The sequence below is a fragment of the Streptomyces sp. NPDC020597 genome (assembly GCF_044335095.1).
GTDB lineage: Bacteria > Actinomycetota > Actinomycetes > Streptomycetales > Streptomycetaceae > Streptomyces.
Window position 1 is genome coordinate 54,973 of sequence record NZ_JBIRUL010000026.1, and the last position, 49,834, is coordinate 104,806.

At 72.8% G+C, this 49,834-nt stretch carries 46 protein-coding genes and 1 pseudogene (1 of these 47 cut by a window edge); 30 read left to right on the plus strand and 17 right to left on the minus strand.

Annotated features, from left to right (window positions below):
* Positions 1-891 carry the 3' portion of a helix-turn-helix domain-containing protein gene (locus tag ACH4ZA_RS31970; protein WP_398432724.1) on the plus strand. The gene continues 39 nt to the left of window position 1, outside the view, so only the last 891 of its 930 coding nucleotides appear in the window; the start codon falls outside the window, past its left edge; it ends in the stop codon at positions 889-891.
* Positions 892-1,275: 384 nt separating this feature from the next.
* On the opposite strand, the gene ACH4ZA_RS31975 is transcribed toward ACH4ZA_RS31970, so the two are convergent.
* Complete coding sequence (locus tag ACH4ZA_RS31975; protein ID WP_398432725.1) at positions 1,276-3,546, minus strand: M4 family metallopeptidase; 2,271 nt, start codon at positions 3,544-3,546, stop codon at positions 1,276-1,278.
* A 522-nt stretch (positions 3,547-4,068) separates the two neighbouring features.
* Here ACH4ZA_RS31975 and ACH4ZA_RS31980 point away from each other — a divergent pair.
* The gene (locus tag ACH4ZA_RS31980; protein WP_398432726.1) at positions 4,069-4,545 is read left to right on the plus strand and encodes a hypothetical protein; all 477 of its coding nucleotides are present in this window, start codon (positions 4,069-4,071) and stop codon (positions 4,543-4,545) included.
* 66 nt (positions 4,546-4,611) lie between these two features.
* Here ACH4ZA_RS31980 and ACH4ZA_RS31985 read toward each other — a convergent pair whose 3' ends face one another.
* Positions 4,612-5,064 carry a flavodoxin family protein gene (locus ACH4ZA_RS31985; RefSeq protein WP_398432727.1) on the minus strand — a complete coding sequence of 151 codons (453 nt, stop codon included), beginning with the start codon at positions 5,062-5,064 and terminating at the stop codon, positions 4,612-4,614.
* A gap of 161 nt (positions 5,065-5,225) precedes the next feature.
* Between ACH4ZA_RS31985 and ACH4ZA_RS31990 the strand changes: the two genes are divergently transcribed.
* Positions 5,226-5,810 carry a hypothetical protein gene (locus ACH4ZA_RS31990; protein ID WP_398432728.1) on the plus strand — a complete coding sequence of 195 codons (585 nt, stop codon included), beginning with the start codon at positions 5,226-5,228 and terminating at the stop codon, positions 5,808-5,810.
* A gap of 111 nt (positions 5,811-5,921) precedes the next feature.
* Entirely contained in the window at positions 5,922-7,058 is a 1,137-nt protein-coding gene (locus tag ACH4ZA_RS31995; protein WP_398432729.1) for a LacI family DNA-binding transcriptional regulator, read from the plus strand.
* A 107-nt stretch (positions 7,059-7,165) separates the two neighbouring features.
* Here the strand turns inward: ACH4ZA_RS31995 and ACH4ZA_RS32000 are convergent, their stop codons facing one another.
* A complete protein-coding gene (locus ACH4ZA_RS32000; protein WP_398432730.1) occupies positions 7,166-8,062 on the minus strand; it encodes an alpha/beta hydrolase in 897 nt (298 codons plus the stop codon).
* A gap of 377 nt (positions 8,063-8,439) precedes the next feature.
* On the opposite strand from ACH4ZA_RS32000, the gene ACH4ZA_RS32005 reads away from it, so the two are divergent.
* The 3 genes from ACH4ZA_RS32005 to ACH4ZA_RS32015 all read left to right on the plus strand — a co-directional run bounded on the left by ACH4ZA_RS32005 (position 8,440) and on the right by ACH4ZA_RS32015 (position 10,088).
* Positions 8,440-8,814, plus strand: a complete 375-nt coding sequence (locus tag ACH4ZA_RS32005) for a hypothetical protein (RefSeq protein ID WP_398432731.1) — start codon at positions 8,440-8,442, stop codon at positions 8,812-8,814.
* Positions 8,815-9,042: 228 nt separating this feature from the next.
* On the plus strand, positions 9,043-9,438 hold the full coding sequence (locus ACH4ZA_RS32010) for an ArsR/SmtB family transcription factor (protein WP_398432732.1): 396 nt from the start codon (positions 9,043-9,045) through the stop codon (positions 9,436-9,438).
* A gap of 182 nt (positions 9,439-9,620) precedes the next feature.
* A complete protein-coding gene (locus tag ACH4ZA_RS32015; RefSeq protein WP_398432733.1) occupies positions 9,621-10,088 on the plus strand; it encodes a hypothetical protein in 468 nt (155 codons plus the stop codon).
* 213 nt (positions 10,089-10,301) lie between these two features.
* On the opposite strand, the gene ACH4ZA_RS32020 is transcribed toward ACH4ZA_RS32015, so the two are convergent.
* From ACH4ZA_RS32020 to ACH4ZA_RS32030, 3 genes are all read right to left on the minus strand, one after another.
* Complete coding sequence (locus ACH4ZA_RS32020; RefSeq protein ID WP_398432734.1) at positions 10,302-10,550, minus strand: hypothetical protein; 249 nt, start codon at positions 10,548-10,550, stop codon at positions 10,302-10,304.
* A 238-nt stretch (positions 10,551-10,788) separates the two neighbouring features.
* A complete protein-coding gene (locus ACH4ZA_RS32025) occupies positions 10,789-11,466 on the minus strand; it encodes a response regulator transcription factor (protein ID WP_398432735.1) in 678 nt (225 codons plus the stop codon).
* Positions 11,463-12,716 carry a sensor histidine kinase gene (locus ACH4ZA_RS32030; RefSeq protein WP_398432736.1) on the minus strand — a complete coding sequence of 418 codons (1,254 nt, stop codon included), beginning with the start codon at positions 12,714-12,716 and terminating at the stop codon, positions 11,463-11,465. The genes ACH4ZA_RS32025 and ACH4ZA_RS32030 overlap by 4 nt, the downstream gene beginning before the upstream one ends.
* A gap of 125 nt (positions 12,717-12,841) precedes the next feature.
* Between ACH4ZA_RS32030 and ACH4ZA_RS32035 the strand changes: the two genes are divergently transcribed.
* From ACH4ZA_RS32035 to ACH4ZA_RS32075, 9 genes are all read left to right on the plus strand, one after another.
* Positions 12,842-13,789 carry an ABC transporter ATP-binding protein gene (locus ACH4ZA_RS32035; RefSeq protein WP_398432737.1) on the plus strand — a complete coding sequence of 316 codons (948 nt, stop codon included), beginning with the start codon at positions 12,842-12,844 and terminating at the stop codon, positions 13,787-13,789.
* Positions 13,786-15,348: an ABC transporter permease subunit gene (locus ACH4ZA_RS32040; RefSeq protein ID WP_398432738.1), complete on the plus strand. Its 1,563-nt coding sequence runs from the start codon at positions 13,786-13,788 to the stop codon at positions 15,346-15,348. Before ACH4ZA_RS32035 ends, ACH4ZA_RS32040 begins: the two co-directional genes overlap by 4 nt.
* A 107-nt stretch (positions 15,349-15,455) precedes the next feature.
* Positions 15,456-16,181: an ABC transporter permease subunit gene (locus ACH4ZA_RS32045; protein WP_398432739.1), complete on the plus strand. Its 726-nt coding sequence runs from the start codon at positions 15,456-15,458 to the stop codon at positions 16,179-16,181.
* A 711-nt stretch (positions 16,182-16,892) separates the two neighbouring features.
* Positions 16,893-18,389, plus strand: coding sequence for an ATP-binding protein (locus ACH4ZA_RS32050; RefSeq protein WP_398432741.1), 1,497 nt, complete (start codon positions 16,893-16,895; stop codon positions 18,387-18,389).
* Entirely contained in the window at positions 18,367-18,789 is a 423-nt protein-coding gene (locus tag ACH4ZA_RS32055) for a roadblock/LC7 domain-containing protein (protein WP_398432742.1), read from the plus strand. The genes ACH4ZA_RS32050 and ACH4ZA_RS32055 overlap by 23 nt, the downstream gene beginning before the upstream one ends.
* Entirely contained in the window at positions 18,786-19,151 is a 366-nt protein-coding gene (locus ACH4ZA_RS32060; protein WP_398432743.1) for a DUF742 domain-containing protein, read from the plus strand. The genes ACH4ZA_RS32055 and ACH4ZA_RS32060 overlap by 4 nt, the downstream gene beginning before the upstream one ends.
* Positions 19,120-19,746: a GTP-binding protein gene (locus ACH4ZA_RS32065; RefSeq protein ID WP_398432744.1), complete on the plus strand. Its 627-nt coding sequence runs from the start codon at positions 19,120-19,122 to the stop codon at positions 19,744-19,746. The genes ACH4ZA_RS32060 and ACH4ZA_RS32065 overlap by 32 nt, the downstream gene beginning before the upstream one ends.
* The gene (locus tag ACH4ZA_RS32070) at positions 19,743-21,029 is read left to right on the plus strand and encodes a cytochrome P450 (protein WP_398432745.1); all 1,287 of its coding nucleotides are present in this window, start codon (positions 19,743-19,745) and stop codon (positions 21,027-21,029) included. The genes ACH4ZA_RS32065 and ACH4ZA_RS32070 overlap by 4 nt, the downstream gene beginning before the upstream one ends.
* The gene (locus tag ACH4ZA_RS32075; protein ID WP_398432746.1) at positions 21,026-22,258 is read left to right on the plus strand and encodes a cytochrome P450; all 1,233 of its coding nucleotides are present in this window, start codon (positions 21,026-21,028) and stop codon (positions 22,256-22,258) included. Before ACH4ZA_RS32070 ends, ACH4ZA_RS32075 begins: the two co-directional genes overlap by 4 nt.
* 120 nt (positions 22,259-22,378) lie before the next feature.
* Here ACH4ZA_RS32075 and ACH4ZA_RS32080 read toward each other — a convergent pair whose 3' ends face one another.
* Positions 22,379-23,914, minus strand: a complete 1,536-nt coding sequence (locus ACH4ZA_RS32080; RefSeq protein ID WP_398432747.1) for a helix-turn-helix domain-containing protein — start codon at positions 23,912-23,914, stop codon at positions 22,379-22,381.
* 147 nt (positions 23,915-24,061) lie between these two features.
* On the opposite strand from ACH4ZA_RS32080, the gene ACH4ZA_RS32085 reads away from it, so the two are divergent.
* The 3 genes from ACH4ZA_RS32085 to ACH4ZA_RS32095 all read left to right on the plus strand — a co-directional run bounded on the left by ACH4ZA_RS32085 (position 24,062) and on the right by ACH4ZA_RS32095 (position 26,895).
* Positions 24,062-24,682 (plus strand): L-threonylcarbamoyladenylate synthase, encoded by a 621-nt coding sequence (locus ACH4ZA_RS32085; protein ID WP_398432748.1) that lies wholly within the window; start codon positions 24,062-24,064, stop codon positions 24,680-24,682.
* A gap of 117 nt (positions 24,683-24,799) precedes the next feature.
* Positions 24,800-25,555, plus strand: coding sequence for a dienelactone hydrolase family protein (locus ACH4ZA_RS32090; protein ID WP_398432749.1), 756 nt, complete (start codon positions 24,800-24,802; stop codon positions 25,553-25,555).
* Between the two features lie 110 nt (positions 25,556-25,665).
* Positions 25,666-26,895: a glycoside hydrolase family 64 protein gene (locus tag ACH4ZA_RS32095; RefSeq protein ID WP_398432771.1), complete on the plus strand. Its 1,230-nt coding sequence runs from the start codon at positions 25,666-25,668 to the stop codon at positions 26,893-26,895.
* A 67-nt stretch (positions 26,896-26,962) separates the two neighbouring features.
* On the opposite strand, the gene ACH4ZA_RS32100 is transcribed toward ACH4ZA_RS32095, so the two are convergent.
* Positions 26,963-29,362: a M4 family metallopeptidase gene (locus ACH4ZA_RS32100; RefSeq protein ID WP_398432750.1), complete on the minus strand. Its 2,400-nt coding sequence runs from the start codon at positions 29,360-29,362 to the stop codon at positions 26,963-26,965.
* 499 nt (positions 29,363-29,861) lie between these two features.
* On the opposite strand from ACH4ZA_RS32100, the gene ACH4ZA_RS32105 reads away from it, so the two are divergent.
* The 3 genes from ACH4ZA_RS32105 to ACH4ZA_RS32115 all read left to right on the plus strand — a co-directional run bounded on the left by ACH4ZA_RS32105 (position 29,862) and on the right by ACH4ZA_RS32115 (position 33,383).
* Positions 29,862-30,689: an MHYT domain-containing protein gene (locus ACH4ZA_RS32105; RefSeq protein WP_398432751.1), complete on the plus strand. Its 828-nt coding sequence runs from the start codon at positions 29,862-29,864 to the stop codon at positions 30,687-30,689.
* A gap of 84 nt (positions 30,690-30,773) precedes the next feature.
* Positions 30,774-32,279 (plus strand): metallophosphoesterase family protein, encoded by a 1,506-nt coding sequence (locus ACH4ZA_RS32110; RefSeq protein ID WP_398432752.1) that lies wholly within the window; start codon positions 30,774-30,776, stop codon positions 32,277-32,279.
* 69 nt (positions 32,280-32,348) lie between these two features.
* Positions 32,349-33,383, plus strand: coding sequence for an LLM class flavin-dependent oxidoreductase (locus ACH4ZA_RS32115; RefSeq protein WP_398432753.1), 1,035 nt, complete (start codon positions 32,349-32,351; stop codon positions 33,381-33,383).
* 6 nt (positions 33,384-33,389) lie between these two features.
* Here ACH4ZA_RS32115 and ACH4ZA_RS32120 read toward each other — a convergent pair whose 3' ends face one another.
* The 5 genes from ACH4ZA_RS32120 to ACH4ZA_RS32140 all read right to left on the minus strand — a co-directional run bounded on the left by ACH4ZA_RS32120 (position 33,390) and on the right by ACH4ZA_RS32140 (position 38,809).
* Positions 33,390-34,370 (minus strand): TauD/TfdA dioxygenase family protein, encoded by a 981-nt coding sequence (locus ACH4ZA_RS32120; RefSeq protein WP_398432754.1) that lies wholly within the window; start codon positions 34,368-34,370, stop codon positions 33,390-33,392.
* A 354-nt stretch (positions 34,371-34,724) separates the two neighbouring features.
* Positions 34,725-37,067: a SpoIIE family protein phosphatase gene (locus ACH4ZA_RS32125; RefSeq protein ID WP_398432755.1), complete on the minus strand. Its 2,343-nt coding sequence runs from the start codon at positions 37,065-37,067 to the stop codon at positions 34,725-34,727.
* 154 nt (positions 37,068-37,221) lie between these two features.
* Positions 37,222-37,686 carry a peroxiredoxin gene (locus tag ACH4ZA_RS32130; RefSeq protein ID WP_398432756.1) on the minus strand — a complete coding sequence of 155 codons (465 nt, stop codon included), beginning with the start codon at positions 37,684-37,686 and terminating at the stop codon, positions 37,222-37,224.
* Positions 37,683-38,063, minus strand: a complete 381-nt coding sequence (locus tag ACH4ZA_RS32135; RefSeq protein ID WP_398432757.1) for a MauE/DoxX family redox-associated membrane protein — start codon at positions 38,061-38,063, stop codon at positions 37,683-37,685. Before ACH4ZA_RS32135 ends, ACH4ZA_RS32130 begins: the two co-directional genes overlap by 4 nt.
* 227 nt (positions 38,064-38,290) lie before the next feature.
* The gene (locus tag ACH4ZA_RS32140) at positions 38,291-38,809 is read right to left on the minus strand and encodes a MarR family winged helix-turn-helix transcriptional regulator (RefSeq protein WP_398432758.1); all 519 of its coding nucleotides are present in this window, start codon (positions 38,807-38,809) and stop codon (positions 38,291-38,293) included.
* A gap of 114 nt (positions 38,810-38,923) precedes the next feature.
* Here ACH4ZA_RS32140 and ACH4ZA_RS32145 point away from each other — a divergent pair, with 114 nt between their 5' ends.
* The 4 genes from ACH4ZA_RS32145 to hemC all read left to right on the plus strand — a co-directional run bounded on the left by ACH4ZA_RS32145 (position 38,924) and on the right by hemC (position 42,511).
* Positions 38,924-39,904: an ATP-dependent DNA ligase gene (locus ACH4ZA_RS32145; protein ID WP_398432759.1), complete on the plus strand. Its 981-nt coding sequence runs from the start codon at positions 38,924-38,926 to the stop codon at positions 39,902-39,904.
* 191 nt (positions 39,905-40,095) lie between these two features.
* Positions 40,096-40,872: an NPP1 family protein gene (locus ACH4ZA_RS32150; protein WP_398432760.1), complete on the plus strand. Its 777-nt coding sequence runs from the start codon at positions 40,096-40,098 to the stop codon at positions 40,870-40,872.
* A gap of 166 nt (positions 40,873-41,038) precedes the next feature.
* On the plus strand, positions 41,039-41,503 hold the full coding sequence (locus tag ACH4ZA_RS32155; RefSeq protein ID WP_398432761.1) for a GNAT family N-acetyltransferase: 465 nt from the start codon (positions 41,039-41,041) through the stop codon (positions 41,501-41,503).
* A gap of 72 nt (positions 41,504-41,575) precedes the next feature.
* Complete coding sequence (gene hemC, locus ACH4ZA_RS32160) at positions 41,576-42,511, plus strand: hydroxymethylbilane synthase (RefSeq protein WP_398432762.1); 936 nt, start codon at positions 41,576-41,578, stop codon at positions 42,509-42,511.
* 54 nt (positions 42,512-42,565) lie between these two features.
* Here the strand turns inward: hemC and ACH4ZA_RS32165 are convergent, their stop codons facing one another.
* On the minus strand, positions 42,566-43,087 hold the full coding sequence (locus ACH4ZA_RS32165) for a hypothetical protein (RefSeq protein WP_398432763.1): 522 nt from the start codon (positions 43,085-43,087) through the stop codon (positions 42,566-42,568).
* A 693-nt stretch (positions 43,088-43,780) separates the two neighbouring features.
* On the opposite strand from ACH4ZA_RS32165, the gene ACH4ZA_RS32170 reads away from it, so the two are divergent.
* Positions 43,781-44,575, plus strand: a complete 795-nt coding sequence (locus tag ACH4ZA_RS32170; RefSeq protein ID WP_398432764.1) for an RNA polymerase sigma factor SigF — start codon at positions 43,781-43,783, stop codon at positions 44,573-44,575.
* A 69-nt stretch (positions 44,576-44,644) separates the two neighbouring features.
* Here the strand turns inward: ACH4ZA_RS32170 and ACH4ZA_RS32175 are convergent.
* A pseudogene (locus ACH4ZA_RS32175) lies at positions 44,645-44,923 on the minus strand (ANTAR domain-containing protein); the annotation flags it as partial.
* 163 nt (positions 44,924-45,086) lie between these two features.
* On the opposite strand from ACH4ZA_RS32175, the gene ACH4ZA_RS32180 reads away from it, so the two are divergent.
* Complete coding sequence (locus ACH4ZA_RS32180; RefSeq protein ID WP_351687719.1) at positions 45,087-45,890, plus strand: VOC family protein; 804 nt, start codon at positions 45,087-45,089, stop codon at positions 45,888-45,890.
* A 43-nt stretch (positions 45,891-45,933) separates the two neighbouring features.
* Here ACH4ZA_RS32180 and glgX read toward each other — a convergent pair whose 3' ends face one another.
* Together glgX and ACH4ZA_RS32190 are read right to left on the minus strand one after the other, a co-directional pair.
* Positions 45,934-48,045: a glycogen debranching protein GlgX gene (gene glgX, locus ACH4ZA_RS32185; protein WP_398432765.1), complete on the minus strand. Its 2,112-nt coding sequence runs from the start codon at positions 48,043-48,045 to the stop codon at positions 45,934-45,936.
* A 35-nt stretch (positions 48,046-48,080) separates the two neighbouring features.
* Positions 48,081-48,590, minus strand: a complete 510-nt coding sequence (locus tag ACH4ZA_RS32190) for a pep a2 (RefSeq protein WP_398432766.1) — start codon at positions 48,588-48,590, stop codon at positions 48,081-48,083.
* Between the two features lie 289 nt (positions 48,591-48,879).
* On the opposite strand from ACH4ZA_RS32190, the gene ACH4ZA_RS32195 reads away from it, so the two are divergent.
* Positions 48,880-49,179: a DUF5133 domain-containing protein gene (locus ACH4ZA_RS32195; protein ID WP_351688543.1), complete on the plus strand. Its 300-nt coding sequence runs from the start codon at positions 48,880-48,882 to the stop codon at positions 49,177-49,179.
* A 74-nt stretch (positions 49,180-49,253) separates the two neighbouring features.
* On the plus strand, positions 49,254-49,834 hold a 581-nt coding region (locus tag ACH4ZA_RS32200), incomplete at its 3' end, for a maltotransferase domain-containing protein (protein WP_398432767.1).

The following is a 49,834-nucleotide window of genomic DNA, read 5'->3' on the forward strand; positions in this document are numbered from 1 at the left end:
CGAGCGGCCGCGCCCGAGGTCCGCCACCTCGTCGAGCGGCTGCGGGAGGCCAAGGAGGGCACCGGGTTGAGCTATGCCGCGCTCGCGGCGAGGACGGCCTACAGCAAGTCGTCCTGGGAGCGCTACCTCAACGGCAAGGCCCTGCCGCCCCGGGACGCGGTGGAGGCGCTGGCGAAGGTGAGCGGTGCGGATCCGGCGCGGCTGCTGGCGCTGTGGCTGCTCGCCGACCGCGCCTGGAGCGGACGCGACGCCCGCGAAGCACACGAAGCGCGCGACACAGACAGCGCAGGCGACGCGGACGGCACGTGCGGCAAAGACGACACAGGCGGCTCCGGGACTCCGGCGGTCGGGGTGACGGGCACCTCGGGCCCGGCGCAGGCGGAGGCGGTGCCTCGCCCGCCCTACGGACGCTTCGAGCCGGCGCTGCGCCGAAGAGCCGCCGTGCTCGCCGCGGCGGTGGCCGCGCTGGCCGGCGCGCTGGGCGTGGGGGCGTGGACGGACTGGACGTACGGCGTCGGACCCGGGAGTCGGGCGACGGCGCCCGGCACCGGGCCGTGCAGCGGCGAGACCTGCACGGACCGTGACCCCGAACAGCAGGACACCGACTGCTGGACCGACGCGGAGACCCGCGCGCAGCGGGAGGTCGCCGGGCGGACGGTCGAGTTGCGCGTCAGTCCGGCCTGCCGGGCCGCCTGGGGCCGCGTCGTGGGGCCCCGCGACGGAGACCGGATCCGGGTCGTCACCGCCGACGGGCGGAACCAGTCGCGGCAGGTCTCCGTGCCGGGCCACTACCAGTACACCCTGATGACCGGCATCGACCGGGCGGCCGAGGCGCGGGTCTGCTTCGAGCTCGTGGACGGCCCGTCGGGCTGCACCGCCTGGGGACGCTGAGGAAGGCACCGGTCGTCGGCGCCGGACATGGTTCGCTCCCTCGCCGGGGCCGGTGCGCGGACGCGGCGGAACCGTGCGTGGACGCGGCAGCCGGGGCGTGGGGTCCACCGGAGACGGACACGGTGTGCGTCGGCGCGCGCGGCCGGTCCGGGTCCGTGGCCGGAGGGGATGGGCGACTCTCCTGCGGACGTGGGCGGACGGGCCCGGGGGCAGGGCTCGGTGCGTTCGGGCGGGCCCGGAGCAGTGGGTCTCCCTGCACGATCAGGTGCCGCCGGGGGTGCACGCCATCGGGGTCGACACCCATTCGTCCCCGAAGAGATGGCCCCGGACGCACCGCCGCCCGGGTCTGGGAGGACCCGGGCGGCGGTGTGGGGCGGGGTGGTGTCAGGGGGTGAGCTGCCAGCGCTGGATGTATCCGACGTCGATCGACGCACGGTCCTGGACGCGCAGCTTCCAGGTTCCGTTCAGGGGCTGGCCGGAGGCGTCGACGGTGAACGTCTGGTCGACGTCGTCGGCGGAGCCGCCGCTGCGGTTGAGGAGGGAGTAGACGGTGCCGTTGGGGCCGACGAGGTCGACGGTCAGGTCACCGCGGTACGTGTGGACGATGTTGACGTACACCGAGGTGGTGGCGGAGGCGTTGCCGTCGCGGCCGGTGATGGTGACCGGCGACTCCACGGCGGCGCCGTTGTCGGGGATGTCCACCCGGCCCGCGTTGGCGTAGATGTACGCGATCCGCCAGGTGAAGTCGTCCGTGACGGAGGCGCCCGTGCTGTCGGTGACCTTGACGGTGACGTCGCTGCTGCCCAGGGCGGTGGGCGTGCCGGTGATGAGGCCGCTCGGGCTGATGCTCAGACCGTCGGGCAGACCGGTCGCCTCGTAGGTGAGACCCGCGCCGGAGTTGGTGGTGTAGGCGTCCACCTGGAGGCTGACCGCTTGGCCGATGCCGCTGGTCTGGTCGGCGATCGGGGCGACGTTGACGCCGAGGGCTATCCGGCTGCCGACGTTGATGGCGGCCCAGGAGTCGGCCACGGCGAGGTAGGCCGGGCTGTACGCGCCGAACAGGTCGCTCGCCGCCTGGAGGGTCGCGGTCCGGGCGCCGGCGTAGTTGGTCGACGAGGTCATGTACGTCGTCAGCGCCCGGTACCAGACGGCGGCGGCGTTCTCGATGCCGATGCCGGCGACCGGCCGCCCGTCGTAGGTCGGGCTGTCGTAGGACACGCCGTTGACGGTCTTCGCGCCGCTGCCCTCGGAGAGCAGGTAGAAGAAGTGGTTCGCGGGGCCCGAGGAGTAGTGGACGTCGACGCCGCCGAGGGTGGAGCTCCAGTTGTCGCGGGAGGAGCCGTCCTTGGAGGGCTTGTCCATGTAACGCAGCGGGGTGCCGTCGCCGTTGATGTCGATCTTCTCGCCGACGAGGTAGTCGCCGGGATCCGCGGCGAGGCCGGCGTGGAACTCGACGGCCGCGGCGAAGATGTCGGAGGTCGCCTCGTTGAGGCCGCCGGACTCGCCCGAGTAGGTGAGGTTGGCGGTGGCGGCGGTGACGCCGTGGCTCATCTCGTGGGCTGCCACGTCGAGGGAGGTCAGCGGGTGCGTGTTGCCCGACCCGTCGCCGTAGGTCATGCAGAAGCAGCTGTCCTGCCAGAAGGCGTTGACGTAGTTGCTGCCGTAATGGGCTCGGCTGTAGGCGGCGACGCCGTCGTTGCGGATGCCGTTGCGGCCGAACACGTCCTTGTAGTAGTCCCAGGTGGCGGCGGCGCCGAAGGCCACGTCGACGCCCGCGGTCTGCCGGTTGGACGGCAGACCGTTGCCCCAGACATCGTTGTCGTCCGTGAACAGCGTTCCGGTGCCGGACGTGCCCTGGTTCAGGTCGTAGGTCTTGTGTCCCGCGCGCCCGCCGTCGACGAGCTGGTACGTCGATCCGGACAGCGTGGTGCCCAGCGGGACCGTGCCGCTGAACTGGCCGGTGCCGGTGCCGGTGTGGACCTTCTCGGCGGCGAGGATCTGCTTGCCCGTGGTCGCGTCGGTCACGACCTGGAGTTCGCTGGGGGTGCCGTCCTGCTGCACGCCTTCGACGACCGTCTCCCAGGCGAGGACGGGCTTCGCGGTTCCGGCCCAGACGACCAGGCGGGGCGCGCGTTCCGTCTCGGAGCCCTTGACCTCGGCGTTCCTCGCGGCCGCGAGAGCCTTGCCGGCGGCCTGGGAGGCGGCGAGCTTCGGGGTGAGGGAGGGCAGCGTGAGGGTCGCGCCGCTCGCCCTGGTCACGGTGGTCCGGCTCTTGCCGGCGTGGACGACCAGGTCGCCGCCGAGGACCGGAAGTCCGGCGTAGGTGCGCTCGTATCGGGTGTGGGTGGTGCCGTCGGCGTCCTTGACGACGTCCTTGACGAGGAGCTTCTCCTGGGTCCCGAGGGCGAGCCGTCGGGCCTCGGCGCCGGCGTCGGCCTGCGCGCTCTTGATGAGCGAGGCGCGGCCGGCCGCTGACAGGGGCGCCGGCGCGGCGCCCGCGCGGGGCGTCGCGGTGATGCCGGCCGTGCCGGGCCGGGCGGGGGCCGCGACGCCGGTGCCCGTCTGGACCCCGAGGGTCAGCAGGGTGGCGGCGGCGGAGAGGGCGAGAGCGGTGGTGCGTCTGCGCCCGAGGATGGGCAGGTGTCGCCGGGGCAACGGTTTCTCCTTCAGTGCGAGGGCCGGCCGTGATGACGGCCGAGGTGGGGGCGGACCGGCGGGATGGGGCCGATCCGGAGCGCTGCACAGTTGGGGGGTGGAAGGAGGTGGGGGGTGGGTGACAGGTGCTCCGCGTGATGCGGACGTGAAGGAATGGTGAACTTCGGCAGCAGCGTGGCACCGGGTGCACAGTTTTGTCATGGGAATGCCAAGACAACGGCTTGAAATGACCATGACCGTCTGCGGATTTCGCCTGCTCGACGCACGTTTTCAGCCGTCGGCGCCGGGGCCGGCGCCCGAAGGAGGAAAGCGGGCGGAGTGAGGGTGTCGCGGCACGGCGGGCCACCCCCGCGCGTTCGGCCGTGAGTGCAGTCGACGCAGCGGGACGGCGGGTCCCGTGCGCCCGCGCGGCCGCTGACCCGTTCGAGTGGCCCTCCGCCGCTTCCCGTCGTAGCGTCGACACCGCACCTCGCCGGGGCCCGGCACACAGCCGGGCCCCGGCTCGGGCGGCTGGGAGCCACGATGCGACACACGCGACACACGACGCGAACCACGGTCACGCTCTGTGCGGCGCTGGGCCTGACCGCGGCGGTCGGATCGGCAGCGGCGACGCGGGCCGCTTCACCGCCCGCGGCCCGAGCGGCCTCGGCCCGCCAGGCGACCGCACCGGTCCTGGTCGACTGCTTCTGGCACGCCCGGGTGCGGCCCGGCAACTTCGTCCTGGCCTGCGGCGACGGCAACAGCCGACTGGTCTCGTTGCACTGGGCCGGCTGGGGCGCCGGCTCGGCCCGGGCCACCGGGGTCAACGTCGTCAACGACTGCGATCCGTACTGTGCGGCGGGCGCCTTCCACCGGTACGCCGTCACCGTCAAGCTGGACCGGCCGCAGCCCTGGAAGAAGAACCCCCGGCTGCAGCACTACACCAGGATCACCCTGGCCTACCCGGGCGAGCGGCCGGAACAGCTCGCCCGCGTCGTCACCTACCCGCTGTGGAACTGACCCCGCGACGGTCCCGTACGCCTGCCGGGGCGGGCGGGCGCCGACCCGCGACGCCGATGCGGGCGCTCACGCCATCAGGCCGGCTGCCACCGTCGCGCCCAGCTCCCAGCAGGCCGCCGTCTCCGCCTTGTCCGGTTCCCCGGTGACGGTGACCGGCTCGGCCGCCCGTCGCCAGCCCAGCCCCGTGGTGACTGCCTCGATGCCGCGCACCGCGCCGGTCACGTCGTTGCCGCCGTGCACGTAGTAGCCGAAGGGGCGGCCCCGGGTGGCGTCCAGGCACGGGTAGTAGATCTGGTCGAAGAAATGCTTGAGCGCCCCCGACATGTAGCCGAGGTTGGCCGGGGTGCCCAGCAGGAAGGCGTCGGCGGCCAGGGCGTCCGAGGCGGTCGCCGCGAGGGCCGCCCGCCGTTCGACGCGGACGCCCTCGATCTCCGGCGCCGTCGCGCCCGCGACCACCGCTTCGAGCAGCGCCTGGCAGTGCGGCGAGGGGGTGTGATGGACGATCAGCAAGGTGGGCACGGCTCAAGACCCTGCCCCCTCCCCCGCCCCGGCCGCAAGCCGGGAACGCCGGGCCGGGCACGTGAAGTCCCTGCCCCGTACGGGGCGCGCCGGTTACGTTCGTCGCCCCCCGGGCACTCTGATACGACGAATGCCCGACTGTCGAGACACGGGGGTGCGGGGTGCTCGCTCGCAGTGCGGCGACGCGGAGTGCGGCGACGATGTGCGCGGCCGGTGTGCTGGTCCTGGTCGGCTGCTCGCCCGGGGACGACGGGCGCAACGCGGAGCCGGCGCGCACGGCGACCGCCCCCTCCGCCCAGCGTTCCGCCTCGCCCACGCCCTCCCCGTCCCCTCCTTCCCCGTCCGCCTCGCCCTTCCCTTCCGCCACGGCCGCCGCGTCTGCGCGTCCCTCGCCGGTCCCCGTCACCGGCCCGGACCAGAAACTGGTGGTCATGACCGTCAGCGGCGGCTTCGCCGGGGTGAACCAGGAGGTCACGGTCCGGGGCGACGGAACCGTCCGGGCCGCCGACAAGGGCCGGTCCGCGGTGAGCCGCACCACCACGGCGCAGTTCACGCAGCTGCGCACGCTGCTCGGCGACCCCGCGCTCGACGACGTCCCGGCGTTCACCAGGGACTCGGGCTCCGCGGACAGGTTCCAGTACGCCCTCCAGTTCGACGGCCGCACGGTCATGACGGACCGCTCCGCCGGCGAGCCCGCGCTCGACCGTCTCATCGACGCCCTCGAGAAGTGGCTGCCGAAGCACTGACGCCGGCCCCGCGCACCCCCGTGCCCCGGCGCGCACCGGGCGGACCTCGTCGCCGGCCGTGACCCCGGGTCTGGCATCATCGGTTCGAATCCAAGGCCACAGGGGGACACCATGCAGCGGGCGACGGGACGAGGCGCGGCCTCAGCGGCGCCGCGGAGCGTCGACGTGGCCCGGCTCGCCGGCGTCTCCCAGAAGACGGTCTCGCGGGTCTTCAACGACGAGCAGTACGTCTCCGCAGAGGTGCGCCGACGCGTCCTCCAGGCCGCCGAAGAGCTCGGCTACCGGCGCAACAACGCCGCCCGGGCGCTGGCCTCCGGACGGACCCGGGCCATCGGCGTGGTGACGCTGGGCACCGCCCTCTACGGTCCCGCCTCCCTGCTCATGGGCGTCGAGCGGGCCGTCAGGGACACCGGGTACGCCCTGCGCGTGGTCAACACCGTGGAAGGCGATCCCGCGGGCGTCGCGGGGGCCGTCGGCTCGCTCCTCGACCAGGGCGTCGACGGGATCGTCATCTCCGAACCGATCGACGAGCGGGGCGGCGGGGACGCCCAGGACCGGGAGGACCCGCAGGAGCGGCCGGACCCGGCGGACGAGCGGCGCCGACGGGAGGCCGAGGACGACGCCCGCCTCCGCGTCGACGTGCCGGTGCTGGTGCTCAGCGCGCCGTCGCCCGTCGTCGCCCCCCGCGTGCTGACCGCGGGCCACGGCGCCGACCGGATGGCCTGGGCGGCCACCGAACACCTGCTGCGACTGGGTCATGCGACGGTCCACCACCTCGCCGGCCCGCAACGCTGGTACGCCGCGCGGGACCGGATGGAGGGCTGGCGGACGGCGCTGAGGGCGCACGGCAGAACCGTGCCGCCGGCGGTCGAGGGCGACTGGTCCGCCGCGTCCGGGTACGCGGCGGGCCGTGCGCTCGCCGCGGACGGCGACGTCACCGCGGTGTTCGCCGCCAACGACGACATGGCGATCGGCCTGATCCGCGCGCTGACCGAGGCCGGCCTCCGGGTGCCCGAGGACATCAGCGTCGTCGGCTTCGACGACATCCCGGTCGCCGCGTTCGTCACGCCTCCCCTCACCACCGTGGCGCAGCCGTTCGACGCAGTGGCGCAGGACGGCCTCAGGCGGCTCGTGCACGTCATCGAGAACCCGGACGCACCGCCCCTGCCGGCGAGCGACCCTCCGGTCGACCTCGTCGTCCGCGCCTCGACCGCCGCCCCGTCCACCCGGCGGAATCCCGCCCGCTGATCGCTGACCGCTGCGCCCTCGCCTGCGACGGCGCGAGCCGAAGTCGCGTCAGGCGCATCGCATCGGCCGACGTCGCATCGGCCGACGTCTCGTCAGTCGGCGTCCCGTCAGTCGGCGGCCAACGCCGAACGCAGTGCGGCGGCCATCAGCTCGATGGCCTCCTTCGCGGCCGGCACCGGGCCCGTGTGGGTGAAGTAGTGGTCGACGTCCGCGAACACGCGATGTGTCACGGGCACGCCCGCGGCTTCAAGAGCCCTGGCGTAGGCGTCGCCCTCGTCGCGGAGGCGGTCGTTCTCCGCGACGACGACCAGAGCGGGCGGCAGTCCGGCGAGGTCGTCGGCCAGGCCCGGCGAGACGAGCGGGTCGGCGCGATCGGCGGGATCAGGCACATAGGCGCCGGTGAACGCGCGCATGAGCCACGGGGTGAGCAGCGGCCTGGGCGTGCGGGCCGTCTTGGCCGCCGGGTCGGTGACCATGTCGAGCGGCGCGGAGTCGATGATCTGCAGGCGCGGTGAGAAGGCGCCGCGGTCCCGGGCCGTGCGGCACACCGCGGCGGTCAGGTTGGCGCCGGCGCTGTGCCCGCCGACGGCCAGCCGGGATCCGTCCCAGCCGTGCGCCCCGCCGTTCTCGACGACCCACGCGGTCACGTCGTAGGCCTGGGTGACGGCGGCGGGGTACGGCCTCTGCGGTGCGACGGCGTAGTCCACGTTGACGACGACGCAGCCCGCCGTGGCGGCTATGCGGCGGCACAGGTGGTCGTCCTGCTCCGGCCGTGCCACGACGAAGCCGCCGCCGTGGAAGTTGACGTAGACGGGGGCCGGCGGGCCGGCGACGACCGGGGGCCGGTAGACGGTGCAGGCCACCGGCCCGGCGCCGGTCTCCACCCGGAGCGTCTGCGTGTCCTTGGGCACGTCGGAGAATCGCAGGTCCTTGTGCACGCGGGACATCACCCCGCCGAGCAGCAGTTGGACGGCCCTGGCCTGGATGCGGGGGCTGAGCGGCATGGTCGGTCCCGTTCTCGAGGTGCGGAATCGGCGATCGGCCGCGCCGTCCGATCGACAGGATTCCTGTTAATGGAGGTACATCCTGCACCCGGACGGGCCGGTGCGCCACCCTCCGGCGACAGAACGCGGAGCGCCGGGATCCCGCGCTCACCGTGACCGGTCTTCGATCGGCGTCGAGCCCGCGTTCCCCTCACTCACCGCACATCCGTTCAATCGCTCTATCCGCACGGTCAATTGCGTGCAGAGAACCGCGCGTTGCGAAGCCACTTGGGCCAGTCCCGGAAGCCGTCACCCTGCAGGAGGACGACCTTCGTACGGTCGGTGGCACCAGTGGAGCCGGAGGATCCCGGACCCGCGCAACCGGCAGGAGGAGCGCCATGGCGAACGTGGAGATCTCGATGAAGGAGACGATGACCTCGATCGAAGGGGCATTGGGAGTCGCCGTAGTGGACTACACGAGCGGCATGGCACTCGGCACACTCGGCGGAGGCAAGGATCTCGACCTGACCGTCGCCGCGGCCGGGAACACCGACGTGATCCGGGCCAAGGTGCGCACCATGGACCACCTGGGGCTCAAGGGCGAGATCGAGGACGTCCTGATCACCCTCGCCAACCAGTACCACCTGATCCGGCTGCTGAAGGGGCGCGGCGGCAGCGGCCTGTTCATGTACCTGGTGCTGGACCGCGAACGGTCGAACCTGGCGATGGCCCGCCACCAGCTCAAGCGGATCGAGGCCGAGCTCGAGGTCTAGCCGGCCGGACGCCCCGATCTCACGGGCGGACGGCCGCGGCTTCGCACACCCTCGAATTGAAGATGTCTTCATCTCGACACATCCAGATCAGCGCATCACACGGGTGTGCGGAGCCCGCAACCACCAGGATCGAGGCGCGGCACGTCGCGCGCGGCGGCGCACGGACAGCCGGGGCGGCCGCCGCGCCTCGAGATCCACCCCACCGAACACGGCAGGGAGCGAGCGACCATGCAGGTTCCCCTCTACCAGGCGAAGGCCGAGTTCTTCCGCATGCTCGGGCATCCCGTGCGGATCAGGGTCCTCGAACTGCTGCAGAACGGGCCCGTCGCCGTGCGGGACCTGCTCGCCGAGATCGAGATCGAACCCTCCAGCCTGTCGCAGCAGCTGGCGGTGCTGCGCCGGTCGGGGATCGTCGTGTCGATCCGGGAGGGCTCGACCGTCAGCTACGCGCTGGCGGGCGGCGACGTCGCCGAACTGCTGCGGGCCGCACGCCGCATCCTCACCGAACTCCTCGCCGGACAGAACGAGTTGCTGGCCGAGCTGCGCCAGTCCGAGCAGCCGCTGCCGATGCCCCACGCCCGTGCGGGACTGCCCGTGCCGCAGGGCGGCGCCGGACGGACGTGACGGCTTCGAGCCCCGAGCCGAACAGCGGCGCGGGGCTCGAACGAAACACACCGAATCGCCAGGGTCCGCCACCCCTTCCGCCACGTAGAAATATCTACAAGCATGCATATGCCGGGCGGCAGGCCGTCGCCGGTGGAGTCACACGAAGCCGACGGAGCAGACATGAGCGATGCGATGCCGACATGATCGATGCGATGTGGATGCGCGGCGTGGAGTGGCTGGCCGCCGCCGCGACGGATCCGCGGTCGTGCAAGCGGGACTGGGACCAGGGCGACGGCATCGCCCTGCTGGAAGCGGGCCGGTACTGGGACGTGCTGAGCGTGCCCGACCGGCTGGGGCTGCTCACCCTGGACCTGCTGTGGCAGGCCTCACGGCCCACGCCGGGGCCCACGCTCGTGGACACCGCCGCCCATCGCGTCGGCTTCCTCCTGCCGCCCGACCCCGGCAGCCGCTGGATCGGGGCCGGACTGCGGTACGCCGGGCGGGGCTCCTGGGTCGCGATGCCGCCGCCCTACCGGGCCGCCCGGTTCCTGGAGTGGCTGGTCCCGCCGGACGGGAGCGGCGCGCTGCACACACCGGCCACGCTGGAGCTGGCGCTGCGTCAGGCCAACGGCACACTGGCGGTGCTGAGGCCGGTCTGCGGGCCGTAGCGCATCAGGTCCACGGCGTCACGGCGTCGCCCCTTCGCGGACGGCGCGGGATACGGGCCGCCCGCACCCGGTGAGCACGGCCCCCGCTCGGCGGCCCGGGCAGCGTGCGGCCGCCCGGGCCGCGTGCGGCCAACACCCGCGCCACGCGGTCCACGGGTATCGCCGAGGTGAGCCCAAAAGGGGCCACGGGATGATCTTGAAGCCTTGAAGGGGTCACCGTACGGTCTGCGGCTGGGTCCGGGGGCCGGGGAGTTCGCCGGCCCGGAGGGCTGCGAAGTCGACGTGGGCCTGCTCGACGGCTTCGGGGTACGCCTCGTGCTTGGCGTGCTCGGCGAGCGCTCGGTAGACGCTGGCGACGGAGGGGCTGCGCCCCTTGCGCTTGCCGGTGGGGATGATCAGGTCGGGCTGGATCTGCTCGACGGACTCGCCGTTGGCCCTCCGGCGGAGCACGGTGTGGAGCATGTCGTCGGTGATGACCGGGGGCCGGCCGCCGTGCTTGCCCTTGCGTTTTGAGTGAGAGCGAGTTCTGAGAACCGATCGGAGATCAGCCGAGGCCCGGCGGGCAATTATTGATCTTGCTCGGGCAAAGGACCGTTTGTGAGAGTAACTGTGTCAGACTCCGAAGTCGGCTGCGCAGATGACTGGAGTCGGGTGCACTGACATGGCCTCCGCTCGTGGGCCGTCGGCCCCTGTCGGCTGCTCAGTTCGGTGGGACGGCTGGGTCGATGATCCGATATCCCACGCCGGGTGTGGTGGCGATGACCGGGGGGTCGCCGAGTTTGCGGCGCAGGCGGCTGATGGTCACTGTGACCGTGTTGGTGAACGGGTCGGCGTGTTCGTCCCAGACCTGTTCGAGGAGGCCTTCCGTGCTGAGGAAGGCGGGGCTCGCGTTCAGGAGGGCTTCGAGTACCGCGAATTCCTTGACGGAGAGGTCGAGTTGGTGGCCGTCGCGGCTGGCGGTGCGGCGCAGCGGGTCGAGTTCGATGCCCGCCGTGCTCAGGGTGCGGGACCGGGCGGCGGGGCGGCGGCGGGCCAGGGCGCGGATGCGCAGGACGAGTTCGGGAAAGTGGAAGGGCTTGGCGAGGTAGTCGTCAGCACCCAGGGTCAGGCCGCTGACGCGGTCGCCGGGTGAGTCGGCGGCGGTCAGCATCAGGACCATCACGCGGCCGTCCCGCTCGGTGATCATCTGGCAGAGGGTGTCGCCGTGGATGCCTGGCAGGTCGCGGTCGAGCACGACGACGTCGTACGCGTTGACGTCCAGCTTGGCCGCGGCGTCGAGCCCGTCGTGGGCCACGTCTACGGCCATGCCCTGGTCGCGCAGTCCCTCGGCGATGACTTCGGCGAGGGGGCGGGCGTCCTCGACCACCAGGACTCTCAACGCGCCACGCCCGTCTCTGTGTCGGGGGCTTCCGCTGTCGCCCTGCCGTCTGTACGGGGGAGGGTGATGGTCACGCGCAGGCCGCCGTCGGGGCGGGCGCGCAGGTCCAGGGTGCCGTGGTGGGCCTGGGTGATAGCCGCGACGATGGAGAGGCCGAGGCCGCTGCCCTGGCCGGTGCCGGTACGGTCGGCGCCAAGGCGGCGGAAAGGTTGCGCGAGGTCCGCCACCCGCCGCTGGTCAAGGACCGGCCCACTGGACTCGACGACGAGGGACACTGCGCCCGCGTCGTCTCCTTCGGCCCGTACCGCGACACTGATCCAGCCCCCGGGGTCGTTGTGCGCAATCGCGTTGTCGACCACGTTGTCGGCCGCGCGGTGCAGCAGCGTCTGGCTGCCCCACACCCACGCGGAGCCGTCGATCCGGATTTCACGCACGGTCAGCCCCTTGGCCGCAATGTCCTTTGCCCGTCCGGTCAAGGCGGTCAGCGCGAGTTGGCCTAGGGTGAGGCGCGCCGAGTCGGTGAACTCGCCGTGCTGGGTGCGAGCCAGGACGAGGAAGCTCTCCAGCAGCCGGTCCACCTGGTCGAGTTCGGCGCGTATCCGGGCGGCCAGCGTGGCCGTGGTCTCGGGCACCGGGCCCGGCTTGGCGAGGGCCACGTCCAGGGAGGCCCGCATCGTGGTGAGCGGGGTGCGCAGCTCGTGGGAGGCGTTGGCGACGAAGAGGCGCTGGGCGTCGAAGGAGCCCTCCAGGCGGCCGAGGAGGTCGTCGATGGTGTCGGCGAGGTCCTTCACCTCGTCGCCGGGGCCGCCGATGGCCAGGCGTTCGTGCAGGCTGTCGGCGGTGATCCGGCGGGTGGCCGCAGTCATCACTCGCAGCGGGCGCAGCACCCGGCCGGCGACGAACCAACCGAGGCCGACCGAGATCACCGCCATGACGCCGAGGGCGATAGCGGAGCCGATCACGATCTGCCGGGACTGGGTGTCGTGCGCCTGGGTCAGCTGCTGCTCCAGCTCGTCGATGCGGCCCTGGGCCTGTGCCGCCGTGGCGGGCTGATCGGTGCCGCCACCGGGGGCGGTCTGGCTGGAGCGCGATCCGCCGGATGCCACCACGGCCGCGATGGCCAGCAGCGCCGTTCCCGACAGCAGGAACAGAGTCACGTACAAGGCGGTGAAGCGGGCGCGGGCAGTGCCACGGCGCATGCCGAGCCGGGCAGGCAGGGCCGCGAGCCGTCGGGGCGGACCCCATGTCATCCGTATGCTCCCCTCTTGCCACTGCACCAGGACACGTGCCGGGCCAGGCTAAGCCGAGGCGCCTAACAGCGAGATGACAGTGGCCGTTCGGCCCCTGTAACTCGCTCCGCCACAGGGTGGAGCCCATGAGCGATGAGAGTACGAAGGCGACGATCGAGGTCATGGGTTTGCGTAAACGCTTCGGACCACAGCTGGCTCTGGACGGGATGACGTTCACCGTGCGGCCCGGACGGGTGACCGGTTTCGTCGGCCCGAACGGCGCGGGCAAGTCCACCACCATGCGCGTGATCCTGGGTCTTGACGCAGCTGAGGAGGGAAAGGCCCTGGTCGGCGGGGTGCCGTACCGCACCCTGCGTCGCCCGCTTCGGCATCTGGGGGCACTGCTCGACGCCTCCGCGCTGCAGCCGAGCCGTACCGCCCGTAACCACCTGCTGTGGCTGGCCCACTCACAGGGCGTGCCGCCCCGGCGCGTGGACGAGGTCATCGAACAGGCCGGCCTGGGCACGGCGGCCCGGCGCAAGGCCGGCGGCTTCTCGCTGGGCATGCGCCAGCGCCTGGGGATCGCGGCGGCGCTGCTCGGTGACCCGCCAGTCGTCATGCTGGACGAGCCGTTCAACGGCCTCGACCCCGACGGCATCGTGTGGATGCGCGGTTTCCTGTCGTCGCTGGCCCGGCAGGGCCGCGCCGTCCTGGTCTCCAGTCACCTGATGAGCGAACTCGAAGACACCGCGGACCATCTCGTGGTGATCGGTCGCGGCCGGGTCGTCGCGGACACCAGCGTGTCCGAGCTGCTCGCCGAGGCGTCCGGCGGCCGGGTCACCCTGCGTACCTCCGCGCCTCCGCGAGCCGCCCAGGTCCTGCACGGCGCGGGCGCCACCGTTCTCGCCACCGGCCCCGACACCCTCGGCGTCACGGGCCTGCCCGACGAGGAGATCGTGGCCCTGCTTGCCCGGAACGGGGTGCCGTTCTCCCAGGTGTCCGCGCACCGGGCGACGCTCGAAGAGGCGTACATGGAGCTCACCCGGGACGCGGTGGAATACCGGGGCATCCCGGCGGGGGAGGCCACGCGATGACAGCCACCCTCACCCCTCGCCCCCCGGCCACAGGGCGCGCTGAGCGGAGCGGGTTCCTCAGGACGCTGCACGCCGAGTGGACGAAGTTCCGTACCGTACGCGGCTGGGTCCTCGCCGTCGCAGGGGCGCTCCTGGTGACGATCGTGGTCGGCCTGCTCGGCACGGCCGCCCCCGCTCCCGGCGGTCGCGGCGCCGACTCCGCCTCGTATCCGAAGGGCCCCGGCGGCGAGGCCGTCAATGACAGCTTCTACTTCGTCCACAGGACGCTCACCGGCGACGGCGCCCTCACCGTTCCCCTGCGGTCGCTGACCGGTGTGGCCGACATCGGGATCGGCAAGACGGCCCAGGGCGCCCAGCCCTGGGCGAAGGCCGGGGTCATCGTGAAGGAAAGCCTCACTCAGGGATCCCCGTACGCGGCGGTCATGGCCACCGGCGGTCACGGCGTGCGCATGCAGTACGACTACACGCACGACACGACGGGTCCTTCCGGCAAGGTCACCCAGGAGTCCCCGCGCTGGCTGCGCCTGGTCCGCTCCGGCGACAGCCTCACCGGTTACGCCTCCACCGACGGCTCCCACTGGACCAAGGTCGGCCATGCGAAGCTGCCTGGGCTTGCGCGCACCGTGCAGGCCGGGCTCTTCGCCACGTCACCGGAGGCGAAGCAGGACACCGCGGCAGGCACGGGCTTCAGCCCCGCCGTGGCCACCGGCACCTTCGGCCGTCCCGGCCTCACCGGTGGCTGGTCCCAGAGCGCGTGGAGCGGCACACAGGTGGGTGGCGACGCGGGCACCTCCGGCAGCTACACGAACACCACCAAGGGCGGCTTCACCCAGACCGACGGCGGCGGGTTCACCGTGACCGGGGCCGGTGACATCGCACCGGTCGTCGGCGGGCCCGCCATGGGCGTCGGCTTCTCCGTCGAGAACTTCCTCGTCGGCACATTCGCCGGGCTGATCGTGGTGATCGCCGTGGGCACGGTGTTCATCACCGGCGAGTACCGGCGCGGTCTGCTGCGTACGACCATGGCGGCAACCCCCCTGCGGGGCCGGGTGCTTGGTGCCAAGGCGCTGGTGGCCGGGGGCGTTGCGTTCGCCATCGGCCTGGTGGCCGCCGCGATCACCATTCCCATCGGGGAACGCAGCGCGCGCGGCAGGGGCTTCCATGTCTTCCCCATCACGTCGGCGACCGAAGTGCGCGTCATGGTCGGCACCGGCCTGCTCTGCGCAGCCACCGCCGTGCTCGCTCTCGGCGTCGGCGCCCTGCTGCGGCGCAGCAGCACGGCGGTCGCCCTGGTCATCGCGTCGATCGTGCTGCCCTTCCTGCTTGCCGCCTCCGGCGTACTGCCCCCGGGCGTCTCGGAGTGGCTGCTGCGGGTGACCCCGGCTGCGGGCTTCGCCGTCCAGCAGACCCTGCCGCAGTACGCGCAGGTGCTCAGCGTGTACGAACCGTCGACCGGCTACTACCCGCTGGCGCCATGGGCCGGCCTCGCCGTGCTGTGCGGATACGCCGCGCTTGCCTTCGGTCTGGCCGTGGTGCGGCTGCGCGGGAGGGACGTATGAGTCTCCTGAGAAGTGCACGACTCACGAGCACGGCGGACGGCGCGTGGCGAGGGGACTTCGGCCGCGCCCTGCGCGCGGAGTGGACAAAGCTGCGGACCACAGGGGACATGGGCAGGTTGCTCCTGCTCGCCGTCGCGCTGACCGTGGCCCTCGGCTGCGGCACCGCCAAGGTCGTGAAGTGCCCGGATAAGGGGTGCGGCCAGGACGCCGTCAAGCTCGCCCTGACCGGCGTCACCGTCGGGCAGGCGGTCATCGCCGTCCTCGCGGTGCTGACCGTCAGCGGTGAGTACGGCACCGGAATGATCCGCACCACACTCACGGCGGTGCCGAACCGGCTCACCGTCCTCACCGCCAAGGCGACGGTCCTCACCACGGTCGTCCTGATCTCCGGGACGGCTGCCGTCCTCGCCTCGCTCCTCGCCGGCCGCTACATCCTGCCCGGCAACGGATTCACCGAGGCCCACGGCTATGCCCCGCTGTCCCTGGCCGACAGCCCGACCCTGCGCGCGGCCGTGGGCTCGGTCCTCTACCTCGTCCTGATCGCCCTGATCGGCCTCGGCGTCGCGACGGCGGTACGGGAGGCGGCGACCGCCATCGGGATCGTACTCGGGCTGCTCTATCTCTTCCCGATCGTCACCCAGGTGGTCAACGACCCGGAGTGGCAGCGGCACCTTCAGCAGATCTCGCCCATGCCCGCCGGACTCGCGGTCCAAGCCACCATCCATCTGCACGAGCTGCCCATCGGCCCATGGGCCGGCCTGGGCGTACTCGCCACGTGGGCCGCGGCCGCGCTGCTGGTCGGCAGCCTGCTGCTGCACAGGCGCGACGCGTAGCCGAATCGAGCCGACCACGAGCGCGGTGGATTCGGGCCCCTACCCGGCCCGGCGCCACACCCGCTCAACGATCCAGCCGAGCGGGAGCGACGCCGGGCGGGCGGGTCTTCAGGATGCCGGCCCGGACCCGCCGTCCGCCGCCGATCGGGCGGCTTCCGCCTCGGGCACGGTGCGGGGGCCGGGCACTATGGACACCGTGGCGGCGAGGGCGGTGGGCGGCGCGGTCCTCGGAGGGAAGGCGCCACCAGGCCGGTGACGTCACCACGGTGGCCCGCGCGCGGGCCCTGGGGAGCTGGGTGTCGAGGAGGGCGGTGGCCTGCACGAGGGGGTCCCTTCGGCAAAGGTGGTCAGGCCGCCTGGCCGAAGCCGGCCACGGACGGGTCCTGCTCACGCAGCGGGGTGCCGAACGGGTGGCGAGCCGGGCCCCCATGTCTTCAAGATCATCCTGTGGCCCCTTTTGGGCTCACCTCGGCGATACCCCGTCCACGCGGCGCCACTGCTCCCGGCGGGCGGGCCAACTCCAGCGTGGCGTAAGGCAATTCCGACAGTCGACGCAGAAGCGAACAGATGCCGGGCGCTTTCGGCGCGAAGTCCGGCTCGACCGTGCGGGATCGATCAACGACGGTGTGTACTGTGCTCCGAGTACCCGTTCGAGCACTGCACGCGCACCCGCCCCGCAACGACGACGCCCCACCCCACTGGACCGAATCGATGATCGAATTGCCGGACCTGGTGACCGGCGGCCTGGCCGCCGGCACACTGTCCGCGCTCGCCCTGGCCGGCGGGCTGCTGTGCGCACGGCGCCGGCAGGCCCGGCAGCAGGCCGAGATCTCCGCACTGCGCACCCGACTCGACGGCTCCCTCAAGGCGTTCACGGCGGAGGTGGATCACCTGGCGAGCCGGCGCGTACCTGCCGCCGCCCGCCGGGTCGCCCATCCGCACGTCGTCGTGCCGGGGCCGCTCCAGCCGCTCACCGTCGGCACCCCGCTGGGCATAGCCCTGGAGAACGTGGTGCTGGCGCTGCAGGCGGAGACGGCCGCCCAGCGCACGTCGGTCGACGCCGCGGCCCAGGCCGGGATGCGCGGCGCCGTCCGGGAGATCCAGGCGGCCCTGTACCGGCTTCAGGACGCCCTGCGTGGACTGCAACAGCGTTACGACGACCCCGAGTTGACGCAGACCCTGTTCCGTCTCGATCACGAGAACGAGCAGTCGCTGCGGCGCGCGCAGGTCACCGCCGTGGTGTGCGGCGCCTGGGTCGGGCTGGCCCGCGAGGAGTCCCACCTGGTGGACGCGGTGACCGGCGGCCAGGCCCGGCTCGCCGGATACCACCGGATCCAGGTCCACAACCACCTCGAGCCCGGCACGGCCCTGGTCTCGCACGCCGTCGAACCGGTCGCCATCATCGTCGCCGAGCTGCTCGACAACGCTCTGCGGCACTCCGCCCCGGACACCGACGTCGTGGTGAGTCTGCAGCACGTGCACCACGGTGTGTGCGTCACCGTCGACGACGCGGGCCTCGGCATGACCCGGGACGAACGCGACCGCGCCCAGAAGCTGGTGGCGGGCGACGAGCCCATCCTGCTGACCGAACTGGGCGACCCGCCCCGCATGGGACTCGCCGCGATCGGCAGGCTGACCCGCCAGTTCGACCTGGGCGTGGACGTCTCCTCGACCTCCCCGTACGGCGGTGTGCGGGCGGTGCTGCGGGTCGACACCCACCTCCTCAGCCACCTCGACCCCGCCGAACGGCCGCCGGCCGCGAGCGCCCCGCGCACGACACGCGCCACACGCAAGGCCCCTCCCGACCCGCCGGCCCCCTCCCACGCCTACGGCGCCGAGATCGGCCCGCCGCAGCCCGAACCGGCGCCGGGGCACCACGAGCCGCAGGGCGAGGAAGACGGCCTGCCGCAGCGCAGACGCCGCACCCGGCCCGCGGCGCCGGCCCGGACTCCGGAACAGACTCCGGACCGGACCCCGGAGCGTCGCCCGGTGCGCAGCCCGGAGGAGGCCGCCGCGGCGCTCGGCGCACTGCAGTCCGGCACGGCGGCGGCCCGCGCCGCGGCGAACGCCGGTGCGGCGAACGCCGGTGCGGCGAACCCTGGCGCGGCGAACGCCGGCGCGGGGGCCGCAGGGGACACGCCCGCCGATCACATCGACCACACCGACGACGAAGAGGAGCGGCCCGATGACCAGCCGCAACACGGGTGACACGGCATGGGTCCTGGAGCCCGTCCTGCAGGTGCCACACGTGGTGGCCGCCGTCATGCTGACCCGCGACGGGCTCGTGACCGGCTACACCGACGCCCTGTCCCAGCCGTCGGCCGAGCGGGTGGCCGCCATCACCAGCACCGTGCAGGGCGCCTGCCGGACCGCCGCGGCCGCCTTCGCCGACCGTGAGACGGCCGACGTACGGCAGATCGTCATCGAGTCGGATCACGGGTACGTGCTGATCGTGCCGACCGACCACGGCACCTGCGTGGCCGCGTACGGCGACAGCGAGGTGCGGCTGGACCTGCTGGCGCACCGGGTGCACTCCCAGGTGGCCCGACTGGGCGAGAAGGCGATGACAGCACCGTCGCGAGGAGCCGACGACAACCCGCCGGCATGACCGGCCGCCCGGCCGGGCGCCCTCTGGTTCCCGCGTATCTGTCGACCGGCGGTGTGGCCCGGCCCTGCCGTCCCCACCTGGAGCGGCTGACGGTGCTCGCCCGCAGCGACGCACCGCTGCCCGCGGGGCTCCCCGCCGCCGAACTCGCCCTGCTGGACATCCTGGAGGGCGGCTCCCTTGCGGCGGTGGAGGCGGCGGCGCTGCTCAGACTGCCGTTCTCCGCGGTGCGGGTGCTGGCGGCCCATCTCGTCGACCGGAACCTGGTCCTCGCCCGTGCGCCGATACCGCCCGCCGAACGGTTCGACCCCGACCTGCTGAAGAGAGTGGCCGATGGCCTCCGCGCCCTCAAACACCGCGTCTAGCGCGGGCGGACCCGGTGCCGTCCACCTGCCCGACACCGCCCGCGACCTGGTGAAGATCCTGGTGGCGGGGCCGTTCGGAGTGGGCAAGACGACCCTGATCGACTCGGTCTCCGAGATCCGCCCGCTGCACACCGAAGAGCCGATCTCCGAAGCGTCCGCGCAGGTGGACGACCTGGACGGGGTGCGGGAGAAGGCGACGACCACCGTCGCCATCGACTTCGGCCGGATCAGCCTGCCCGGCGACGTCGTGCTGTACCTGTTCGGCACGCCCGGCCAGGAGCGCTTCCGGAGCCTGTGGGACGACATCGCCTACGGCGCGCTGGGAGCGCTCGTGCTCGTCGACAGCCGCCGGCTGGACGCCTCGTTCGACGTGCTGGGGCTGGTGGAGGAGAGCGGGCTGCCGTACGCGGTCGCCTTCAACGCCTTCCCCGACGCGCCCCGCCACCACGGCGAGGAGCGGCTGCGCAGGGCCTTGGACCTGGAGCCCACGACACCGCTGGTCACCTGCGACGCCCGGGACGCCGGCTCCTCGATCGACGCGCTGCTCGCGCTCGTGGACCATCTGATCGGCCGTGACCCCGTGGAGGCCCGGTGACCGCCCGCACCCCGGACCGGATCGACTTCGCCCGCTCCGCGCCCGTGCGGCTGTGGGAGGACGGCTTCGCACCGGACCCACAGCGCTACTACACCGCGCTCCGCGCGCAAGGCCCCGTCGGCTGGGCCGAGTTGGCGCCCGGCATACCGGCGTACGTGGTCACCGACCGGCGGGCGGCACTGGACGTCCTGCACGACCAGGAGACCTTCTCGCACGACCCGCGGGCATGGGAGGCGACGGTCCCCGCCGACTCCCCGGTGCTGGGCATGATGCGGTGGCGGCCCAATGCCCTGTTCGCCGACGGCCCCGCGCACCTGCGCTACCGGGCCGCTCTCATCGACGTCTTCGATCTGGTGGAACCGCACGACCTGCGCGCCCGGGTGCACCGGGCGGTGCGGCTGCTGGCCGGGCGGATGGGCCCGCGCGGCGAGGCCGACCTCGTGGCGGACTTCGCACGCCCGCTGCTGGCCCTGGTGCTCAACGACCTGTTCGGGCTGCCGGACAGCCAGGGCGACCGCCTCAACGAGGGTCTCGGCAAGATGATGGAGGGCGGCGCGCAGGCCGCCGAGGGCGAGGCGCAGTACGCCCAGTACGTGCTGGAGCTCATCGCGGCCAAGGCGGGGAATCCCGGCGACGACCTGCCCAGCCGGCTGCTGGAGCACCCGGCCGGGCTGACCCGTGAGGAGGTCACCTGGCAGGTGTTCCTCACCCTCGGCGCGGGGTACGAGCCGACCGCGAACCTGCTCTCCAACACGTTGTCCCGGGTGCTGGGCAATCCGGCGTACTACTCCACGCTCACCAGCGGCGCCCGGCCGGTGATGGACGCGGTGGTGGAGGTGCTGCACCACGAGACGCCACTCGCGAACTACGGCGTCTACTACGCGCGCAAACCGGTGGCCTTCCACGGGGTGTGGCTGCGCGACGCGGTACCGGTGGTGGTCTCGTACGGGGCGCTGGGACTCCCCCATGACACGGCCGGCGCGGCCGGCGCGGCCGGCGCGGACCGTGGGCGGCGGACGGCGTCCGGCGGCAGGCATCCGCGCGACGCCTCGCATCTGTCGTGGGGTGCGGGCCCGCACGCCTGCCCGGTCAAACAGCACGCCCTGCTGCTCGTCACCGAGGCGATCGAGCGGCTCACCCAGTGGCTGCCGGACCTCGATCCCGTCGTGCCCCGTGACCGGCTCGCCTGGCGGCCGGGGCCTTTCCACCGGTCGCTGAAGGCGCTGCCCGTGCGCTTCAGCCCCCGCTCCCCCGCTTCCGACCCCTCAGGAGTCCGTTCGTGACCGTGACCGACCGCATCGTCCTCGACCCGTTCGGCGCCGACGTGCACGCGGAGAGCGCCCGGCTGCGCGCCCTCGGCCCGATCGTGCCCGTCGAACTGCCCGGCGGGATCCCCGCGTGGGCGCCCACGGGGTACGACACGCTCAAGGCGCTGATCCTGGACCCCCGGGTCAGCAAGGACCCGCGGCGGCACTGGCGGCAGTGGCGGGAACTGGGCGAGCACCCGTCCTGGGGCTGGATCCTGGGCTGGGTCGGTGTCGTCAACATGCTCTCCACGTACGGCGCCGACCACGCCCGGCTGCGCAAACTGGTGGCGCCGAGCTTCACCCACCGGCGCACCGAGGCGCTGCGGGAGCGGGTGGAGGCGATCACCGCGGAGCTGCTCGACACGCTGGACAAGCGTGCCGAGGACGGCGCCGCCGTCGATCTGAAGGCCGAGTTCGCGCACCCCCTGCCGATGCGGATCATCTGCGAACTCTTCGGCGTCCCCGAGGAGTTGCGGGACGCCACCGGACGCCTCATCGCGGCGATCATGGACACCTCCGATCCGAGCCCGGAGCACGCCGCGTTCGTGCAGGAGCAGATCGGCACGGTGCTGGGCTCGCTCATCGCCCACAAGAGCGAGCACCCGGGCGACGACATGACGACCGAGCTGATCCGGGTGCGCGACGAGGGCGGCGACCGGCTCAGCGACGAGGAACTGCTGTACACACTGCTCCTCGTCATCGGCGCCGGCTTCGAGACCACGGTCAACCTCATCGGCAACGCGGTGGTGGCGCTGCTGCGCCGGCCGGAGCAGCTCGCGGCGGTGCGGCGGGGCGAGATCGCCTGGGACGGCGTGGTCGACGAGACGCTGCGGCTGTACCCGTCGATCGCGACGCTGCCGCTGCGGTTCGCCGTGAGCGACCTGACGGTGGGCGACGTGACGATTCCCGCCGGGGACGCCATCATCACGACGTACGCGGCCGCCAACGTGGACCCGGCGCGGTACGGGCCGGACGCCGAGGCGTTCGACGCGGCGCGCGCGGCGGACGACCACCTGGCCTTCGGGATCGGGGTGCACCGCTGCATCGGCTCCCCGCTGGCCCGGATGGAGGCGCTGACGGCGCTGCCCGCGCTCTTCGACCGGTTCCCCGGGCTGCGGCTGGACGAGGCGGAGGAGCAGCTAAGGCAGGTGCCGTCGTTCATCGCGAGCGGTTGGCAGGAGATCCCGGTCCGGCTGCGGGGCTGACATCACCGCGGGGTGCGACCGGACCCCCGTCCCGGTCGTACCCCCGCGGCTCCTGAGAAAATTACGGGGCGGCGGGCGGCTTGGGAATCGTGCCGATGCCCGCTCACGGGTCCGCAGGACTCACCTGTGCACAGGTGAGTCCGGATGGCCCGATTCCGCCGGGTGCCCGCTTCCGTGCAGGTCGGGCAGGTCGAGGTCGCCGACGGCGACATGGGCGAGGACGACCTCGTAGAGGTCGCTGCCCGCGGCGAGCAGCTGGCGTTCGAGGACGGGTTCGGCGCTGCGGACGTGCTCACGCACGGTCTGCGCGTGGACGCCCAGCAGGTGGGCGGCCCGCTCGGCGTTGCCGCCGGCCGCGATCCAGGACCGCAGGGTGCCTCGCAGATCCCGGCCGTCGGTGTCGAGCCGGGCCAGCAGCTCCAGCGCCCAGGAGCGCAGCGCCGGCCCGGTGAGCAGCTCGCCGAGCCGCACCGGGGCCGCCGGGGCGACCGCGGGGTCCTCGGCGATGCCGAACCGGTGGTGGAGGGCGAGATGGACGACGGCCCGGACGGTGAGGTCGGAGAAGTCGGCGCCCAGCAGGGTCTCGACGCGCTCCATACGGGCGCGGACCGTGTTGCGGCTGACGCCGAGCACCTTCGCCGCGCTGACGGCCGTGAACTCCAGTCCCAGCCGGGTGGTGGCGAGGAGTTCGGCGCGGGTGTGGTGCGGCAGGGTGTCCAGGGGGCGCAGCAGGCGGGTCGTCCAGGTGCGCAGCACGTCGGGGTCCATCAGCCGCTCGGGGTGGGTGCGCTCGGCGTAGGCGGCCGTCCGGTCGGGGCGGAAGCGGGCCACGGCCAGGGCGCTGACGGCCTGTCCGTAGGCGGTGGCGGTGCTCGCGAGGCTCTGCCGGGCGCTGCCGCCGAGGAACGCCCCGAAGCGGCCGCCGCACAGGGCGCGCAGCTCGGGCCCGACGGCGTCGTCCGGGATGACGACGATGACATGCCCGTCCATGGCGGGACAGCGGACGACGAGGGCCTCCTCGTGGGTCGCCGCGAGACAGGCCTCGGCGAGGCCGTCGCGTTCCTCGGGGCTGCTCTCGACGACGTACACGCAGGCGGTTTCGGTGTCGAGGAGGCGGGGCCACAGACCGGCGGCGACCCGGCGGGCGGCGACGACGTCCTCGACCATGAGCAGCTGCAGGATGGCCAGCCGGAGGTCGGCGGAGGCGCGGGCCAGACGGTGTCCGGTGGCCGTGCTCTCCTGCGCCCGCAGGAGGACTTCGAGGACGTTCACGGTCTGCGTGACGATGTCGGAGGCGCGTCGGTCGAAGGGGCTCGTCCGGCTCACCGTGAGCACTCCGACCGGTGCGGGCCCCGGGAGTTCAACCCGGATCAGGCGCACGTAGCGGCCCTCGCCCTCCCAGGCGGCGGAGGCGAGGCGGCCGTCGGCGATGTCCGCCGTCAGGGCCTCGTCGACGGGGGTGTGCGGTCCGACGACCAGGACGCCGTGGCCGTTGCGCAGGGAGACGGAGGCCTCGACGGCCGCCGACAGCCACTCGACGAGCCTCGGGACATCGCGCCCGGTGGGGCGCAGATGCTCGAGGAGCGCCTGGGCCCATCCCGGTCGGGCGTCGTCCGGCGCGCCCGAGCGGAGGTTGTCGTCGTCCCGGCCGGCCATGTCGGCGCTCTCCTCGTCGTTCACGGCCCGCGGGCCGAACCAGTCATATCGGTCGGCGACGTTACCTCACCCGCGCCGAACGGGCCGGGCGGGCGGTGCGGCGGCCCTGCGGGGGCCCGCGCCGCGCGGACGGCATAAGCTCAGCCAATGGCGAAGTACTACGACGTGCACCCCGACAACCCCCAGCCGCGCACCATCTCCCAGGTCGCGGCCGCCATCCGGTCGGACGCGCTGATCGCGTACCCGACGGATTCCTGCTACGCGCTGGGATGCCGCCTCGGCAGCAAGGACGGCATCGACCGGATCCGGGCCATCCGCGAACTGGACGACCGGCACCACTTCACCCTCGTGTGTCAGGACTTCGCGCAGCTCGGCCAGTTCGTCCGGGTGGACAAGGACGTGTTCCGGGCGATCAAGGCATCGACGCCCGGCAGCTACACCTTCATCCTCCCGGCGACGAAGGAGGTGCCGCGCATGCTCCAGCATCCGAAGAAGAAGACGGTGGGCGTGCGCATCCCGGACCATGTGGTCACCCAGGCGCTGCTCGCCGAGCTCGGCGACCCGCTGCTGTCCAGCACCCTGCTGCTGCCGGGCGAGGACGAGCCGATGACCCAGGGCTGGGAGATCAAGGACCGGCTCGACCACGTGGTGGACGGCGTGCTCGACTCCGGCGAGTGCGGCACCGAGCCGACGACCGTGATCGACTTCTCCGAAGGCGAGGCCGAGATCGTCCGGTACGGGGCGGGAGACGCCTCCCGGTTCGAGTAGCGGCCCCGGGACGGGGGCGCTCGGGGGCGGATGGATGGCGCGTGCAACGATGGCGCTGCCCGGCCTCGCCGGGCCGAACGCACGCTCGTCGCCGTGCACCGCGCTGAGGAGCCCCCCATGACCTCCGTACAGGGAACAGCACTGGACATCCCCACCGAGGACGGCGTGGCCGACGCCTATCTGGCGCACCCCGCCGACGGTGTTCCCCGCCCTGGCGTCCTGCTCTACCAGGACGCGTTCGGTCTGCGTCCGCAGCTGCGGGAGATGGCCGACCGGCTCGCCGCGTCCGGCTACGCGGTGCTGGTGCCCAACCTCTTCTACCGTCACGGACGCGCTCCCGTCATGGAGTTGCCCGCGTTCATCGACCCGGCCGCGCGGCCGGAGATCTTCGAGACGCTGTACCCGCTCGTGCTGGCCCTCACTCCCGAGCTGATCGTCCGGGACGCGGACGCGTATCTGCGCTGGATGGGGCAGAGCCCGCTGGTCGCGGACGGCCCGGTCGCGGTGACCGGCTACTGCATGGGCGCCCGGCTCGTGCTGCCGACGGCCGGGGCGTATCCGGACCGGGTCGCGGCGGCCGCGGGCTTCCACGGCAGCCGTCTGGTGACCGACACGCCGGACAGCCCTCATCTGGCCGCCGCAGGCGTCACGGCCGAGGTCTACTTCGGCCACGCGGACGACGACCCGGGGCTGCCGCCCGAGCAGATGGCGCAGTTCGAGGAGGCTCTCACCGCGGCCGGGGTGCGGCACACCTGCGAGGTCTACGCCGGGGCTCCGCACGGTTACACGCAGGCCGACACGTCGTCGTACGACGAGAAGGCCTCGGAGCGGCACTGGGCCGCACTGCTGGATCTGCTGAAGCGGACCCTGTAAGTCCCCGCGCTCACCGGGGCGCCCGTGGCCGGGACGGGCCGCGGGCGTCCCTTTTTGCGCAACTTGTTGACATGAGCACAACCCGGTGCAACGTTGAGAGCGCTCTCAACATGGTACGGACCAACCCCACAGGCCTACCCGCACGGAGGTGGAGAGTGCTCGCAAGGACCGCCCTCAGACTGGTGGGAGCCGTCGCACTCGTCGGCGCGCTGCTCACCCTCGGCCCGCCGGCCGGGGCCACCGTTCCCGACACCGTCCCCCTGAAGATCACCAACAACTCGGGCCGCGCCGAACGGCTCTACGTCTACAACCTCGGCACCCTCCTCTCGACGGGACGGCAGGGCTGGGCGGACGCCGGCGGGGCCTTCCACGCCTGGCCGGCCGGGGGCACGCCCCCCACCCCGGCTCCCGACGCGTCGATCACCGGCCCCGCCGCCGGCCAGTCCGCCACGATCCGCATTCCCAAATTCTCCGGCCGGATCTACTTCTCGTACGGCCAGAAGCTGGACTTCAGGCTCACCACCGGCGGGCTGGTCCAGCCGGCCGTGCAGAACCCCGGCGACCCCAACCGGAACATCCTGTTCAACTGGTCGGAGTACACGCTCAACGACTCGGGGCTGTGGCTCAACAGCACCCAGGTCGACATGTTCTCCGCGCCCTACGCGGTGGGCGTGCAGCGCGCCGACGGCACCACGCTCAGCACCGGGCATCTCAAGCCGGGCGGCTACACCGGCTTCCTCAACGCCCTGCGCGGCCAGCCCGGTGGCTGGGCGAACCTGATTCAGACCCGCTCGGACGGCACGGTGCTGCGCGCCCTCTCCCCCTTGTACGGGGTGGAGACCGGGGCGCTCCCGGCGAACGTCATGGACGACTACGTCAACCGCGTGTGGCAGAAGTACGCGACGGCGACGCTGACCGTGACGCCCTTCGCCGACCAGCCGGGCACGCGTTACCACGGCCGGGTCTCGGGCGGGGTCATGAACTTCACCAACGCCTCCGGAGCCGTCGTCACCAGCTTCCGGAAGCCGGACGCGTCCAGCGTCTTCGGCTGTCACCGGCTGCTGGACGCGCCCAACGACGCCGTGCGCGGGCCGATCTCACGGACCCTGTGCGCGGGCTTCAACCGGTCCACGCTGCTGGTCAACCCCAACCAGCCCGACGCCACGGCGGCCGACTTCTACCAGGACGCCGTGACCAACCACTACGCGCGCAAGATCCATGCGCAGATGGCCGACGGGAAGGCGTACGCGTTCGCCTTCGACGACGTCGGCCACCAGGAGTCGCTCGTCCACGACGGCTCGCCGCGCCAGGCCTACCTGACGCTCGACCCGTTGAGCTGAGCGGACCGGACGACGTCCCGCCCACGCAGGGAGCACGTGGGCGGGACGTCGTCGTCGCAGGGGCGGATCAGCCGGTGGTGACGGCGGTGTCGTCCACGACGAAGCTGGTCTGCAGGGAGGAGTCCTCGACGCCGGAGAACTTCAGCGTCACGGTGGAGCCCGCGAAGGAGCCGAGGCTGAGGGACTTCTGCACGTAGCCGGAGGCCGCGTTGAGGTTGGAGTACGTGGCCAGCGTGGTCGAACCGGCGCTGACCGTCAGCTTGTCGTACTGAGTGCTGGTGGTGGTCTCGGCCGTGTCGACGTGCAGGTAGAAGGTGAAGGTGGTGTTGGTGCAGCCGCTCGGGATCGTCACCGACTGCGAGAGCGTGTCGGTGTGGGTCGACCCGTAGCCGTCGAGCCACGCCTTGTACGAGCCGGTGCGGGCGGCCTGGCTGCTGGAGTTGGTGATGACGCCGCTGGAGGCCGTCCAGGTCGCGTTGCCCGACTCGAAGCCCGCGTTGCCCAGCAGTTGCGTGGCGGTGCAGCCGCCGCCGGTGGCGCTGACCGTCCAGGTGAAGGCCGCGGTGCCGGTCGCGCCGGTGGCGTCGGTCACCGTCACGGTGGTGCTCGAGGAGCCGGCCGTGGTCGGCGTGCCGGAGATCAGGCCGGTCGAGGAGTTGATCGACAGGCCGGCGGGCAGTCCGGTCGCCGCGTACGTCAGGGAGCCGCTGTTGGTGCTGCTCGCCGAGACCTGCAGACTCACCGCGGTGCCGACCTTGGCGGTCTGGCTGCCCGGGTTGGTGACCGAGACGCCGGTCGACGGGACCGTGATGTGGCCGCCGACGTTGATGCCGGCGAACGCGTTGCCCACCCCCGCGTACTGGGTGGAACCGGAGCCGTACAGCGCCGCGGCCGCGTTCAGGGCGGCGGTGCGGGCGCCCGCGTAGTTGGTGCTGGACGTCATGTACGTCGTCAGCGCCTTGTACCAGATCTGGAGCGCGGCGGCCCGGCCGATGCCGGCGACGGCCACGCCGTCGGAGGTCGTGCTGTTGTAGGTGACGCCGTTGATGGTCTTCGTGCCGCTGCCCTCGGAGAGCAGGTAGAACATGTGGTTCGCCGGGCCCGAGGAGTAGTGCACGTCGAGGTTGCCGACGCCGGAGTACCAGCTGTCGGCGGAGCCGCCGTCCTTGCTGGGCTTGTCCATGTAACGCAGCGGGGTGCCGTCGCCGTTGATGTCGATCTTCTCGCCGATGAGGTAGTCGCCCACGTCGGAGGAGTTGTTGGCGTAGAACTCCACGCCGGTGCCGAAGATGTCGGAGGTGGCCTCGTTCAGACCGCCGGGCTCACCGGAGTAGTTCAGGCCCGCGGTGTTCGAGGTGACGCCGTGGCTCATCTCGTGGCCGGCCACGTCCAGCGAGGTCAGCGCGTGGGTGCTGCCGGAGCCGTCGCCGTACGTCATGCAGAAGCAGTCGTCGTCCCAGAAGGCGTTGACGTACGCCGTGCTGTAGTGGACGCGGGAGTAGGCGGCGACGCCGTCGTTCTTGATGCCGCTGCGCCCGAAGGTGTTCTTGTAGAAGTCCCACGTCACCTGCGCGCCGTAGTGGGCGTCGACGCCGGCGGTCTGCGTGTTGGAGCCCGAGCCGGTGCCCCAGGTGTCGTCGGCGTCCGTCATCAGGGTGCCGGTGCCCGACGTGCCGTTGTTGAGGCTGTACGTCTTGTGCGTGCCGCGCGTGGTGTCGTTCAGCTGGTACGTCGAGCCGGACAGCGTGGTGCCGATGGAGACGGTGCCGCTGTACTGGCTGTTGCCGGTGCCGGTCTCGACGCCCTCGAACTGGGCGAGCTTCGCTCCGGTGGCGGCGTCGGTGACGACGTGCAGCTTGCTCGGGGTGCCGTCGTCCTGGAGGCCGCTGACCACGGTCTCCCAGGCGAGCTTCGGCGTGCCCTCGCCGGCCCAGATCACCTTGCGGACGCGCTGCGCCGCCGGGGCCTTCGCGTCGAGCGCCTTGGCGGCCGCCAGAGCCTTGGTCTGCGCGGCGGCCTTGCTGTACGTCGCGGTCGTGGACCGGACGGAGACGGTGCGGCGGTTGTTGTTGAAGGTCGTGCTCACCGTGCCGGCGGCCAGCGAGGCCGGGGGCGTGTGCACGACGAGGTCGCCGCCGAGGACGGGCAGACCGGCGAAGGTGCGCTCGTAGCGCGTGTGCACCGTGCCGTCGTTGTCCTTGACGACGTCCTTGACGACCAGTTTCTCCTGGGCTCCGAGGCCGAGCGTCTCGGCCGTCTGCTGCGTCCTCGCCTCGGCGCCCTTGATCAGCGTGGCGCGCTGGGCGGGCGTCAGGTCGGCCGGCAGGCCGCCGGTGCGTACGGGAGTGGGGTGGGGGGCTGCCGGCTTCGCGGCGGCCGGGACCGTCGAGACGCCGACGGCCAGGAGGGCGGCGGTGGAGAGCAGGGCCGCTCCGACCGCGGTCCGCTTGCGGGGGTAGGGTCTCACTCGTTCTCCTACTGCGGCGGCCGTGGGGACGGCCGGTGACAGACCGGACAGACGGGTGTGCTGTCCGGGACGAGCCGAGCTGTGCGGGACCGTGCACCGGTGAGGGCAACGTCCGCCGGCGTGCGGCGGTGGCCAGGAGAATGACAGGCTTGTCGGTGGCATGTCATCCACGGAGGAGCGGTTCAAGGGTTAACCCTCGGTGCCCGGGCGCCTCAGGGCGTCCCGGCCCCGAAAGACTGTGAACGACCTGTGTGTTCGCCGGGGAGACACCTCCACAGCCGGGGAAGGGTCGGAGCGGCACGGCGGCGGTGCGGGCGGTCCGACCGCGACCGTGCGGACGGTCGAGTGCGGGCGTGCGGCGGTCGACCGCGGGCGTGCGGCGGCAGCGGCCCTCCGCCCGGCGGGCTCGACACCGACTTGCCGGAAACGCTTGCGTCCACCGACGCCGAGCCCGTAGACATTCCTCCACGAACGTCCGTCACTCTGGGGGGAGTTGGCGATGGAAGGCACCATCGACGGATTCCGGTACGGGGCGGTGACCCCGGTGGCCGCCTTTGTGATGGCCTGCCTGGGCGGAGCCCTGGGACTGCGCTGCATCGTGCGGACGCTGCTCAACCCCGGTGCACTGAAGTCCGGTTGGCTCGCGCTGGGTGCCGCGTCGATCGGCTGCGGCATCTGGACGATGCACTTCATCGCCATGATCGGCTTCCAGGTGGTGCAGACCCGGGTCGGCTACGACGTCGGTCTGACGGTCCTCAGCCTCGCCGTGGCGGTCGTGGTGGTCGGCGTCGGCGTGTTCATCGTGGGCTACCGCGGCGCCGGACGCGCGGCGTTGTCACTCGCGGGCGCCGTCACCGGACTCGGGGTCGCCGCCATGCACTACCTGGGCATGGCGGCCGTGCAGCTCAACGGGGAGGTGTCGTACGCCCCGCTCACCGTGGCGCTCTCGGTGGTGATCGCCGTGGTCGCCGCGACCGCCGCCCTGTGGGCCGCCGTCACCGTCCGCGGATTCCTCGCCAGCCTGGGCGCCAGTCTGGTGATGGGCCTGGCCGTCTCGGGCATGCACTACACGGCCATGGCCGCGGTCAGCGTCCACGTGCACGACGACACGGCGTCCTGGAACGGCGACACGGCGACCTCGCTGCTGCTGCCGATGCTCATCGGGCCGATGATCTTCCTATTGCTGGCCGGTGTGGTGGTGATGTTCGATCCGCTGCTCGTGCTGGGCGACGGCGACTGGAACCGGACCGGCCGGGCGGACCGGACCGGGCCGCCCTCGGAAGCGGCCGAACGCCCCGCGACCGTCCGATCGTGGAGCCGTGAGTGAGCGATCGCCCACGCCCGTCGCGCACGACGTCGTCGCCGGTCACCCGACTGCCGCCGCCCGATGGGGCATTGCTACGGTGCACCGGTGTCTGACTCCTCACGCGATACCGCCGAAGGCGCCGGCTGGGGCGGCGCCGACCAAGGCGCGTACCGCCGGCTCATGCCGGGCCGGGTCGAGAAGATCTCGTGGCTGAACCCCCGTCTCCTGTGGGCCGCCCGCAACGGGGTGCTCGCCTCCTGGTTCGGCGATCCCACGGGCCGTACCCGCAGCCGTCTGGTGGCGCAGCGCACGGCGGCCGGCGCACCCGCCGACAAGGTGATCCGGCGCGAGGACGCGGACCGTTTCTCCTTCATGGTGATCGGCGACACGGGTGAGGGCGACGAGCCCCAGTACGCCGTGGTGCCGGGCTTCCTGAGGGTGAGTCGGGGCACCGCCTTCACGGTCCTGGCCAGTGACGTCATCTACCCCGTCGGCAGCGCCGACGACTACGGCCCCAAGTTCTTCCGCCCCTACCGCGACTACCGGGCGCCGGTGTACGCGATACCGGGCAACCACGACTGGTACGAGGACCTCGGCGCGTTCATGCGGGTCTTCTGCGGCGACGCGCCGGCCCTGCCCCCCGAGCCCGCCGCGCGTCCCCTCACCCGCGCGTGGCTGCGCTCCCTGCTGTGGCACCGGCCTCGTGCGCACGACGGCCGGCGGCTCGCCGAGGCCCGCGCCCTGCGGTCAGGGACGGACCAGCAGGCCGTCCAGCCCGGGCCGTACTGGGCGATCGACGCGGGCCCCGTGCGGATCGTCGGCATCGACACCGGACTCCTCGGCGTCCTCGACGCCGAACAGGGCGCGTGGCTGCGCGAGGTGTCCCGGGGCCCGCGGCCGAAGATCCTCGTCACGGGCTCGCCCCTGTACGTCGACGGCGAGCACCACCCGTGCCCCGTCGAAGGGGGCGGCACCGTCGACGACATCGTGAGCGCGCCCGAGCACCGCTACGTGGCCGCGATAGGCGGCGACATCCACAACTACCAGCGCTATCCGGTGCGTCTGGCGGACGGCCGGACCCTGCAGTACGTCGTCGCCGGCGGCGGGGGCGCCTTCATGCACGCCACGCACACCATCCCGCGGGTGTCCGTGGCCGGCGTCACCGAGCAGGACTTCCGCTGCTATCCGCTGCGCGGCGACTCCCTGGCCTTCTACAGCAGGCTCTACGGCCGGCGGCTGCGGCTGCGGCGCTTCTTCGCCCTCAGCGAGGAGCAGGCCCAGGCGGTCGTCGCCGAACGGCTGGGCATCCCGCCGACGCGCACGCCGGGTCCGCAGGTCCGGGTGACGCGCCGCATCCGGCTGCTGGCCGGCCTGCTGGGGACGGGCAGCCGCCCGGAACGCCGCAGGAGGTTCCGGCTTCCGGTGCGCAAGATCTACACGCAGTTGTTCTCGCCGAGCTCGGTGTCGTACAGCCCGCCGTTCTTCAAGTGCTTCCTGCGGCTGGACGTCACACCGGAGTCGGTGCGGCTGCGCTGTTTCGCGGCCACCGGCAACCTCGCGCAGGAACTGCACCCGCCGGTCGAGGACGAGGTCACGATCCCTCTGTTCTGAGGCCGCCTGCGACAATCGGCGCCACACCGCTGAACGGCCGCACGCGCCGTCGGACCATGGAGGATCCTCGTGTCGTCCACCTCTCGCCCCTTGCGCAAGCTGGGCTTCCTCACCATCGGGCTGTTCGACGGGGACGACCCGGGCCGGGGTCACGAGACCACGCTCGAGATCATCGAACTCGGCGAGCGCCTCGGCTTCGACAGTGCGTGGGTGCGTCACCGGCACCTGCAGTACGGCATCTCCTCCCCCGTCGCCGTCCTGGCGGCGGCATCGCAGCGCACCCGGCGCATCGAACTCGGCACCGCGGTCATCCCGCTGGGCTGGGAGAATCCGCTGCGCCTCGCGGAGGACCTGGCCACCGTCGACGTCCTCTCCGCGGGCCGTCTCAACCCGGGCGTGAGCGTGGGCCCTCCGATGCACTACGAGCAGGTCAAGGAGGCCCTGTACCCCGGCACGTCGGACGCGGAGGACTTCGGCCACGAGCGGGTGCGGCGACTGCTGGACTTCGTGCGCGGCAAACCGGCCACCGACTTCAGCGGGGTGGAGGGCTTCGAGGTGTTCTCCGACCGGGTGCAGCCGCAGTCCCCCGGCCTGGGCCGCCGACTGTGGTACGGCGGCGGCAGCCTCGGTTCGGCGCGGTGGGCCGGCGAGCACGGCATGAACTTCCTCACCAGCAGCGTGGTGAAGGCCGAGGGGCTCGACGGCACGCGGGACTTCGCCGAGATCCAGCTCTCCCACGTACAGGCCTTCCGCGCCGCCCATCCCGACGGCGCGGCGGCCCGTGTCTCGCAGGGGCTCGTGGTCATCCCCACCGACTCCGCCTCCCCCGAACAACGCGCGAGGTACGAGGAGTTCGCGGCGAAGAGGCTCCCCCGTACGACTTCCCCGCAGGGCCCGGCCCGGCTGCTCTTCGCCCCGGACCTGGTGGGCTCGTCGGACGAGATCGCCGAACGGCTGCACGCCCACGCCGCGTTCCGCGAGATCGACGAGGTGGCCTTCGCCCTGCCGTTCACCTTCGGGCACGAGGACTACGTGCAGATCCTGACCGACATGGCGACGAAGCTCGGTCCGGCGCTCGGATGGCGGCCCGGCGGCGGAGCCTGAGGGGCCTCACCAGCGGCCCGGCTCGGTGCCCGTCACCGCCTCGGACGGCCGGCCGTCCACCCCGACGGGCACCTCCCCGGTGAGCATCACCCGGTGCATGGTGCGGGGGAAGTCCAGGTGCGCGGTGTCGCCCGGCGCGAGGTGGATGGTGGCGCGGTTGTCCCAGAAGGCCACGCTGCCCGGTTCCCAGCGGAAGCGGACCGTGTACTCGGGCCGCGTCGCCTCCTCCAGCAGCATGTCCAGGATCGCCCGGCTCTCCGCGCGGGAGAGGCCGGTGATCTGCTCGAGGTAGTAGCCGTTGACGTACAGCACGCGCTCGCCGGTCTCCGGGTGCACGCGTACCAGAGGGTGTACCGAGGCGACCTGGTGGTCAAGGAGGTGGCGGACGTAGGCGTCGTCGCCGGGACGGGGCTGGTAACCCACGCCGAGCCGGTGCTCGGCGCGCAGCCCGGCCACGAACTCCCGTACCGGCGCGGAGAGTCCGGCGTAGGCCGCCGCCAGGTTGGACCAGGTGGTGTCACCGCCGTAGGGCGGCACGGTCTCGGCGCGCAGGATCGTCGCGGCGGGCGGGTCGACGCGGGCGCCGTGGTCGCAGTGCCAGCCGCGCAGCAGGGTGTGGCGTCGGCGGCGGAGCCACTCCTCGTGCTCCATGCCGAACCTGCCGCCCAGTTCGAGGCGGTCGGCGGTCGTCTCGATCTCCGGGAAGTCCGGCGGTGAGGCGCTGCCGCGCCGGCCCGGCACGACGGGTTCACCGAACCGTCGGGCGAACGCGACATGCGCCGCGTGGTCGAGGCGCTGCTCGCGGAAGAACACCACCTTCCAGCGCAGCACGGCCGCCCGGATCACGGCGACCTGCGCGTCGTCGAGGCCTGCGGCCAGGTCGACGCCGTCGATCTCGGCACCGATGTGCCCGGCGACGGGTCGCACCCGTACGCCGGCCGCCCGCGCGGCCTCGTCGCCCGTCCGGCTGTCGAAGTCCGTGGTCATGCCGCTCCCCTCGTCGTCGGACAACACTCGGGAAAGATCGTGACAGCCTTACGGCGGCATGGCGACAGTGCCCCGGGCCCCGGCTGACACCGGGGCGCACACCACGGGAAGCGAGGCGGGAGCGGCGTACGCCCCGGGGCGGGGCGGGAGCGGCGTGAGCGGGGCGGCGCGGCAGCCGCGCGGGCCGGGCGACGCCGGAGCCACGCAGGCCGGGCGACGCCGGAGCCGCGCGGGCGGGGTGCGGAGGCCGGGACGGGACGGCTCCGGGGATCGACCCGGCCCCGTCCCCGGGGCTGGGGGAGCACGTACGCACCGCGCAGTCGTGGAGCGGCCGGAGGCCGGATGCCCACCGCGTCAGCCGGGGTCGAGCGACTGCTCCGCCCAGATCGTCTTGCCCCGGTCGGTCTGCCGGCTGCCCCAGCGCTGGGTGAGCTGCGCGACGAGCAGCAGGCCGCGGCCGCCCTCGTCGAAGGCGTGGGCGCGGCGCAGATGGGGCGAGGTGGAGCTGCCGTCGGAGACCTCGCAGATGAGGCTGCGGTCGCGGATCAGACGCAGCCGGATGGGCGGGGCGCCGTAGCGGATGGCGTTGGTGACGAGTTCGCTGACCACGAGTTCGGTGACGAAGGCGGCGTCCTCCAGACCCCAGGCGGCCAGTTGCCGGGTGGCCGCCTGCCGGGTCTCGGCCACATGCACGGGGTCGGGGTCGACGTCCCAGGTCGCGACCCGGTCGGCGCCGAGGGCGCGGGTCCGGGCGAGCAGCAGGGCGACGTCGTCGCCGGGCTCCTCCGGCAGGACCGCCTTCAGCACACTGTCGCAGAGCGCGTCGAGCGAGGCGGTCGGCGCGGTCAGGGCGCTGCACAGTTCAGCGGTGGCACGGTCCACGTCGCGGTCGCGGCCCTCGATCAGACCGTCCGTGTAGAGGGCGACGACGGAACCCTCGGGCAGTTCGAGCTCGACGGCCTCGAAGGGCAGGCCGCCCACGCCGAGTGGAGGACCGGGCGTCATGGGGACCGGTCGCGTGCTGCCGTCGGGCAGGACGACGGCGGGTGCGGGGTGGCCGGCGGCGGCAGCGGTGAGACGGCGGCTGACAGGGTCGTAGACGGCGTAGAGGCAGGTGGCGCCGAGCTCGGCGACATCGTCGCCGCCCTCGTCGTAGGCCGCCAGGTGGGTGACGAGGTCGTCGAGGTGCGTGAGCAGTTCGTCGGGCGGCAGATCCACGTCGGCCAGGGTGCGCACGGCCATGCAGAGCCGTCCCATGGTCGCCGACGAAGGAATGCCGTGGCCGACGACGTCGCCCACGACCAGGGCGACCCGGCTGCCGGACAGCGGGATGACGTCGAACCAGTCGCCGCCGATGCCGGCCGTGGACCCGCTGGGCAGATAGCGGTGGGCCACCTCGACGGCGGCCTGCCCGGGCAGGCCGCGGGGCAGCAGGCTGTGCTGGAGGGCGAGGGCGGTGGTGCGTTCGCGGGCGAAGCGGCGGGCGTTGTCGACGCAGACCGCGGCCCGGCTGGCGAGCTCCTCGGCGAAGACGGCGTCGTCGTCCTCGTAGTCGTCGGGATGCGCGATGCGGACGCCGACCAGGACGCCCAGGGTGGTGCCCCGGGCCCGCAGGGGCACCGAGATCACCGAGTGGACCCCGCTGCGGAAGCGGCTGCCCGCGGGAGCGCGCGCGTTGCGTTCGACGAGCCAGAGCATGAAATCGGGCTCGCCCGCCTGGATGCGGACGGCACGCCCCTCCCGGAGGGCTCGGGCGGGCGGGCTGAAGGGCGGATGGACGTCGGTGTCGCCCAGCCGGACGGCCGCCTCGGGGGTGCCCTCGTGGGCGGAGCCGTGTGCGACCCGGCGCAGCACGACCTCGCCGGTCGGGACGGGCGGCGGCTCGTCGACGCCCAGCACCCAGTCCAGCAGGTCGACGCTGACGAAGTCGGCGAACCGCGGGACGAGGAGCTCGACCACCTCCTCGGCGGTGCGCACCACGTCGAGGGTCGTCCCGATGGAGGCCGCGGCCTCGTTCAGCAGGGTCAGCCGCTGGCGGGCGAGGTACTGCTCGGTGCTGTCGAACGCGGCCAGGGCGACTCCGGCGACCGCTCCGGAGGTGTCCCGCACGGGCCACATCTCGGTGGTCCAGGCGTGCTCGCGATTGAGGGAAGGGGCCCCGGTGAAGCTCTCGTAGCGGATCGGGCGGCCGGTCTCGGCGACGTGGCGCAGGTGCCAGTTGAATCCCCGGCTGTGCTCGGCCTCCTGGACGGTGTCGGGGAAGTGGCGGCCCAGCAGGACGTCCTCCGGGACGCCCATGACCTTGCAGGCGACCTCGTTCAGCCGCAGATAGTGCTGCTGGGCGTCGAAGACGGACATCGACATGGAGGCCTGCTGGAAGGCCTGCCCGGCCAGGGTCGGCTCCGGGGCGGCGGGCCGCTCGGCGCTGACCGTGTACCCGGCGCGCCGGCCGTCGGGGCCGATCACCGGGCAGGCCGTGACGGTGAGGGTGACGGGGTGGCCGTCGCGGTGGCGCACGACGACCGGGCCGGTCCACTGTCCGTCCGCCCGCCGCGGCAGGTCCTCGGCGAGCAGGTCGGCCGCCGTCCGGCCCACGGCCTCCTCGGCAGGATGGCCCGTCAGCAGACGAGCGCCCTCGCTCCAGGCCGCCACGACGCCGTCGGCATCGATGACCGCCGCAGCGACGACTTGCTCCATGTCGTCCAGAATGGTCCCTTTGGCCCGGCGCATCAACCGCGACGGGCCGGTGGGAGTACCCGGGGTCTTCCGCTCCGGGCCACGGCGCTTCCCCGGGCCGCCACCGGGCGACGGCGACCCCGCGCCCCGCCCGCCGGCCGGCCCGGCAGCCCTGTCAGGCCCGGCGGCGCAGCGCCTCGAGGGCGCGGTCCGCGTGGGTGTTCATGCGCAGTTCACTGCGCACGACCTCCAGGACGGTGCGGTCCTGCCCGATGACGTACGTGACCCGCTTGTTCGGCGCCAGCGAGAAGCCGCGCTTCACGCCGAACAGCTCCCGGACCGTCCCCTCCTCGTCGGACAGCAGCGGCATCCCGAGGGTGTGCCGGTCGGCGAACTCCTGCTGGCGCTCGACGGAGTCCCCGCTGACGCCGACGGGCCGCGCCCCGACGGCGGCGAACTCCGCGGCGAGGTCGCGGAAGTGGCAGGCCTCGGCGGTACAGCCCGGGGTCAGGGCGGCGGGGTAGAAGAAGAGGACGACCGGCCCGTCCGCGAGCAGGTCGGTCAGACTGCGCGGCGTGCCGGTCTCGTCCCGCAGGGCGAAGTCCTCGACCAGGTCGCCCGTCTCCGGAGCCTTGCTCATGCCCGTCCCTCCGTGCCGTTCGCGACGCTGCGGGCCCACATGACGAGGGGGGCCTGCAGAGGCAGGCGACCGACGGCGGCGGCCTTGAGCGCGGTGGGACGGTGCCGCCAGTCCCACGCCATCTTGACGTTGGCGGGGAAGACGCCGACGAAGAACGCGGCCGTGGCCAGCGCCGCCGCCCTCCGGGTCCGCGGGAGGGCCACACCGGCCGCCAGCGCCAGCTCGGCGACGCCGCTCGCGTACGTCCAGGCCCTGGGGGAGCCGGGCAGCGCGCGCGGGACGGTCGCGTCGAAGGAGCGCGGCGCGGCGAAATGCGCGACGCCTGCGGTGGCCAGCAGGCCCGCCAGCAGCAGGGGTGAGCGTTCGGACCTGGACACGGTTCCTCCTCAGATGACCTGGCGGCCGACATTACTGGACGGTAGACGGGGGTCCGGCGGCGGGGTCGCCGCAGCGCGTCGCGCCAACTGGCCCCAGTGCGACCGTGGTTGCCGCCCCGGTGCGCGTGCCGCCCATCGCGGTGGGGCGACACGGCGCATCGGCCGTGGCTCGCCTCCCGGCCGGCTCCGGCCGTCCACCGCCGCGGGGCCGGCCGCCCGCCCCGGCGTCAGCCGTGGGGGGCCGTCGCGGACCGCTCGCCCTCCTCGTCGGCGGCGTGGGCGAGGAAGTCGTCGACCATCCGGTCGAAGAGGGCGGCGAGGCGCCCCAGATCCTCCCGGTCCCAGCCGTTCAGCGCCTGCTGCAATCCCCGGGCGCCGGCCTCGCGGGCGCGGTCCACGGCGTCGCGGCCGGGGCCGGTGAGCTGGATCCGCTGGGCGCGGCGGTCGTCGGGGTCCGGAGCCCGGGTGACGTATCCGGCCTTCTGGAGCTGCTGCACGGTGCGGGTCACGTGAGAGGCCTCGACGCCCAGGCGCTGGGCCAGCTCCCCCGGCCGCTGCGGCTCCGAGTCGGCGACCTGCCGCAGCAGGGCCATCGCCGCACGGTCCAGGGGGATGCCCGCGATCGCCATGAGCCGCTCGTGCATGCGGGCTCGGGTGCTCAGATAGGTGACGCGAGTGAGCGCACGCTCGATCTCGATCACCTCCGGGGACACGGCGGAGGGCAGCGGGAGCGGCTCGGTGGACATGCACCCACGTTACCATCTTGTTGCGTAACTCAAGTAAATGACCGCGCAGCGCCGATCAGGCGAAACGGGCGTGCCTTTCGCGTGCGGCGGTCCGTGCGCGTCCAGAACTCACCCGTGACCCTCCCCCGCATCGCCCCCATGCTCGCCACCCCGGGCCGGCTGCCGCCCGCCGCCCAGGACGCCCGGTGGGCCTACGAGACCAAGCAGGACGGCCAGCGGGCCGTGGTGTACCTCGCCGGCGACGGGAGCGTCGTCCTGCGGGCCCGGTCGGGCGAGGACATCACCGGGGCGTACCCGGAGCTGTGGCCGCTGGGCGAGGCGCTCGGCCGCACGCCCGCCGTGCTGGACGGGGAGGTGCTCGCCCTGGACGACGAGGGCCGCGCCGACTTCCAGTCGCTGCAGTCCCGCATGGGGCTGGTGCGAGCGCCGGGAAAGGCCGCGCGGCTCGCCGCGACGGCGCCCGTGCACCTCGTCCTGTTCGATGTGCTGCATCTCGGCAAGCACTCGCTGCTGACCCTGCCCTACACGCGGCGCCGAGCCCGGCTCGAGGCGCTCGCGCTGACCGGCCCCCGCTGGTCGACGCCCGGCGCGCTGGTCGGTCACGGGCGCGAGGCGCTGGAGGCGACCCGGGCGCACGGCCTCGAGGGGCTGGTGTGCAAGCGGCTGGACTCCCGGTACGAGCCCGGCGTGCGCTCCCGGTCCTGGATCAAGATCCGGAACATGCGCGTCGCGGACGTCCTCGTGGGCGGCTGGCTCCCCGGCAAGGGCCGGCTGACCGGACTGCCCGGCGCCGTCCTCGTCGGGCAGCGCGCCGCGACGGGGCTGCGCTACGTGGGCGGGGTGGGCACCGGCTGGAGCGAGGCCGAGCGCACGGAACTCGCCGCGCTGCTGCGGGCCGCCGAGACCGGCGTCTGCCCGTTCGACGCCGTGCCGCCGGCGCCGGGCGCGCACTGGGTCGTGCCCCGGCTGGTCGGCGAGGTCCGCTACAGCACCCGCACCCGCGCCGGGCTGCTGCGCCAGCCGTCCTGGCTGAAGCTGCGACCGGACCTGACGCCGGAGGAGTCGGCGGCCGACCTTCCGGACACTTCCACCTGACCCCGGCAGAGCGCAGGCGGGGGTGAACGGCCGCCGTCCGTCGCGGACGCCGCCCTCGCCGTACGGCCGCGGGCCGTCCCGCACCACGGACCTCCTGCGGGCCTCTTGGCGCGGAAGCCGAAACCGAGGAAGCTGAACTCCCTTTTCCCCCACAGCCGTTCGGCTGCGCCCGCACACCGAGGGAGAACTCCGTGTCAGCACGCAGGTTCAAGGCCCACCGCAGGAGATGGCTCACCGGACTCGCCGGCGCCGCCGCACTCGTCCTCGCCGTCCCCGCCACCGCCTTCGCCGCCCCTCCCCCGGCCCTGCCGCAGAACGCCGAGGCCGACGAGCTGGCGTACCAGCCCGCCTTCGACTACGACACCGACGGGTGCTACTCCACCGCCGCGATCGGCCCGGACGGCACGATCAACGGTGGGCTGAAGCCGACGGGGGCCCTCAACGGCAACTGCCGCGACGCGTCTGACCTCGCCTCCACCAACACGTACTCGCGCTACAAGTGCAACAACGGCTGGTGCGCCTACCTCTACGGTCTGTACTTCGAGAAGGACCAGGCCATCCCGGGCATCAGCCTCGGCGGGCACCGGCACGACTGGGAACACGTCGTGGTCTGGGTGCAGAACGGCCGGGTCCAGTACGTCTCGACGTCCAACCACGGCTCGTTCACCGTGCACCCGGCGTCCTCGGTCCGCTTCGAGGGCGCCCACGCGAAGGTCGTCTACCACAAGGACGGCATCACCACGCACTGCTTCCGGATCGCCGGCCCCGGCGACGAACCGCCGGAGAACCACCGGGGCGTCTGGCAGTACCCGCCGCTGGTCGGCTGGAACGGCTATCCGGCGGGCCTGCGGGACAAGCTGGTCTCCTACGACTTCGGCAGCGCCCACTTCGGCCTGCGGGACGACAGCTTCGCCGGCCACCTGGCGAAGGCGCTGCCCTCCGGCGTCGCCTTCGACCCCAACGCATGACCGCACCGGCAGGGTTCGGCCCCGGATATGGCGTCCGGGGCCGTCCGGGCGGGCATGATGACCGGATGGATCTTCATGAGGAAATCCCCGCGGCGATACCCGCGCAGGCGCCGCACCGCCCCGCCCGGCATCCGATGAGGGCGGGCACGGCCGAGGGGGCGGTCAGGTGATCGCCGCCCGGGTGCGGCCCGCCGAACGGGCCGATCTGCCGCGGGTCGCCGAACTGATGGCCCAGCACGCCGAGTACGAGCGTGCCGACCCGCCCGCGCCCGGCCTCGCCCAGCGCCTGGCGGGACTTCTCTTCGATGCGGCGGCGCCCCGCCTGTGCTGTCTGGTCGCCGAACTTCCCGACGGCCGGATCGTCGGCTACGCCACCTGCGCGCCCGAACTCTCCACCTGGGAGGGCCGCGAATACCTGCACATGGACTGTCTCTTCCTGGCGCCCGACCACCGGGGTCTGGGCGTCGGCGCCCTGCTGATGGACGCGGTCGCGGCCGAGGCCCGAAACCGGGGACTGGCCGAGGTGCAGTGGCAGACGCCCGTCTGGAACGAGGGGGCGATCCGCTTCTACGCCCGGCGTGGAGCCCTCGGCGCGGACAAGCGGCGCTTCAGTCTGAAAGTGAGCCCTTGACACCCGGCGAAGACGCCGGGAGAAAGCGCGAGTTTAGCGGGGCATGAGTCGCGAGGGTCTATCGTGTCCCGCATGTCCGTTCCGGAACTGATCCGCATCGTCTCCCGCGACTCGCCCATGGCCCTGGCCCAAGTGGAGCGGGTACGCGCGGAGTTGACCACTCTGTACCCCGGTGTGCGCACCGAGGTCGTGCCCGTGAGGACGACCGGCGACAAGTGGATGGGAGACCTGTCCCAGGTCGAGGGGAAGGGCGCGTTCACCAAGGAGGTCGACGCCGCGCTGCTGGCGGGCGAGGCCGACCTCGCGGTGCACTGCGTCAAGGACGTCCCCGCCGACCGGCCGCTGCCCGCGGGCACGGTGTTCGCCGCGTTCCTGCGGCGCGACGACATCCGTGACGCCCTGATCCACCCCGGCGGCCTCACCCTGGACGAGCTGCCGGACGGGACGTGCGTCGGCACCTCGTCGGTGCGCCGGATCGCCCAGCTCGCCGCCACCCACCCGCACCTGGAGTGCGTGCCGTTCCGCGGCAACGCCAACCGGCGGCTGGAGAAGCTCGCCGCGGGCGAGGCGGACGCGCTGCTGCTCGCGGTGTCGGGCCTGGAGCGCATCGGCCGGCAGGACGTGATCAGCGAGGTGCTGTCGACGGAGACGATGATGCCGCCCATCGGCGCGGGCATCCTCGCCCTGCAGTGCCGCGAGGGCGACACGGACCTCATCGACGCGGTCAGCGCGCTGGGCGATCCTGCGACCCACCGGGAGGCCACGGCGGAACGCATGTTCCTGCATGTGCTCCAAGGCCACTGCAACAGTCCGATCGCGGGTTTCGCGCGGGTCGACCGCAGCGGTGAACTGTCCCTTCGGGCCTGTGTGTTCACACCGGACGGCAAGACCCGGCTGAACGCCCACGAGTGGGCGGGCCGGCTCGACCCGGCGACCCTCGGCACGTCGGTGGCGGTGGCGCTGCTGCGTCAGGGCGCCCGCGAGATCATCGACGGCATCCCGCACTGACCGCTCGGCCGCCCAAGAGCGCGCGGCGGCGACCGGCGCGGAGGGCGGCCGCCGTCAGGCGGTGCCCTCTTCGGCCTGGTCGCGCAGGAAGTTGCTGACCTGGCGGGCCAGGCTCTCGCGGGCCACGCCGGTCGCGACGCCGCCCGAGCCCTCCTGGAGTCCGATGCCCCCGCTCCACAGCCGGCGGTCGGCCCAGTCGTCGTCCACCCGCAGCTGGATCTGGACGTCGACCTGCTTCAGGGAGGCCTCGGCTCCCGCCGCGTACAGCACGGCGGTGGCCCGGCGCAGCGGGTAGACGTCGAAGCCCTCGATGAACTGCGAGTTGCGCCAGTCGATGAACGCGCTCTCGCCGTCCGGGCCGAGCCGCACGTCGATCTGACCGTCCTCGAGGTGGATCGTGGAGTGGCCGTCGCCGCGGTTCTCGACCGTCACCCGCAGACAGAAGTACGTCAGCCCCTCGGCTGCGTCGTCGCGCCCCCGCGGCGGCTCGCTCTGCTCCAGGCGGTGGACGCGGACCCGCAGACCGGCATGCTCGTCGTACTCCTGCCAGTCCCCGACCACGTTCGGCTCGTACACGGTGCACCTCTCGACTTCTACCGGCTGCTTCCTATCCGTGCGCCGATCGCACTGTCAAATGAGCGGAATGCGCTGTGGCCAGGGGCTTCACCCCCTTTGATCGCTGATCAAGCCGTGCGCAGGCACTATCCGCCGACGACACCCGAAAGGGCTTGCCGACGGCGTGCCGCACATCACTTCCCGGACAAGATCAGCGGGCCGGCCCGCCTTCGGCCTCCCGGACGCGAGGCCGAGCCCATGGACGCCCTGGCGCCGCCGAAGGCGGGCGTGAGCCCTGCGCAGGTGACGGCGAGCGCGGGGGGCCACCCGGTCGGCGGCGTCCGGACGGGCGACGCGCCGTCCCGCGAGCGGTGCGCGCCGCTCCCGCCATGCGCAGCAGCCCGACCTCGGTGCCCCGCGCAGCCGGGCACGGTCGGACCGGCCCGCAGCCGCCGTCCGGACACCTGCTGGACGCCGCCGGGCGCGCAGCACTCGGCGATGGGCGCGCAGCACTCGGAGAATAAGCAGCAAAGAGGACAAATCGGTTTCAAGGAACTCGAACGGGGGAAACTACGGGTAAGTGCTTCGGACAGGAGGCACGTCCGTGGGACCCGCCGCAGCGGCCGGCCCCGGGTGTGCCCGCATCCGTCCGAGTAGGCGATTCCCACGGTGTCCCCCTTTTCACCGGCATCCTGCCTGAGGGAGGTGCGCGTGATGCGCGCCACCGTTCGAACCAAGCAGCACCCCCATGACGACGCCCCGGACACGGGCGAGTCCTTCGCCCGACTCGCCGGTCTGCCCGAGGGGCCTGAGCGCCGGGCGCTCAGGGACGAACTGGTCGAACTCTGGCTACCTATGGCCGAGCGGATCGCCATCCGCTTCCGCGGCCGCGGCGAGGCGCTCGAGGACCTGTACCAGGTCGCGGCGCTGGGGCTCGTCAAGGCCGTCGACCACTACGACCCGGAGCGCGGTCGCGCCTTCGAGGCGTACGCGGTGCCCACGATCACCGGCGAGATCAAACGGCACTTCCGCGACCACATGTGGACACTGCACGTACCGCGCCGGGTCCAGGACCTGCGCAACCGGGTGCGGCACGCCGGCAAGGAGCTGTCCCAGACCATTCCCGGCCGCCCGCCGACGATCGCCGAGATCGCCGCACACGCCCAGCTGACCGAGGACGAGGTGCGCACCGGCGCCGAGGCGCTGGAGTGCTTCACCGCGCTGTCGCTGGAGGCCGAGCTGCCCGGCACCGACGGCTACGCCCTCGAGGACGCGCTCGGCGACCCCGACCCCGGCTACGACACGGTCGTCGACCGGGTGGCCGCGGCGCCCTGTCTGCGTGCCCTGCCGGAACGCGAACGGACCATCCTGTACCTGCGCTTTTTCGTGGGGATGACGCAGAGCCGCATCGCGGAGCAGCTCGGCATCTCCCAGATGCACGTCTCCCGCCTGCTCAGCGGCTGCTTCGAGCGGCTGCGCGAGGAGATCGGCGCCGAGAACGGCGACTGACGGCGGCGCGACGGCGGACCCGGCCGTTCCGGCCCCGCCGGGCGGAAAGAGCGTGTCTACCCCGGCGAGGGCGCCCGGGACCGGGGTGGGGCCGTGCCGGTCCAGGACGTCCTCCAGCTCGGCCCGGATGTCCGCGGGCAACTCTCCCCGGCGCCCCCACAGGAGGATCGGCTCGGCCACGCCGCGCAGCTTGACCTTGGTGTGCTGGGAGACCTGTCTCAGCACGGCCCGCCCCTCCTCGGGCGTCATCCGCCCCAGCGCCACGAGCACTGCGATGGCCTGGTCGACCACGGCGTGGGCGGAGACGGCCTCCTTGAGCTGCTCGGCCTCCTCCTGAAGCGCGAAGATCCGGGCCGTTTCGTCACGGGAGGTGCGCGGTACTCGTCCCCTCGTCCCATCGTGCCACCGCCGGCCCGCTCGGCAGGCGGCCCGGGCCGGGTCGGCCGGACACTGGTGGCAGATCCCGCCCGCCGGGAGACCCGCCCGCCGAGAGACCAGGAACGCGAGCGCCATGAACCGTCGTCCGACATCCGCCCCCGGCGCCCGGGGCGCCGTCTCCACGCACTCCGTGTTCGGCGCTCCCTGCTGGGTGAGCCTGACCAGCCGTGACCTCGAGGCCACCCAGGACTTCTACAGCGCCGTGCTGGGCTGGAAGTGGCTCCGCGGAACGCTGGGCGACCACTTCCGCACCGCTCTGGTCGGCGGTGTGCCGGTCGCGGGGATCGCGGCGGTCGCCTCGATGTGGCAGATGGCGGTCGCGTGGACGCCGTACTTCGCGGTGCCGAGCGCCGACGAGGCCGCCTCCCGGGCCCGCGAGCGGGGCGGGACGGTGGCCGTCGGGCCCATCTCGCTCCCGCCGGGCCGGGCGGCGCTGCTGGCCGACCGGGACGGCGCGACCTTCGGCATCTGGGAGGGCGAGCTGATCGGCAACTGGGAGGCGTGGCGGCAGGCGGCGCCCGCCTTCATCAGGCTGCACACCCGCGACGCCTTCGACTCCGCGATCTTCTACGGCGAGATCCTCGACTGGGCCACCGACCGCCCCGGCGCCTGCGAGGTCCACTACGAGTCCGGCGAGGTCTGGCTGCGCAACCGCGGCGACGTCGTCGCACGGATCGAGTCCGGCGCGCTGGAGGCGGCTCCGGACCCGACGATCCGCCCGCACTGGCAGGTCCACTTCGCCGTGGCGGACGTGTCGGCCTGCGCACGCGCCGCGGAGAAGCACGGCGGCTCGGTCCTGCTCGAGAACGCCGAGGAAGCGGTCCTGCGGGACCCGGACGGGGCCCAGTTCACGGTCACCTCGCGCCGCGAACGCTGAGCGCCCGCCCGGTCCCCCGGGTCCCGAAGTCCGCCACGGACGGCTAGGAACGGCGCGGCGGCCGGGTCAGCACGAGGAGGCTGCGGGACTCCAGCGTGATCTCCGCGCCCGCCTTGTACTCCGTCTCGTCCGGACCGCCGTCCGGCTCCGCGGTGTCGGCGCGCACCGTCCAGCGCTCGCCGTAGGCGGCGTCGGGCAGCCGGAAGGCGACCGGCTCCCAGTAGCCGTTGAACAGCAGCAGGAACGAGTCGTCCACGACGGGCCCGCCGCACGGGCCGGGTTCGGCGATGGCGTCGCCGTTGAGGAAGACGCCGACGCTGTGCGCGTCCGGGCGCAGCCAGTCGCGGTCCGTCATCTCGTCCGCGTCGGGCCGCAGCCACACCAGGTCGGGCAGCGGCTGCCCGACGTGGGTGACCGTCTCGCCGCGGAAGAAGCGCCGCCGCCGCAGCACCGGATGATCGGCGCGCAGGGCGATCAGCCGCCGGCAGAAGGCGGTGAGGGCGTGCTGTTCGTCGGACAACCGCCAGTCCGTCCAGGACACTTCGTTGTCCTGGCAGTAGGCGTTGTTGTTGCCGCCCTGGGTGCGGCCGAGCTCGTCGCCGTGGGAGAGCATCGGAATGCCCTGCGAGAGCAGCAGGGTGGCGAGCAGGTTGCGCTGCTGCCGGGCCCGCAGAGCGAGGACCTCCGGGCGCTCCGTGGGCCCCTCGACGCCGCAGTTCCAGGAGCGGTTGTCGCTCTCGCCGTCCCGGTTGTCCTCGCCGTTGGCCTCGTTGTGCTTGTCGTTGTACGAGACCAGGTCGCGCAGGGTGAACCCGTCGTGCGCGGTGACGAAGTTGACGCCGGCGCGGGGGCGGCGTCTGCTGGGGGCGTACAGGTCGGAGGAGCCGGTCAGGCGGGAGGCGAACTCGCCCAGCGAGCCGGGCTCGGCGCGCCAGAAGTCGCGTACGGCGTCACGGTAGCGGCCGTTCCACTCCGACCACAGGGGCGGGAAGTTGCCCACCTGGTAGCCGCCCTCGCCGACGTCCCACGGTTCGGCGATGAGTTTGACGCGGCTGATCACCGGGTCCTGCTGGATGAGGTCGAAGAACGCCGACAGCCGGTCCACCTCGTGGAACTGCCGGGCCAACGTGGCCGCGAGGTCGAAGCGGAAGCCGTCGACATGCATCTCCGTCACCCAGTAGCGCAGCGAGTCCATGATCAGTTGCAGTACGTGCGGGTGCCGCATGAGCAGGCTGTTGCCGGTGCCGGTGGTGTCGTAGTAGTGCGCCCAGTCGCCGTCCACGAGCCGGTAGTAGGAGGCGTTGTCGATCCCCCGGAAGGAGAGCGTGGGGCCCTTCTCGTTGCCCTCGGCGGTGTGGTTGTAGACCACGTCGAGGATCACCTCGAGCCCGGCCGCGTGCAGCGCCTTGACCATGCCCTTGAACTCGGCGACCTGACGGCCGCGGATGCCGTCGGCGTAGTCGTTGTGCGGGGCGAAGAAGCCGATGGTGTTGTAGCCCCAGTAGTTGGACAGGCCCCGGTCCCGCAGCACGCCGTCCTGCACGTACTGGTGCACAGGCATCAGCTCGACCGCCGTCACGCCCAGCGAGGTCAGGTGCCCGGTCACCGCGGGGTGGGCGAGCCCGGCGTAGGTGCCGCGCAGTGCGGGCGGGACGTCGGGGTGGGTCCGGGTCAGGCCCCGCACATGGGCCTCGTAGATCACCGTGTCGGCGTACGGGCGGCGGGGCGGTGCGTCCTCGCCCCAGTCGAACGCGGGATCGGTGACCACGCCCAGCAGCGTGTGCCCGGAGCTGTCCGCCGGGTCGGGGCGGTCGCCGGCCCGTTCGAACAGCGAGGCGTCGTTGTCGATCTGGCCGTCGACGGCCCGCGCGTAGGGGTCCAGGAGCAGCTTCGCCGGGTTGCACCGGTGGCCGCAGGAAGGGTTCCACGGCCCGTGCACCCGGTAGCCGTACCGCTGCCCGGGGCCGACGCCGGGCAGGTACGCGTGCCGGACGAAGCCGTCGACCTCGGTCAGCGGGACGTCGTGGGCAGCGCCGTCGTCGTCCACGAGGACGAGGTCGACGCGTTCGGCGACCTCGCTGAAGAGCGCGAAGTTGGTCCCCTGCCCGTCGAAGTCGGCGCCCAGCGGGTAGGGGTGCCCGCTCCAGGCGGGCACCCCTGCACGGCGATCCGTCCGACGGCTCCGTGACGTCACCGGGCCCCCGCCGGCACGCGCGGTTCCTCGGCGGCCGGGGCGACGACGGCCACCGGCAGCGCGCGGGGCACCTTGCGCCCCTCGCGCAGGTTCGGCGACGGCGCGGTCGGCACCAGCGGCTTGCGCTCGCCCGAGCGGGCCCGCTGGGAGAACCAGATGACCTTGCCGCCGGCGTCGGTGGAGCAGCACCCCCAGCCGTCGCTCATGGCGGCGATGCGCTCCAGGCAGGCCCGAAGGTGCCGGTCGGGGCGCAGATGACGGTCGTCGCCCCCGAGGGCCGTGATCAGATGCTGGCCGTTCCACCACATCTCGATCGACGTGTGCTTGTCGGTGGCGTGCTCGTCGATGGCCTCGAGCAGCATCCCGGCGCCGCGGCAGACCGGCTCGACGAGCGTCTGGAGGTCCCAGTGGTTCAGGTGTGCGGCCAGGATGCGCCCGACCTGTCCTACGCGTTCCGGGCTGACGTCCACATCGAGGTGGTAGTAGCAGGGGACTGCGGTCTTCATCTCGTTCGCTCCTCACCGGCGAGGCTCCGCTCCGGTCGGCCCGACGGAGGGGCCATGGACACGAAGCGTGAGCGGTAATCGCTTCAGAGTCACAACCACAGTGGGGTTGCTACGCCATTCGTGCAACACGAGCGCACCACAATCAAGATCCAACAGGACGTTGGGTGATGCGCCGTGCACCATAAGTGAAGGCCTCGGGAGGTTGGACGTTTTCGCACCTCTGCGGAAAGGGCCGACCCGCTCGTCTCGAGCGGCGTACCTCGTGAACTCCCGGAAGGTGAACAGCGCGATGCTGCAACCAGCGAAGACCGAAGTCGCCAGAACCCTGCGCAGTTTCCGGTCCTGGGAGCGGGCCATGCTCGCGCACCCCGAGGACCGCACCGCGCGGGCCGCCTTCGAGGACTGCGGATACACGCTGTGCGTGCTGATGGGCAAGCGGTGCGCCAGGGAGGCCGCGGACGCCGCGGAGCAGTATCTGCGCGCCGGCACGGCCGCCCGCCACCGCGAGCGCCGGGGCACGAGTCTGAGGAACGGCGCCGCACGGCTCACCGTGACGCGTCCCCTCCCCTGCCTGCCCGCGGAGACGTAGCCGCCCGCGGCGGAGCAGGTCCCTCGCCCAACACCGGGCGAACGAAGCAATTTTCAGTCAGCGGAGGTACAGAGGTGAAGTCCACCAGGGCGATCGGCCGGATCCCGGTGCGGGACGTCGAACCGCGTGTGGAGTGCGGCAGACGGCCGGCGAAAGCCGTGGTCGGTGAGACGGTGCGGATCTCCGCGACGGTGTTCCGCGAGGGTCACGACGCCGTCGCGGCCAACGTGGTCCTCAAGAGCCCGGAGGGCGGCCGCGGACCCTGGACGCCGATGCGGGAGCTCGCCCCCGGCAGCGACCGCTGGGGCGCGGACGTGACGCTGGAGGCCATGGGCCGCTGGACCTTCACCGTGGAGGCCTGGAGCGACCCGATCACCACCTGGCGCCGCGCCGCCGAGATCAAGATCCCGGCGGGGATCGACCCGGGACTGGTCCTGGAGGAGGGCGGCCTGCTCCACGAGAAGGCGGCCGCCCGCGCGCCGCGCGGCCCGCAGCGCACCCTGCTGCGGGAGACGGCGAAGAAGCTCCTCGACGACACGACCCCGGTGGCCGAGCGCTACGCCGCGGCGTTGACGCCGGAGGTGGACGCCGTGCTGGCGCGGTTTCCGCTGCGGGAGCATGTGACCGCGTCGGATCCGCTGCCGCTGCTGGTCGA

Bases quoted from the DNA above. Each gene is read 5' to 3' on its own strand.
- ACH4ZA_RS32105 (WP_398432751.1), top strand. From the start codon at position 29,862: ATGGAAGGCACCATCGACGGATTCCGGTACGGGGCGGTGACCCCGGTG.
- ACH4ZA_RS32195 (WP_351688543.1), top strand. From the start codon at position 48,880: ATGCTGCAACCAGCGAAGACCGAAGTCGCCAGAACCCTGCGCAGTTTC.
- ACH4ZA_RS32040 (WP_398432738.1), top strand. From the start codon at position 13,786: ATGACAGCCACCCTCACCCCTCGCCCCCCGGCCACAGGGCGCGCTGAG.
- ACH4ZA_RS32015 (WP_398432733.1), top strand. From the start codon at position 9,621: ATGATCGATGCGATGTGGATGCGCGGCGTGGAGTGGCTGGCCGCCGCC.
- ACH4ZA_RS32065 (WP_398432744.1), top strand. From the start codon at position 19,120: ATGGCCTCCGCGCCCTCAAACACCGCGTCTAGCGCGGGCGGACCCGGT.
- ACH4ZA_RS32180 (WP_351687719.1), top strand. From the start codon at position 45,087: ATGAACCGTCGTCCGACATCCGCCCCCGGCGCCCGGGGCGCCGTCTCC.
- ACH4ZA_RS32035 (WP_398432737.1), top strand. From the start codon at position 12,842: ATGAGCGATGAGAGTACGAAGGCGACGATCGAGGTCATGGGTTTGCGT.
- ACH4ZA_RS31980 (WP_398432726.1), top strand. From the start codon at position 4,069: ATGCGACACACGCGACACACGACGCGAACCACGGTCACGCTCTGTGCG.
- ACH4ZA_RS32050 (WP_398432741.1), top strand. From the start codon at position 16,893: ATGATCGAATTGCCGGACCTGGTGACCGGCGGCCTGGCCGCCGGCACA.
- ACH4ZA_RS32120 (WP_398432754.1), bottom strand. From the start codon at position 34,370: ATGACCACGGACTTCGACAGCCGGACGGGCGACGAGGCCGCGCGGGCG.
- ACH4ZA_RS32140 (WP_398432758.1), bottom strand. From the start codon at position 38,809: ATGTCCACCGAGCCGCTCCCGCTGCCCTCCGCCGTGTCCCCGGAGGTG.
- ACH4ZA_RS32005 (WP_398432731.1), top strand. From the start codon at position 8,440: ATGGCGAACGTGGAGATCTCGATGAAGGAGACGATGACCTCGATCGAA.
- ACH4ZA_RS32020 (WP_398432734.1), bottom strand. From the start codon at position 10,550: ATGCTCCACACCGTGCTCCGCCGGAGGGCCAACGGCGAGTCCGTCGAG.
- ACH4ZA_RS32170 (WP_398432764.1), top strand. From the start codon at position 43,781: ATGCGCGCCACCGTTCGAACCAAGCAGCACCCCCATGACGACGCCCCG.
- ACH4ZA_RS32090 (WP_398432749.1), top strand. From the start codon at position 24,800: ATGACCTCCGTACAGGGAACAGCACTGGACATCCCCACCGAGGACGGC.
- ACH4ZA_RS32190 (WP_398432766.1), bottom strand. From the start codon at position 48,590: ATGAAGACCGCAGTCCCCTGCTACTACCACCTCGATGTGGACGTCAGC.
- ACH4ZA_RS32125 (WP_398432755.1), bottom strand. From the start codon at position 37,067: ATGGAGCAAGTCGTCGCTGCGGCGGTCATCGATGCCGACGGCGTCGTG.
- ACH4ZA_RS32085 (WP_398432748.1), top strand. From the start codon at position 24,062: ATGGCGAAGTACTACGACGTGCACCCCGACAACCCCCAGCCGCGCACC.
- ACH4ZA_RS32130 (WP_398432756.1), bottom strand. From the start codon at position 37,686: ATGAGCAAGGCTCCGGAGACGGGCGACCTGGTCGAGGACTTCGCCCTG.
- ACH4ZA_RS32095 (WP_398432771.1), top strand. From the start codon at position 25,666: ATGGTACGGACCAACCCCACAGGCCTACCCGCACGGAGGTGGAGAGTG.
- ACH4ZA_RS32060 (WP_398432743.1), top strand. From the start codon at position 18,786: ATGACCGGCCGCCCGGCCGGGCGCCCTCTGGTTCCCGCGTATCTGTCG.
- ACH4ZA_RS32000 (WP_398432730.1), bottom strand. From the start codon at position 8,062: ATGCCGCTCAGCCCCCGCATCCAGGCCAGGGCCGTCCAACTGCTGCTC.
- ACH4ZA_RS32010 (WP_398432732.1), top strand. From the start codon at position 9,043: ATGCAGGTTCCCCTCTACCAGGCGAAGGCCGAGTTCTTCCGCATGCTC.
- ACH4ZA_RS32030 (WP_398432736.1), bottom strand. From the start codon at position 12,716: ATGACATGGGGTCCGCCCCGACGGCTCGCGGCCCTGCCTGCCCGGCTC.
- ACH4ZA_RS32055 (WP_398432742.1), top strand. From the start codon at position 18,367: ATGACCAGCCGCAACACGGGTGACACGGCATGGGTCCTGGAGCCCGTC.
- ACH4ZA_RS32080 (WP_398432747.1), bottom strand. From the start codon at position 23,914: ATGGCCGGCCGGGACGACGACAACCTCCGCTCGGGCGCGCCGGACGAC.
- ACH4ZA_RS32045 (WP_398432739.1), top strand. From the start codon at position 15,456: ATGGGCAGGTTGCTCCTGCTCGCCGTCGCGCTGACCGTGGCCCTCGGC.
- ACH4ZA_RS31995 (WP_398432729.1), top strand. From the start codon at position 5,922: ATGCAGCGGGCGACGGGACGAGGCGCGGCCTCAGCGGCGCCGCGGAGC.
- hemC (WP_398432762.1), top strand. From the start codon at position 41,576: ATGTCCGTTCCGGAACTGATCCGCATCGTCTCCCGCGACTCGCCCATG.